This window comes from Halomonas sp. PBN3, assembly GCF_000475415.1.
In the GTDB taxonomy this organism is placed as follows: Bacteria; Pseudomonadota; Gammaproteobacteria; order Pseudomonadales; family Halomonadaceae; genus Halomonas; species Halomonas shengliensis.
In genome coordinates, this window is record NZ_AXCA01000158.1 from 1 (window position 1) to 56149 (window position 56149).

51 protein-coding genes and 1 pseudogene (1 of these 52 cut by a window edge) are annotated in these 56149 nt (G+C 69.6%); 17 read left to right on the forward strand and 35 right to left on the reverse strand.

The window, feature by feature from the left end:
- Nucleotides 1-458: 458 nt before the first annotated feature.
- Nucleotides 459-818, reverse strand: coding sequence for a hypothetical protein (locus Q673_RS27725; protein WP_023005964.1), 360 nt, complete (start codon nucleotides 816-818; stop codon nucleotides 459-461).
- Between the two features lie 131 nt (nucleotides 819-949).
- On the opposite strand from Q673_RS27725, the gene Q673_RS27730 reads away from it, so the two are divergent.
- Nucleotides 950-1426: a nucleoside deaminase gene (locus Q673_RS27730; protein WP_023005965.1), complete on the forward strand. Its 477-nt coding sequence runs from the start codon at nucleotides 950-952 to the stop codon at nucleotides 1424-1426.
- A 12-nt stretch (nucleotides 1427-1438) separates the two neighbouring features.
- On the opposite strand, the gene Q673_RS27735 is transcribed toward Q673_RS27730, so the two are convergent.
- The 5 genes from Q673_RS27735 to Q673_RS27755 form a co-directional block, all read right to left on the reverse strand.
- On the reverse strand, nucleotides 1439-2320 hold the full coding sequence (locus Q673_RS27735; RefSeq protein WP_023005966.1) for a glutathione S-transferase N-terminal domain-containing protein: 882 nt from the start codon (nucleotides 2318-2320) through the stop codon (nucleotides 1439-1441).
- A 154-nt stretch (nucleotides 2321-2474) separates the two neighbouring features.
- Nucleotides 2475-4286 (reverse strand): acyl-CoA dehydrogenase C-terminal domain-containing protein, encoded by a 1812-nt coding sequence (locus tag Q673_RS27740; protein WP_023005967.1) that lies wholly within the window; start codon nucleotides 4284-4286, stop codon nucleotides 2475-2477.
- A gap of 214 nt (nucleotides 4287-4500) precedes the next feature.
- Nucleotides 4501-5268 (reverse strand): SDR family NAD(P)-dependent oxidoreductase, encoded by a 768-nt coding sequence (locus Q673_RS27745; RefSeq protein ID WP_023005968.1) that lies wholly within the window; start codon nucleotides 5266-5268, stop codon nucleotides 4501-4503.
- A gap of 138 nt (nucleotides 5269-5406) precedes the next feature.
- Nucleotides 5407-7077, reverse strand: a complete 1671-nt coding sequence (locus Q673_RS27750) for an AMP-binding protein (RefSeq protein ID WP_023005969.1) — start codon at nucleotides 7075-7077, stop codon at nucleotides 5407-5409.
- Between the two features lie 195 nt (nucleotides 7078-7272).
- On the reverse strand, nucleotides 7273-7848 hold the full coding sequence (locus Q673_RS27755) for a TetR/AcrR family transcriptional regulator (RefSeq protein ID WP_023005970.1): 576 nt from the start codon (nucleotides 7846-7848) through the stop codon (nucleotides 7273-7275).
- A gap of 171 nt (nucleotides 7849-8019) precedes the next feature.
- Here Q673_RS27755 and Q673_RS27760 point away from each other — a divergent pair, with 171 nt between their 5' ends.
- The 11 genes from Q673_RS27760 (at nucleotide 8020) to Q673_RS27810 (ending at nucleotide 17740) form a co-directional block, all read left to right on the forward strand.
- Nucleotides 8020-9207 (forward strand): acetyl-CoA C-acyltransferase, encoded by a 1188-nt coding sequence (locus Q673_RS27760; RefSeq protein ID WP_023005971.1) that lies wholly within the window; start codon nucleotides 8020-8022, stop codon nucleotides 9205-9207.
- 164 nt (nucleotides 9208-9371) lie between these two features.
- The gene (locus Q673_RS27765; protein ID WP_023005972.1) at nucleotides 9372-10061 is read left to right on the forward strand and encodes an alpha/beta fold hydrolase; all 690 of its coding nucleotides are present in this window, start codon (nucleotides 9372-9374) and stop codon (nucleotides 10059-10061) included.
- A gap of 111 nt (nucleotides 10062-10172) precedes the next feature.
- Nucleotides 10173-11141 (forward strand): phosphate/phosphite/phosphonate ABC transporter substrate-binding protein, encoded by a 969-nt coding sequence (gene phnD / locus Q673_RS27770; RefSeq protein WP_023005973.1) that lies wholly within the window; start codon nucleotides 10173-10175, stop codon nucleotides 11139-11141.
- 75 nt (nucleotides 11142-11216) lie between these two features.
- Nucleotides 11217-12041, forward strand: a complete 825-nt coding sequence (phnC, locus tag Q673_RS27775) for a phosphonate ABC transporter ATP-binding protein (RefSeq protein WP_023005974.1) — start codon at nucleotides 11217-11219, stop codon at nucleotides 12039-12041.
- Nucleotides 12038-12847: a phosphonate ABC transporter, permease protein PhnE gene (phnE, locus tag Q673_RS27780; RefSeq protein ID WP_031218127.1), complete on the forward strand. Its 810-nt coding sequence runs from the start codon at nucleotides 12038-12040 to the stop codon at nucleotides 12845-12847. Before phnC ends, phnE (Q673_RS27780) begins: the two co-directional genes overlap by 4 nt.
- Nucleotides 12844-13677 (forward strand): phosphonate ABC transporter, permease protein PhnE, encoded by an 834-nt coding sequence (gene phnE / locus Q673_RS27785; protein ID WP_023005976.1) that lies wholly within the window; start codon nucleotides 12844-12846, stop codon nucleotides 13675-13677. Before phnE (Q673_RS27780) ends, phnE (Q673_RS27785) begins: the two co-directional genes overlap by 4 nt.
- A gap of 198 nt (nucleotides 13678-13875) precedes the next feature.
- Nucleotides 13876-14379 (forward strand): arsenate reductase ArsC, encoded by a 504-nt coding sequence (locus tag Q673_RS27790; RefSeq protein ID WP_023005977.1) that lies wholly within the window; start codon nucleotides 13876-13878, stop codon nucleotides 14377-14379.
- Entirely contained in the window at nucleotides 14376-15101 is a 726-nt protein-coding gene (arsH, locus tag Q673_RS27795) for an arsenical resistance protein ArsH (RefSeq protein WP_023005978.1), read from the forward strand. Before Q673_RS27790 ends, arsH begins: the two co-directional genes overlap by 4 nt.
- Before the next feature lie 13 nt (nucleotides 15102-15114).
- Nucleotides 15115-16191 (forward strand): ACR3 family arsenite efflux transporter, encoded by a 1077-nt coding sequence (gene arsB / locus Q673_RS27800; protein ID WP_023005979.1) that lies wholly within the window; start codon nucleotides 15115-15117, stop codon nucleotides 16189-16191.
- A 3-nt stretch (nucleotides 16192-16194) separates the two neighbouring features.
- A complete protein-coding gene (locus Q673_RS27805) occupies nucleotides 16195-16479 on the forward strand; it encodes a CC/Se motif family (seleno)protein (RefSeq protein ID WP_023005980.1) in 285 nt (94 codons plus the stop codon).
- 49 nt (nucleotides 16480-16528) lie between these two features.
- Nucleotides 16529-17740, forward strand: a complete 1212-nt coding sequence (locus Q673_RS27810) for an MFS transporter (RefSeq protein ID WP_023005981.1) — start codon at nucleotides 16529-16531, stop codon at nucleotides 17738-17740.
- On the opposite strand, the gene Q673_RS27815 is transcribed toward Q673_RS27810, so the two are convergent.
- The 9 genes and pseudogenes from Q673_RS27815 to Q673_RS27855 all read right to left on the reverse strand — a co-directional run bounded on the left by Q673_RS27815 (nucleotide 17741) and on the right by Q673_RS27855 (nucleotide 26875).
- Nucleotides 17741-18091, reverse strand: coding sequence for a metalloregulator ArsR/SmtB family transcription factor (locus Q673_RS27815; RefSeq protein WP_023005982.1), 351 nt, complete (start codon nucleotides 18089-18091; stop codon nucleotides 17741-17743).
- Between the two features lie 240 nt (nucleotides 18092-18331).
- Nucleotides 18332-19555: an organoarsenical effux MFS transporter ArsJ gene (gene arsJ / locus Q673_RS27820; RefSeq protein ID WP_023005983.1), complete on the reverse strand. Its 1224-nt coding sequence runs from the start codon at nucleotides 19553-19555 to the stop codon at nucleotides 18332-18334.
- Complete coding sequence (locus tag Q673_RS27825; RefSeq protein ID WP_023005984.1) at nucleotides 19548-20591, reverse strand: ArsJ-associated glyceraldehyde-3-phosphate dehydrogenase; 1044 nt, start codon at nucleotides 20589-20591, stop codon at nucleotides 19548-19550. The genes arsJ and Q673_RS27825 overlap by 8 nt, the downstream gene beginning before the upstream one ends.
- Nucleotides 20592-20741: 150 nt before the next feature.
- Nucleotides 20742-21584 (reverse strand): phosphate ABC transporter ATP-binding protein PstB, encoded by an 843-nt coding sequence (gene pstB / locus Q673_RS27830; protein ID WP_031218130.1) that lies wholly within the window; start codon nucleotides 21582-21584, stop codon nucleotides 20742-20744.
- 26 nt (nucleotides 21585-21610) lie between these two features.
- Nucleotides 21611-22777, reverse strand: a complete 1167-nt coding sequence (pstA, locus tag Q673_RS27835) for a phosphate ABC transporter permease PstA (protein ID WP_023005986.1) — start codon at nucleotides 22775-22777, stop codon at nucleotides 21611-21613.
- Nucleotides 22778-22795: 18 nt separating this feature from the next.
- Complete coding sequence (gene pstC / locus Q673_RS27840; RefSeq protein ID WP_023005987.1) at nucleotides 22796-24052, reverse strand: phosphate ABC transporter permease subunit PstC; 1257 nt, start codon at nucleotides 24050-24052, stop codon at nucleotides 22796-22798.
- A 107-nt stretch (nucleotides 24053-24159) separates the two neighbouring features.
- The gene (locus tag Q673_RS27845; RefSeq protein ID WP_023005988.1) at nucleotides 24160-25185 is read right to left on the reverse strand and encodes a substrate-binding domain-containing protein; all 1026 of its coding nucleotides are present in this window, start codon (nucleotides 25183-25185) and stop codon (nucleotides 24160-24162) included.
- A 213-nt stretch (nucleotides 25186-25398) separates the two neighbouring features.
- Nucleotides 25399-25689: pseudogene (locus Q673_RS27850) on the reverse strand (sulfite exporter TauE/SafE family protein); the annotation flags it as partial.
- Nucleotides 25682-26875: a Bcr/CflA family multidrug efflux MFS transporter gene (locus Q673_RS27855; protein ID WP_023005990.1), complete on the reverse strand. Its 1194-nt coding sequence runs from the start codon at nucleotides 26873-26875 to the stop codon at nucleotides 25682-25684. The pseudogene Q673_RS27850 and the gene Q673_RS27855, both read right to left, overlap by 8 nt.
- 129 nt (nucleotides 26876-27004) lie before the next feature.
- Here Q673_RS27855 and tal point away from each other — a divergent pair, with 129 nt between their 5' ends.
- Nucleotides 27005-27943, forward strand: a complete 939-nt coding sequence (gene tal / locus Q673_RS27860) for a transaldolase (protein ID WP_023005991.1) — start codon at nucleotides 27005-27007, stop codon at nucleotides 27941-27943.
- A 103-nt stretch (nucleotides 27944-28046) separates the two neighbouring features.
- Here the strand turns inward: tal and Q673_RS27865 are convergent, their stop codons facing one another.
- The 9 genes from Q673_RS27865 to Q673_RS27905 form a co-directional block, all read right to left on the reverse strand.
- On the reverse strand, nucleotides 28047-28553 hold the full coding sequence (locus tag Q673_RS27865) for an STAS domain-containing protein (protein WP_023005992.1): 507 nt from the start codon (nucleotides 28551-28553) through the stop codon (nucleotides 28047-28049).
- Entirely contained in the window at nucleotides 28540-29700 is a 1161-nt protein-coding gene (locus Q673_RS27870; RefSeq protein ID WP_023005993.1) for a PP2C family protein-serine/threonine phosphatase, read from the reverse strand. Before Q673_RS27870 ends, Q673_RS27865 begins: the two co-directional genes overlap by 14 nt.
- A 9-nt stretch (nucleotides 29701-29709) precedes the next feature.
- On the reverse strand, nucleotides 29710-30489 hold the full coding sequence (locus tag Q673_RS27875) for an MlaA family lipoprotein (RefSeq protein ID WP_023005994.1): 780 nt from the start codon (nucleotides 30487-30489) through the stop codon (nucleotides 29710-29712).
- 37 nt (nucleotides 30490-30526) lie between these two features.
- Nucleotides 30527-31651, reverse strand: a complete 1125-nt coding sequence (locus tag Q673_RS27880; RefSeq protein ID WP_023005995.1) for a beta-ketoacyl-ACP synthase III — start codon at nucleotides 31649-31651, stop codon at nucleotides 30527-30529.
- A 63-nt stretch (nucleotides 31652-31714) separates the two neighbouring features.
- Nucleotides 31715-35737 (reverse strand): ATP-dependent RNA helicase HrpA, encoded by a 4023-nt coding sequence (hrpA, locus tag Q673_RS27885; RefSeq protein ID WP_023005996.1) that lies wholly within the window; start codon nucleotides 35735-35737, stop codon nucleotides 31715-31717.
- Between the two features lie 278 nt (nucleotides 35738-36015).
- On the reverse strand, nucleotides 36016-37698 hold the full coding sequence (locus tag Q673_RS27890) for an AMP-binding protein (protein ID WP_023005997.1): 1683 nt from the start codon (nucleotides 37696-37698) through the stop codon (nucleotides 36016-36018).
- A 135-nt stretch (nucleotides 37699-37833) separates the two neighbouring features.
- Nucleotides 37834-38631, reverse strand: a complete 798-nt coding sequence (locus Q673_RS27895; RefSeq protein ID WP_023005998.1) for a class II glutamine amidotransferase — start codon at nucleotides 38629-38631, stop codon at nucleotides 37834-37836.
- Nucleotides 38624-40480, reverse strand: coding sequence for a VWA domain-containing protein (locus Q673_RS27900; RefSeq protein WP_023005999.1), 1857 nt, complete (start codon nucleotides 40478-40480; stop codon nucleotides 38624-38626). Before Q673_RS27900 ends, Q673_RS27895 begins: the two co-directional genes overlap by 8 nt.
- A 73-nt stretch (nucleotides 40481-40553) precedes the next feature.
- Nucleotides 40554-40988 carry a hypothetical protein gene (locus Q673_RS27905; RefSeq protein WP_023006000.1) on the reverse strand — a complete coding sequence of 145 codons (435 nt, stop codon included), beginning with the start codon at nucleotides 40986-40988 and terminating at the stop codon, nucleotides 40554-40556.
- Between the two features lie 44 nt (nucleotides 40989-41032).
- Between Q673_RS27905 and Q673_RS27910 the strand changes: the two genes are divergently transcribed.
- On the forward strand, nucleotides 41033-43114 hold the full coding sequence (locus Q673_RS27910; RefSeq protein ID WP_023006001.1) for a S9 family peptidase: 2082 nt from the start codon (nucleotides 41033-41035) through the stop codon (nucleotides 43112-43114).
- A gap of 11 nt (nucleotides 43115-43125) precedes the next feature.
- Here the strand turns inward: Q673_RS27910 and Q673_RS27915 are convergent, their stop codons facing one another.
- The 6 genes from Q673_RS27915 to dnaX form a co-directional block, all read right to left on the reverse strand.
- On the reverse strand, nucleotides 43126-43572 hold the full coding sequence (locus Q673_RS27915) for a YcgN family cysteine cluster protein (RefSeq protein WP_023006002.1): 447 nt from the start codon (nucleotides 43570-43572) through the stop codon (nucleotides 43126-43128).
- Between the two features lie 62 nt (nucleotides 43573-43634).
- A complete protein-coding gene (locus Q673_RS27920) occupies nucleotides 43635-43946 on the reverse strand; it encodes a YcgL domain-containing protein (protein ID WP_023006003.1) in 312 nt (103 codons plus the stop codon).
- The gene (gene rnd / locus Q673_RS27925; RefSeq protein ID WP_023006004.1) at nucleotides 43943-45070 is read right to left on the reverse strand and encodes a ribonuclease D; all 1128 of its coding nucleotides are present in this window, start codon (nucleotides 45068-45070) and stop codon (nucleotides 43943-43945) included. Before rnd ends, Q673_RS27920 begins: the two co-directional genes overlap by 4 nt.
- Before the next feature lie 41 nt (nucleotides 45071-45111).
- Nucleotides 45112-45717: a recombination mediator RecR gene (gene recR, locus Q673_RS27930; RefSeq protein WP_023006005.1), complete on the reverse strand. Its 606-nt coding sequence runs from the start codon at nucleotides 45715-45717 to the stop codon at nucleotides 45112-45114.
- A 150-nt stretch (nucleotides 45718-45867) separates the two neighbouring features.
- Nucleotides 45868-46194, reverse strand: coding sequence for a YbaB/EbfC family nucleoid-associated protein (locus Q673_RS27935; RefSeq protein WP_023006006.1), 327 nt, complete (start codon nucleotides 46192-46194; stop codon nucleotides 45868-45870).
- 27 nt (nucleotides 46195-46221) lie between these two features.
- A complete protein-coding gene (dnaX, locus tag Q673_RS27940) occupies nucleotides 46222-48246 on the reverse strand; it encodes a DNA polymerase III subunit gamma/tau (RefSeq protein WP_023006007.1) in 2025 nt (674 codons plus the stop codon).
- Between the two features lie 172 nt (nucleotides 48247-48418).
- On the opposite strand from dnaX, the gene Q673_RS27945 reads away from it, so the two are divergent.
- Nucleotides 48419-49543 (forward strand): ISAs1 family transposase, encoded by a 1125-nt coding sequence (locus tag Q673_RS27945; protein ID WP_023006008.1) that lies wholly within the window; start codon nucleotides 48419-48421, stop codon nucleotides 49541-49543.
- 111 nt (nucleotides 49544-49654) lie between these two features.
- Nucleotides 49655-50620, forward strand: a complete 966-nt coding sequence (locus Q673_RS27950; protein ID WP_023006009.1) for a DNA-binding protein — start codon at nucleotides 49655-49657, stop codon at nucleotides 50618-50620.
- Nucleotides 50621-50632: 12 nt separating this feature from the next.
- Here the strand turns inward: Q673_RS27950 and Q673_RS27955 are convergent, their stop codons facing one another.
- The 5 genes from Q673_RS27955 to Q673_RS27975 form a co-directional block, all read right to left on the reverse strand.
- Nucleotides 50633-51676, reverse strand: a complete 1044-nt coding sequence (locus Q673_RS27955; protein WP_023006010.1) for a histone deacetylase family protein — start codon at nucleotides 51674-51676, stop codon at nucleotides 50633-50635.
- Nucleotides 51677-51687: 11 nt separating this feature from the next.
- Nucleotides 51688-52482, reverse strand: a complete 795-nt coding sequence (locus Q673_RS27960; RefSeq protein ID WP_023006011.1) for an ABC transporter ATP-binding protein — start codon at nucleotides 52480-52482, stop codon at nucleotides 51688-51690.
- The gene (locus Q673_RS27965) at nucleotides 52479-53360 is read right to left on the reverse strand and encodes an ABC transporter permease (protein WP_023006012.1); all 882 of its coding nucleotides are present in this window, start codon (nucleotides 53358-53360) and stop codon (nucleotides 52479-52481) included. Before Q673_RS27965 ends, Q673_RS27960 begins: the two co-directional genes overlap by 4 nt.
- Nucleotides 53361-53407: 47 nt before the next feature.
- Nucleotides 53408-54370, reverse strand: coding sequence for an ABC transporter substrate-binding protein (locus Q673_RS27970; protein WP_023006013.1), 963 nt, complete (start codon nucleotides 54368-54370; stop codon nucleotides 53408-53410).
- A gap of 120 nt (nucleotides 54371-54490) precedes the next feature.
- A complete protein-coding gene (locus Q673_RS27975; protein WP_023006014.1) occupies nucleotides 54491-55399 on the reverse strand; it encodes a LysR family transcriptional regulator in 909 nt (302 codons plus the stop codon).
- 116 nt (nucleotides 55400-55515) lie between these two features.
- Between Q673_RS27975 and Q673_RS27980 the strand changes: the two genes are divergently transcribed.
- On the forward strand, nucleotides 55516-56149 hold the start of the coding sequence (locus tag Q673_RS27980) for an aminotransferase family protein (protein WP_023006015.1). Its footprint extends 734 nt past the window's final position; the window shows 634 of its 1368 coding nt (coding positions 1-634); the start codon lies at nucleotides 55516-55518; its stop codon lies beyond the right edge, outside the window.

Sequence of the window (56149 nt, forward strand, 5' to 3'; positions counted from 1 at the left end):
GCGCACTCCGCTTTGGGTCGAAACCGGACATTAAGGAACCAAAACAAAACCGGCGTTTTTCCAGACTGGGGGCTTGGCCCCTGGTCCGAGAAAACGCCGGTGAATCGTAGCGCCTGCTGTGTCACGTCATCATCCTGCATCCCTGCCCCCTGCGCCGGCCCTTTTCGGGCCTTGCTCACCAGCCTTGCCATTGCAGCCTAGCTCAGGGAGCTTTGGGCTGTCACGCCTGTTCTGTCTCTGCTCCAGGGCCGTCAATCAGCACCGGCACAGGGGGGTCCGCGCTGGCTATAGTGGTAGGGATGGACCGCCCTTCGCGCTCGGCCTGCCGCACCGGCAGGCAGAGCATCCGTGCCGGGCGCCAGCAGTGAGCTGGGCAGACCGGCGCATCTGGAGGATCACGATATGAGTGGCATCCTGCGGGGCGGCGTCCTCGCCATCGGGCTTGCGGCGGGCCGCCGCTAGGTTCCGGTGTCGACCCGATAGCCCAACGCCGCGAGCCGGCGTTGCTGCGCCGTGGTCAGCGCCACGCCCGTCTCGTCGCCCTCCTCCGCAGAGCCCGCCAGCACCGCCACGCCGGCCTCCTCATCGGCGTGCAGCAGGCGCTCGCCGCAACGCCGACACTGCCAGGCAGCCAGGTCCCGAGCATTCGGCACCACCGCGAGCTCATCGGCACCCTGGCCGAGCTGGATGGCCTCCTCGGGCCAGAGGCTGACGGGCTCATCCTCGGCATCCCGGGCGTGGCCGAGCGGGGCACCGCACACCAGCAGCGTGACGGCGCCGCAGCCGCAAGCGAGTTGCCCATAGGGTCCATTGCTCATGATTGGCTCCTCGGGAAGGGGGTGGCCACAGTGTGGCATCCGCAGGCGGCCGTGCCGAACCGGGCCCCGGCTTGGCCGGCGCCGCGCATGGCGTATGCTGGTGGCTCCCAAGGATACAAGGAGCCCTGAGCATGATCGACGACAAGGACATGACCCACCTGGAGCGCTGCGTGGCGCTGGCGGAGAAGGGCCTGGCGGCGGGCGACGAGCCGTTCGGTTCGGTGCTGGTGAGCGGCGACGGCGAGGTGCTGGCGGAGGACCACAACCATGTGGCCGGCGGGGATGCCACCCAGCACCCGGAGTTCTTCCTGGCACGCTGGGCGGCGGAGCACCTGACGCCCGAGCAGCGCGCACGGGCCACGGTCTACACCTCGGGCGAGCACTGCCCCATGTGCGCGGCGGCCCACGGCTGGGTGGGCCTGGGGCGGATCGTCTACGCCAGCTCCTCCCAGCAGCTCATCGGCTGGCTCGAGGAGATGGGCGTCGCCCCGGCGCCGGTGGCCCCGCTGCCGATCCGGCAGGTGGTGCCGGACGCGGTGGTCGAGGGGCCGGTGCCGGCCTTCGCCGAGCGGATCCGCGAGCTGCACCGCCGCCTGCACGGCGCCTGAGGCGCGCCGGCCTCAGCCGGTAACGCGCGCCTGCTCGATGAATGCCGCACAGCGCCGCTGGGCTGGCCGCTCGGCCAAGCCCGCCCAGTAGGCCTCGAACTCGGGGCGACGTGGCAGGGTGCCGAACTGCATGCCCCAGCCGATGTGCGAACCCACGTAGACGTCCGCCGCGCTGAAGGCGTCGCCGGCGATGAAGGGCCGGCCCGCCACGGCGCCGGCCAGGGTCTCCACCAGCGTCCAGTAGTCACCGCAGCCCAGGCGCTGCGCCTGCTCCGGCGTGGGCACCACGCCCAGGTCGTTGAGGGCGATGGCGCTCTCCAGCGGCCCGGCGGCGAGGAACAGCCAGCGGTAGTAGTCGCCCCGGGCGGCGGGCGGGGGCGCCATCCCCGCCTCGGGGAAGGCATCGGCCAGGTAGGCGCAGATCGCCGCGGACTCGGTCACCACGGTGTCGCCGTGGCGGATGGCAGGCACCTTGCCCAGCGGGTTGATGGCGAGGTACTCCGGCGACTTCATGGCGGCGCCGTACTCGATCGGCACCGTGCGGTAGTTGACGCCGAGCTCCTCGAGCATCCAGTGCACGATGCCACCCCGCGACAGCGGGTTGGTGTAGAACACCAGCTCCGCGGGCGCCGTCTCGGCCGAGGCACCCTCGGCCTTCCCGGGCGCCCCCGGCTCCGCCAGCGCCGGCGGCGGCAGCGTCACCTCGGGCGGCAGCACATAGCCCTCGCCGGGCGTGTTGACCACCTCGATGCCCACCGCGCGCAGCACGGCGACCTCCTGGTAGAGGGTGCGCAGCGAGACGCCCAGCGCCTCGGCGAGTTCCGGGCCCGGCATGGGCTCGCGGCAATGGCGCAGGAGGCGGATCAGCTCCTGCAGGCGGGTGGTACGGGTCATGCGGGCCTCCCGGCGCCGTGGGCGCGCGTCGAAACGACGTGGATCTGGCGCATCATGCCTGTCCTGCCCCGCCGGCACCAGAGATTCCCCCACAAGAAAGGCGGCGGGGTTGCCCCCGCCGCCTGTCACGGTGATTCACCAAAAACGCTGGCCGTCAGATCTCGAAGCCGAGCCCGAAGTCCTCGGCGCTGATCGCCATCAGCGGCTCGGCGCCGGCCTCGATGGCGGCCTTGTGGGCGCGGGTGCGCGGCACCAGGCGCTGGTAGAAGAAGCGTGCGGTATCGAGCTTGGCGCGGTAGAAGGCAGCCTCCCCGGTGCCTGCGGCCAGTGCCGCCCGGGCCTGCTTGGCGGCGCGGGCGAAGAGGTAGGCCAGGGTCACGTAGCCCGAGTACATCAGGTAGTCGACGCTGGCCGCGCCCACCTCCTCGCGGTCGCTCATGGCCTTCATGCCGATGGCCATGGTCATCTCGCCCCACTCCTGGTTGAGCCTGGCCAGCGGGCGCACGAACTCGGCGAGCTCAGCGTTGCCCTCCTCAGCCTGACAGAACTTGTGGATCTCTTTCGTGAATACCTTGAGGCTCTCGCCCTGGCTCATCAGTACCTTGCGGCCCAGCAGGTCGAGGGCCTGGATGCCCGTGGTGCCCTCGTAGAGCCGGGTGATGCGCGCGTCGCGCACCAGCTGCTCCATGCCCCACTCGCGGATAAAGCCGTGGCCGCCGAAGACCTGCACGCCCTCGTTGGTGGCCTCGAAGCCCGCCTCGGTGAGGAAGGCCTTGACGATGGGGGTCAAGAGGCCCAGCAGGGTCTCGGCGCGCTCGCGCTCGGCGGCATCGGTGCCGTGCTCGACGACATCGATCATCTGGGCGGTGTAGAGGACCAGCATCCGGCCGCCCTCGGCGAAGGCCTTCTGGGTCAGCAACATGCGGCGCACGTCCGGGTGGACGATGATCGGGTCGGCGGCCTTCTCCGGCGCCTTGGGGCCGGAGAGCGCGCGCATCTGCAGGCGGTCCCGGGCATAGGCCAGGGCGTTCTGGAAGCTCGCCTCGGTGAGGCCCAGACCCTGGATGCCGACGCCGATGCGGGCGGCGTTCATCATGGTGAACATGCAGGCCAGGCCCTTGTTGGGGGCGCCGACCAGGAAGCCCTTGGCGGCGTCGAAGTTCATCACGCAGGTGGCGTTGCCGTGGATGCCCATCTTGTGCTCGAGCGACCCGCACACCACGCCGTTGCGCTCGCCCGGCTCGCCCGCTTCATTGGGAAGATATTTCGGCACCACGAACAGCGAGATACCCTTGGAGCCCTCGGGGGCGTCGGGCAGCTTGGCCAGCACCAGGTGGACGATGTTCTCGGCCAGGTCGTGCTCGCCGGCGGAGATGAAGATCTTGGTGCCGGTGATCTCATAGGCCCCGTCGGCGGTGGGTACCGCACGAGTCTTGATCAGGCCGAGGTCGGTGCCGCAGTGGGGCTCGGTCAGGCACATGGTGCCAGTCCAGGTCCCCTCCACCAGCTTGGTCAGGTAGGTGGCCTGCTGCTCCTCGGTGCCATGGTGGCGCAGGGCGTCGGCGGCGCCGTGGGAGAGCCCCGGATACATGCCCCAGGCCAGGTTGGTGGAGCAGATCATCTCGTTTAGCACCATCGCCAGCGAGTGCGGCAACCCCTGGCCGCCGTGGGCGGGGTCCGCGGCCAGGCTCGGCCAGCCGCCCTCCACGAACTGGGCATAGGCCTCCTTGAAGCCCTTCGGCGCCTTCACCTCACCGCCCTCCAGCAGGCAGCCCTCCTGGTCGCCACTCTGGTTCAGCGGCAGCAGCACCTCGCGGGCGAAGCGCGCACCCTCCTCCAGGATGGCGGCGACCACGTCGGGACTCGCCTCCTCGCCGCCGGGCAGGCGGGCGTAGTGGGCCGGGTAGTCCAGCAGCTCGTCCATGACGAAGCGGATATCGCGCAGGGGGGCCTGATAGTCGGGCATCTCGAACTCTCCAATTCCACGCCGGGCCACGAGAAGTGTCGCCAGCAGTCAGTCACGAAAAGTGGCGGCGGCCACTTTCAAACATGTGTTTGAAATTACGCGCGCGAGAATGGGGAGTCAAGCGTTCGTTTGAAGGCTAGAAAAGGAGCAAGGGATCAAGGCGTCAAGGGAGGTCTCCCCTTGCGCCTTGACCCCTTGTGACCGGCCGAAGGCCTTACTGCATGCGAATCCCTCCGTCCAGGCGGATCACCTCGCCGTTGAGCATGGGGTTGGTGATGATCTGCTCGGCCAGGCGGGCGTACTCGTCGGGCCTGCCGAGCCGCTTGGGGAAGGGCACGGCGGCGGCCAGCGCCTGGGCGGCCTCGTCGGGGATCTCGCTCATCATCGGGGTCTCGAAGACCCCGGGGGCGATGGCCATCACCCGCACACCGTGGCGCGAGAGCTCGCGGGCCGCAGGCAGGCTCATGCCCACCACGCCGGCCTTGGAGGCGCTGTAGGCGCACTGCCCCACCTGCCCGTCCATGGCGGCGATGGAGGCGGTGTTGATGATCACCCCGCGCTCGCCGTCCTCGCCCGGGGCGTTCTTCGCCATGGCGGCGGCGGCCAGGCGCATCACGTTGAAGGTGCCCACCAGGTTGATCTGGATGGTGCGGTTATAGGCCTCGAGGTCGGCGGGGTTGCCCTCGCGGTCGACCAGCTTGGCTACGCTGACCACCCCGGCGCAGTGCACCACCCCGGAGAGGCCGCGCTCGCCACCGAGTTCGACAGCCGCGTTGACGGCGGCCTGGATATCCTCGCCGGAGGTGACGTCGCCGCGCACCGCCCGGGCGGCGTCGCCCAGGCGCTCGGCGTGGGCCTCCACGGCCTCGGAGAGGTCACAGAGCACCACCCGGCCGCCGGCGGCGACCAGCCGCTCGGCGGTGGCCGCGCCCAGCCCGGAGGCGGCGCCGGTGATCAGAAAGGTATGGTCTTTGATGTGCATATACCGGGTTCCTGGAAATGAAAGGCAACGATAGAGAGCGCTCGAGGCTATTCCGGCGCCAGGGCGGAGAGGGGGATTACAGCACCCCCTCTTCGCCCTGACCCCGGCGCCTCTCGCTTCAGAGACTTGCGCTTGTCACTACGCGGCGCCCGTCTCGGCCTTGTCCACGGCGTCGGCGCGCAGCTTGAAGCGCTGGATCTTGCCGCTCGGGGTCTTGGGCAGCTCCTCGACGAACTCGATCACCCGCGGGAAGGCGTGGGTGGAGAGGCGCTCGCGCACCTGCTGGCGGATCTCGTCGGCCAGCTCGTCGCTTGCCTCGTAGCCGGCGCGCAGCACCACGTAGGACTTGATGATCTCGCCGCGGATCTCGTCAGGCTGGCCCACGGCGGCGGATTCGGCCACCGCCGGGTGGGTCATCACGCTGTTCTCCACGTCGGTGGGCCCCACGCGGTAGCCGGCGGTGGTGATGATGTCGTCGTCACGGCCGGCGAACTGGAAGGTGCCGTCCTCGTTCTTGATCACCACGTCACCGGTGAGGTAGTAACCCTCGGCGAAGGGGTGTTTCTCCTGCCAGGTGTAGCCGGCGAAGAAGTGCGCCGGGGAGTTCTCGATATCCACCGCCAACACGCCCGGCTGGCCCGGGGGCAGCTCGTTGTACTCGGCGTCGAGGATCGCCAGGCGGTAGCCCGGCATCGGCACGCCCATGGCGCCGACGTGCTTGGGATGGTCCAGGGCGTGGTGGTTGTTGCAGGTCATGCCGGTCTCGGTCTGGCCGTAGTGGTCCATGACCGGGCAACCCAGGGAGCGCTCCACCCAGGTCACCACCTCGGTGTTGAGCGGCTCGCCGGCGGAGCTCGCCGCGCGCAGCTCGAGGGTCTGGTGGGCGTCATCGAACAGGCCGGAGGCCTTCATCAGGCGGTAGGCGGTGGGCGCGGCGGCGAAGTTGGTGATGCGGTGGCGCTTCATGAAGGCCAGCGCCCCTTCCGCGGAGAAGCCCGCCTCGCAGAAGTGGGTGGTCACCCCCAGCAGCAGCGGCCCTGTGATGGCGTAGTAGAGGCCGTAGGCCCAGCCCGGGTCGGCCATGTTCCAGAAGCGGTCGGTGTCGCGCAGGTCGACGGCCAGCTCCATGTAGAGGGCGAAGGCCGGCATGGCGGCCAGCGGCACGGCCACGCCCTTGGGCTTGCCCACGGTGCCGGAGGTGAACATCTGCAGGAAGGGGGCGTCGCGGGAAAGGCGCGGCGGCGCGGCCTCGATGGGCGCATGGGCCAGGGCATCGGCCCAGTCCAGGTCGTCACCATGGTCGGCGCTGGGGCCGCCCACCGCCAGCACCGGCGGGCACTGGGAGAGGCCGTCGAACTTGAAGCGGTTGGCGTGATCGGTGATCACCAGCTTGGTGTCGGCGCGCCCCAGGCGGTAATCCACGGCGTCGGGGCCGAAGGCGGTGAACAGGGGCTGATAGACGGCGCCGATGCGCCAGGTGGCCAGGATCGCCACCAGCAGCTGCGGCGAGCGCGGCAGCATGCAGGCGATGCGGTCGCCCACGCCCAGGCCGCGCTCGGCGAACCAGCCGGCGAGCCGGGCGCTCTCGGCCTCGAGCTCGGCGTAGGTCATCCGGTTGACGTTGCCCTGGGTGTCCTCCTGGACCAGGGCCAGCACCTCGCCGCGGCCCGCGCGCAGGTGGCGACCACAGCAGGACTCGAAGGCGTTGGCCTTGCCGTCCTGGTGGTCGTCCAGGCGGGCGATGACGTCATCGATGGAGAAGCGCTCCAGATAGTCGCGATAGGCGGGCAGGCAGGTTGGCGTGCTCATGGGCGGGTCCTCTCTGGCCAGTTGTGGTTGTTGTAGCGTGGGTGTCGTGGCGTCACTGCGGCAGGTGACTCCCATGGATTGCAGTTGACGTAAGCGTTAACCTAACAAGCGCTTGGTCCAAGCTAGCGAGTCACGTCGCACAGGGCAAGGCCGGAGGGAGGAGAAACGACTAGACGTTGGTCGAGAGGCGCCGGCTCAGGCGGCCGGCGCGGTGCGGGTGATCATGGCGACCAGCTCGTCGGCGAGCTCGTCGGGGCTGCGGGGGCCGTCGGGATCGTACCAGCGCACCGTCCAGTTGAGCGCCCCCATCACGAAGCGCGAGACCAGGAAGCGGTCCCCGTGGATCACCCCTTCGGCCAGGGCCGCGTCGACCACCTCCTCCCACAGCGCCTCGTAGGCGTCGCGCAGGTGGCTGAGGTGGGCGCGTGCCTCGGGGTCCAGGCGGCGCCACTCGTAGAGCGCCACCACGTGGGCGTTGCGGTCGGTGAGCAGGGTCTCCAGGTGGGCACGCGCCATGGCGTGCAACCGGGCCAGCGGGCTGCTGTCACAGCGAGCAAGCGCCTCGCGCGCGATCACCAGGGCGTTCTGGGTGCCCTCCTCGATCACCGCTGCGAGGATCTCCTGCTTGTCGCGGAAGTGGTGGAAGAGGCTGCCGGACTTGATGCCCATCTCCTGGGCCAGCATGCGCACCGTGGTGCGATCGAAGCCCTCCTGGACGAACAGCTGGGCGGCCAGGCGGGTCAGTTCCTTGCGACGCGGGGAGGCATTCATTACATTCATCGGCAGTCACACTAGCGCTTGCTTGGTTGACCCCGAGAAAACCATAGCCCCGCGGACGGGTCAACGCGGTGCGGGGCCCGAGGGCCCAACGACGCTTGCCGCGACCACTGCCACGACCATTCCCAGGACCACTGGCATCACAATCACAACGGAGGCCTCGCCATGAGCCACGCCAACGATATCGTCTTCCTCTCCGCCGCGCGCACCCCCATGGGCGGCATGCTCGGCAGCCTTTCCAGCCTGACCGCCCCCGAGCTCGGCGCGGTGGCCATCCGCGCCGCCATCGAGCGCGCCGGCATCGGTGCCGACAGCATCGACGAGGGCATCATGGGCTGCGTGCTGCCCGCCGGGGTCAAGCAGGGCCCGGCCCGCCAGGCGATGCGCCAGGCCGGCATCCCCGATGCCATCGGTGCCACCACCATCAACAAGCTGTGCGGCTCGGGCATGAAGGCCACCATGCTGGCCCACGACCTGATCCGCGCCGGCAGCGGCGAGGTGATGCTGGCCGGCGGCATGGAGTCCATGTCCAACGCGCCCCATGTGCTGACCAAGGCGCGCGCCGGCTACCGCCTGGGCCATGGCGAGCTCAAGGACCACATGTTCCTGGACGGCCTGGAGGACGCCGAGACCGGCAAGCTGATGGGCGTCTTCGCCCAGGACATCGCCAGCGCCCGGGACTACAGCCGCGAACGCCTGGACGACTTCGCCATCGCCTCGCTCGAGCGCGCCATGGCGGCCACCGAGGCCGGCCAGCTGGACGCCGAGATGGCCCCGGTCACCATCAGCGACCGCAAGGGCGAGCACGTCGTCGACCACGACGAGCAGCCCTTCCAGGCCCGTCTCGACAAGATCCGCTCGCTGCGACCCGCCTTCGCCAAGGAGGGCACCATCACCGCGGCCAACTCCAGCTCCATATCCGATGGCGCTTCGGCGCTGATCCTGGCAAGCGCCTCCGCCGCCGAGCGCCTGGGGGCCAAGCCGCTGGCGCGCATGCTGGGCCACAGCACCCACTCCCAGCATCCCAGCGAGTTCACCATCGCCCCGGTGGGCGCCATCGACAAGCTGCTCAAGAAGCTGGACTGGACGGTGGACGACGTCGACCTGTTCGAGATCAACGAGGCCTTCGCGGTGGTCACCCTGCTGGCCATGGACGGGCTCGATATCCCCCACGAAAAGGTCAACGTCTTCGGGGGCGCCTGCGCCCAGGGCCATCCCATCGGCTCCACCGGCTCGCGTATCATCGCCACGCTGATCCACGCCCTGCGCACCAAGGGTGGCAAGCGCGGCATCGCCAGCCTGTGCATCGGCGGCGGTGAAGCCACCGCGGTGGCCGTCGAGCTGATCGACTGATGCAGTCCCTGACCCTCGAGACCCCGGCGGGCGGCCTCCATGTCGCCCGCTGGCGGCCCCAGGCGCCAGGGACTCGGTCGCCAAGGACTCAGTCGCCAGGGACTCGGTCGCCAAGGACTCAGTCGCCAAGGACTCGGTCGCCAAGGCCCCAGGCCAGCCCCATCGTGCTGCTGCATGACTCGCTGGGCTGCATCGCCCTGTGGCGCGACTTCCCGGCGTTGCTGGCCGAGGCCAGCGGCCGCGAGGTGATCGCCTACGACCGGCTCGGCTACGGCGAGTCGGCGCCCTACCCCGGCCCCCAGCCGGCCACCTTCGTCGCCGACGAGGCCAGCGGCGGCTTCGCCACGCTGCGCGAGGGGCTCGCGCTCGAACGTTTCGTGCTGCTGGGGCACAGCGTGGGCGGCGGCATGGCGGTCGAGATCGCCGGCCGACATGCCGAGGCCTGCGAGGCGCTGGTGACGGTGGCGGCCCAGGCCACCATCGAGCCGCTAACCCTGGCCGGCATCCGCGAGGCGGAGGCGGCCTTCGCCGAGCCCGGCGCGATGAGGCGGCTCGCGCGCTACCACGGCGACAAGGCCGAGTGGGTGCTGAGAAGCTGGGTCGACAACTGGCACTCCGAGGCCTTCGACGGCTGGACCCTCGACGACGCCCTGACCCGGGTGCGCTGTCCGACCCTGGCGATCCACGGCGAGCATGACGAGTACGGCTCACTGGCACAGCCGCGGCGCATCGCGTCCAGGACCCCGGGGCCAGCCGAGCCGCGGCTGCTGCCCTGTGGCCATGTGCCCCACCGCGAGTGCCCGGAGGTGCTCGCCGACATCGTGGCGGAGTTCCTGGCCGCTTCCGAGGCGTAGCCCAGCAGACTTCAAGCCGTCACCTCTTCGCCACCCCAAGGAAACGTCACTGTCACTGACGGCACTCAGGATGATGCCTGTGTTCCATACCCAAGACGCAGGTGCCATCCCATGCAGACCCTGACACGCTCTCTCTTCCTCGGCGGCATGGCCATCGCCGTCCTGACCGCCGCCGTCTCCCAGGCCGAGGCCCAATTCAAGTTGAGCGAGCGCTTCACCGATGCCGACGGCGACCTGGTGGCCGACATCCCCGCGGACGAGAGCCAGTGGCTCGACCCGGACACCCTGGTATTCGCCTACACCCCGGTAGAGGACCCCGCCGTCTATGCCGAGGTGTGGGACGGTTTCCTCGAGCACATGGAGGCGGTGACCGGCAAGAAGGTGCAATTCTTCCCGGTGCAGTCCAACTCAGCCCAGATCGAGGCCATGCGCGCCGGTCGCCTCCACGTGGCCGGCTTCAATACCGGCTCCAACCCCCTGGCCGTGGCCTGTGCCGGATATCGCCCCTTCACCATGATGGCCGCCGAGGACGGCAGCTTCGGCTACGAGATGGAGATCATCACCCATCCGGACTCCGGCATCGAGGAGGTCGAGGACATCCGCGGTCGTACCCTGACCCACACATCAGAGACCTCCAACTCCGGCTTCAAGGCGCCCACCGCGCTGATGGCCTCGGAGTTCGGCATGGTCTCCGGCGAGGACTACGAGGTGGATTTCTCCGGCAAGCACGACAACTCCGTGCTGGGCGTGGCCAACCAGGACTACCTGGTCGCCACCGTCGCCAACTCGGTCAAGAACCGCATGATCGACCGCGGCGTGATCGAGGCCGACCAGCTCGAGGTGATCTACCAGTCGGACACCTTCCCCACCACCAGCTATGGCACCGCGCATAACCTGGCGCCCGACCTGCAGGAGGCGATCCAGGAGGCCTTCTTCAGCTTCGACTGGGAAGGCAGTGCCCTGGCCGAGGAGTTCGGGCGCAACGGCGAGGAGCAGTTCATCCCCATCACCTTCCAGGAGCACTGGGCGGTGATTCGTCAGATCGACGAAGCCAACGGCGTCGAATACGACTGCAACTGAGCCCCATGCCAGGAAAGGTGCGGGCGCGAGCCGCCCGCGTCTTCGCGTATGTGAGACATCGGGGAGAATCCACACGTGCTGAGCATTCATCGGCTGACCAAGACCTACGCCAGTGGCGACACCGCTCTGCGTGAGGTGACCTTTCGCGTGCCCAGGGGGCAGGTCGTGGGCCTGATCGGTCCTTCCGGGGCCGGCAAGTCCACCCTGATCCGCTGTATCAACCGCCTGGTAGAGCCCTCGGGGGGTGCCATTCACCTCGGCGAGACCGACCTGGTCCGGCTGAGCGGCGGCGAGCTGCGCCGTGCCCGACGGCGCATCGGCATGATCTTCCAGGAGTACGCCCTGGTGGAGCGCCTCACCGTGATGGAGAACGTGCTGTCAGGGCGGCTGGGCTATGTGCCCTTCTGGCGCAGCTTCACGCGGCGTTTCCCGGGCCGGGACATCGAGAACGCCTATCGCCTGCTCGACCGGGTGGGGTTACGCGAGCACGCCGACAAGCGCGCCGACGCCCTCTCGGGGGGCCAGCGACAACGCGTCGGCATCGCCCGGGCGCTGGCCCAGGAGCCGGAGCTGCTGCTGGTGGACGAACCCACGGCGAGCCTCGACCCCAGGACCAGCCGCCAGATCATGCGGCTGATCACCGAGATCTGCGCCGAGCGCCAGCTACCCGCCATCGTCAATATCCACGATGTGCCCCTGGCCCAGCAGTTCGTCGACCGCCTGATCGGCCTGCGCGCCGGCCGCATGGTCGTCGACGACGCCCCGGTGCGCCTCGACGAGGCCATGCTCACTGAGATCTATGGTGCCGAGGAGTGGGCCACCGCGGACCAGGAGGACGACGAGCCTGGTCCCGACGGCGAGGCACAGGGCAGATTGCGGCTGGTAGGGACAGCGAAATGACGCCTAACGCCTCTTACCCCCGCCGCTGGAAGCGCCCGCCGCAGTTGGTCACCAGCCGTCGCTGGCGACTGGGCCTGCCAGTGCTGGTACTGGCCTACCTGATCCTGGCCGTCGGCTCGCTGGAGATCGATGCCGCCCGCATCGCCGAGGGACTGACCCGCGGGGCACGCTTCGTCCAGGGCTTCCTGCAGCCGGACTTCGTGAGCCGCTGGGGCGACATCCGCCAGGGGCTGATCGAGAGTCTGACCATGACCCTGACCGCCACCGTGGTCGGCGTGCTGATCTCGGTCCCCATCGGCATCGGGGCGGCGCGCAACCTGTCACCGCGGCCGGTCTACCTGGTGTGCCGCTCGGTCGTCGCCGTCAGCCGCTCGCTGCAGGAGATCATCATCGCCATCTTCCTGGTGGCGATGTTCGGCTTCGGGCCCTTCGCCGGCTTCCTCACCCTGGCATTCGCCTCCATCGGCTTCATCGCCAAGCTGCTCGCCGACGACATCGAGGAAGCCAGCGCCAGCCAGCTCGAGGCGATCCGCGCCACCGGGGCCAGCTGGGCGCAGCTCATCCACTACGCCGTCCAGCCCCAGGTCATGCCGCGACTGATCGGGCTGTCGCTCTACCGGCTGGACATCAACTTCCGTGAGAGCGCGGTGATCGGCATCGTCGGCGCCGGCGGCATCGGCGCCACCCTCAATACCGCCATCGACCGCTACGAGTACGACAGCGCCGGCGCCATCCTGCTGATCGTCATCGCCATCGTCATGCTCGCGGAGTATGGCTCCGGCTACCTGAGGAAGTTCCTGCAATGAGTGCTCTCGAACCCCGCTCCGGCGAGCCGGCTCACTACTCGCAGGTATGGAGCTTTCGCACCCCGCGCGCCCGCCTGGCGCTGTGGGCCGGCTGGCTGGCCCTGGTGGCGCTGTTCGTCTGGTGCTGGCAGGTGATGAACACCAATACCCTGTGGGTGTTCGTCGCCGACGCACCCGACCAGGCGATGGACATCAGCAGCCGCATGTTCCCGCCCGAGCTGACCTACCTGCCCGAACTGCTCGTGCCGCTATGGGACACCCTCAACATCGCCACCCTGGGCACCCTGGGCGGGGTGATCCTGGCGGTGCCGGTGGCCTTCCTGGCCGCGCGCAACACCACTCCCTCCCCCCTGCTGGTTCGCCCGGTGGCGCTGTTCGTCATCGTCACCTCGCGCTCCATCAACTCGCTGATCTGGGCCCTGCTGCTGGTGGCGATCATCGGCCCCGGCCTGCTCGCCGGTATCGTCGCCATCGCCCTGCGCTCCATCGGCTTCGTCGGCAAGCTGCTGTACGAGGCTATCGAGGAGAGCGACGCCCGCCAGGTCGAGGCGGTGACCGCCACCGGTGCAGCTCGCGCCCAGGTGATCCATTACGCCGTGGTGCCCCAGGTGCTGCCCGCCTTCTGGGGCATCTCGATGTTCCGCTGGGACATCAACATCCGCGAGAGCACCATCCTGGGGCTGGTAGGAGCCGGTGGCATCGGCATGAAACTGCAGTCCTCCATCGACACCCTGGCCTGGTCCCAGGTAGCCACCATCCTGATCGTGATCCTGGCCACGGTGGTGGTCAGCGAGGCCCTCTCCGCCAGGGTGCGCCGGGCGCTGATCTGAAGCCAGCGAGCCAGCCGCAGCCGAGCAGCGCGACATACGAGACACCCACGAGGCCTGGCCGGCCTTCCAGCGCGCCCCGGACCAGCGCAACGCGCCGGGGTCGGGGTGATGGCATTGAGCATATATGACTATCCATATATTATGAGCAGTACAACGGCCTGATAACCCGCCCCCGATGACTGTCTCGATGGAGACACCATGAATGTACTGTTCCTGTGCACTGGAAACTCCTGCCGGTCCATCTACGCCGAGGCACTGTTCAACCACCTGACCGAGACCCGGCATCGCGCCTGGAGCGCCGGCAGCCAACCAGCCAGCGAGGTCAACCCGCTGACGCTGATCTGGCTGGAGAAGGCGGGTATCTCCACCCGCGGACTCGCCAGCAAGTCCTGGGACGAGCTCGAAGTGACGCCGGATGTCGTCATCACCGTCTGCGATGATGCCGCCGGCGAGGCCTGCCCGCTCTTCCTCGGCAAGGCGGTAAAGGCCCACTGGGGCGTGCCGGACCCTTCGAGGGCCGAAGGCAGCGAGACCGAGATCGAGGCCGCCTTCACCGGCACCTTCGGCGCCCTGCGCCGGCGCATCGAGGCCATGCTGTCCCTTCCGCTGGATCGGCTGTCCGACGACGCCCTGCGACAAAACCTGGAGGAGATCCACCAGTACGCCTCTCGGGAAGAGACCCCACATGGAGACACCCCGTGACGACCCATCCCCTCGACGACCTGCCGAATATCGACCGAGAACTGTTCCGGGTGCCCGAAGCGGCCAGCCTGGGCATACCCGTGGACCGCGAGCATGCGCCGCGCATCCTGCTGCTCTACGGCTCGCTCAGGCAGCGCTCCTTCAGCCGCCTGGCGGTGGAGGAAGCCGCCCGGCTGCTGCGAGCCATGGGCGCCGAGACACGCATCTTCGAACCGCGCGGCCTGCCGCTGCCGGACGCCGAAGAGGCGAACCACCCCAAGGTGGCGGAGCTGCGCACGCTGGCCGAGTGGGCCGAAGGCATGGTTTGGTGCTCGCCGGAACGTCACGGCGCCATGACCGGCATCATGAAGGCGCAGATCGACTGGATTCCCCTGGCGCTGGGCGCGGTACGCCCCACCCAGGGCAAGACCCTGGCGGTGATGCAGGTGTGCGGCGGCTCCCAGTCGTTCAACACGGTCAACCAGCTGCGCGTGCTGGGGCGCTGGATGCGCATGGTGACCATCCCCAACCAGTCCTCGGTGCCCAGGGCCTTCATGGAGTTCGACGACAACGACCGCATGAAGCCCTCGCCCTTCTATGACCGCATTGTCGACGTCATGGAGGAGCTGGTGAAATTCACGCTGCTGGTCCGCGGCCGCAGTGAAGCGCTCACCGACCGCTACTCCGAACGCAAGGAGTCGGCCGCCGAGCTCTCCGCCCGGGTCAACCAGCGTGCCATCTGACAGGAGTCACACCATGACCACTCATCAGGAATCACAGTCTCCCAGCACCTCGGAGGGCATGGGGCTCTTCGAGCGCTTCCTCTCGGTATGGGTGGCGCTGGCCATCGTCGCCGGGGTGCTGGTGGGCCAGTTCGCCCCGGCGGTGCCCGAGACGCTGTCGCGCTTCGAAGTCGCCCAGGTGTCGATCCCGGTGGCGGTGCTGATCTGGGCGATGATCTTCCCGATGATGGCGCAGATCGACTTCTCTGCCGTGCTCGGCGTGCGCCGCCAGCCCAGGGGGCTTCTGATCACCACCACCGTGAACTGGCTGGTCAAGCCCTTCACCATGTTCGCCATCGCCTGGTTCTTCCTGACGGTGGTATTCGCCCCCTTGATTCCCGCCGAGCGGGCCAGCCAGTACCTGGCCGGGGCCATCCTGCTGGGCGCGGCCCCCTGCACCGCCATGGTCTTCGTGTGGAGCTACCTGACCCGGGGCGACGCCGCCTACACCCTGGTGCAGGTCGCCCTCAACGACCTGATCATGCTGTTCGCCTTCGCCCCCATCGTGGTCTTCCTGCTCGGCGTCTCCAACATCCCGATACCCTGGGACACCGTGGCGCTGTCGGTCTTGCTGTATATCGTCATCCCACTCACCGCGGGGTATCTGACCCGACGCATCCTGATCGCCCGCCGCGGCAGCGAGTGGTACGACAACGTCTTCATGAAGAGGGTGGGACCTGTCACGCCCATCGGGCTGATCATCACCCTGGTGCTGCTGTTCGCCTTCCAGGGCGAGGTGATCCTCGAGGCGCCGCTGCATATCGTGCTGATCGCCATCCCGCTGATCATTCAGACCTTCCTGATCTTCTTCATCGCCTACGGCTGGGCCAAGGCATGGAAGGTGCCTCACAACGTCGCCGCTCCCGGGGCGATGATCGGCGCCAGCAACTTCTTCGAGCTGGCCGTGGCCGCCGCCATCGCCCTGTTCGGCCTGCAGTCCGGTGCGGCGCTGGCCACGGTGGTGGGCGTACTCGTCGAGGTGCCGCTGATGCTGGCTCTGGTGCGCATCGCCAACAAGACACGGCACCACTTCCCCGAGGCCAGGGGCTGAGCCATGGCCATCGAGGTCAGCGAGCGCGCCCGGGACTGGCTGCGAAAGAAGGGTGGCGTGGCCACGGTGCGACTCTCTCCCCGCCATGGCTGCTGCGGCGGCGGGGCCGATATCGCGGTGGCCGAGGCCAGGGCGCCGGGCGACCCGGCATGCTATACACGCGTCGAGTTCGAGGGACTGGTGCTCTATATCGACCCGACGCTGGTCGACCAGGGCCTGAGGCTGGATGTGGAGGGGTTCCTGGGCCTCCGGCATCTCTTCGTGGACGGCGTCGCGTTGTCGAGATAGCCCTCCCCCGCCGCTTGCGCCGCGGCGCCTTCCCGGTGAGGATCAAGGCATGACTGCAACCCTGCTGCGGCGCTTCCCGCTGCTGACCATCGTGCTGGCCCAGCTGTTCGGTACCTCGCTGTGGTTCTCCGTCAACGGCGTGGGGCTCTCGCTCTCCCGCGACCTGGGCTTCTCCGAGGCGGACCTCGGCCGGCTGACCCTCACCGTGCAGGCGGGCTTCATCGCCGGCACCCTGTTCATCGCCACCACGGGGCTTGCCGACCGTTTCCGCGCCAGCCGCATCTTCGCCGCCGCCTGCCTGGCCGGCGCCCTGGCCAATTCTGGCTTCGTGCTGGTGGCCGACCACTGGCCCCTGGCGATCACCCTGCGCCTGCTGACCGGGCTCTGCCTGGCCGGCATCTACCCGCTGGGCATGAAGCTCGTCATCGGCTGGACGCCCAAGCACACCGGGGCGGCACTGGCCTGGCTGGTCGGCATGCTGACCCTGGGTACCGCCCTGCCCCACCTGCTGCGCGGCGCCAGCCTGGGCCTGCCCTGGGAGTGGCCGCTGCTGGGCGCCTCCTGCCTGGCGCTGGCCGGTGGCGCCCTGATCCTGGCCCTGGGCGATGGCCCGCACCTGCCGCCCTCGAGCGGCAAGGCGCGCCTGCTCGACGGCCTGGCCGCGCTGCGCGAGGCACGTTTCCGTGCCGTGGCCGGGGGATACTTCGGCCACTGCTGGGAACTCTATGCGCTGTGGACGCTGACGCCCTTCCTGGTGGCCCGCGAGGTGACACGCCTCGGCGCCTCACCGGACTGGATCCCGTGGCTGGCGTTCGGCGTCATCGCCCTGGGCTTCCTGGGCTGCGTGGGTGGCGGTGCGCTGAGCCGTCGGCGCGGCAGCCTGTGGGTGGCGCGCCGGGCGCTGGCCGCCTCGGGGCTGATCTGCCTGGCCTACCCGCTGGTGACCTGGCTGCCGCCGACGCTGCTGCTCGCCCTGCTGGCGCTGTGGGGGCTTTCCGTGATCGCCGACTCGCCGCAGTTCTCGGCCCTGGCCGCGGCCAGCGCCCCGCGCGAGCGGATCGGGGCAACCCTGGCGGTGATGAATGCCGTGGGCTTCGCCCTGACCATCCCCGCCATCTCGCTTACCACCACCCTGTGGGAGCTGCAGGGGACCTGGGTGCTGTGGTGGCTGCTGCCGGGACCGGTGCTGGGCCTGTGGGCGATGCGCCGCCTGCCTGACGAGTCGGCTCCCATCGCCAATGCCGAAAGACGAGAAGGCTGATCAACAGAGCGCGGCGCGACGCTCCGGGCGGTTGCCCATGCCCGCCAGGCGGGCCTGGAGTGTGGCGAGGCCGGACGACTGCCCCTCGGCCGCGGCTTCCAGGGCCGCCATGGCCCACTCGGGCAGCGCCGGCGCCAGGCCGTAGTAGACCCACTGGCCCTCGCGGCGGTCGTTGAGCAGCCCGCAGTTGCGCAGCTGGGCGAGATGGCGCGAGACCTTGGGCTGGGAGGCCTCCAGGGCGTGGGTCATCTCGCAGACGCACAGCTCGCCCTCGCGAAGGATCAGCAGGGTCAGCATCAGGCGAGTCTCGTCACTCAGGCACTTGAACAGGCGCAGCGGGTCCAGCGACATCGAGGGTTCCTTATCGAGGTTCTCGGTCATTCTACGCCACGGACCGTGACAAGTTCAGGCCCGGGCGGCCAAGGGAACTGCGAATCACAACACCGCTCAAGGCTTTCCCGGCGACAGGCCTCCGAGGGGGCGCTGTGAACCCTTCCCTGGGCGCTACCGATGCCATCCCTGGCATAGGACCCCCTCTACGGCCTATCCCCGGCGCCTTTCGCTATCGCAACTTGTCTAGTTGCTATCGTACTACCGGGCTTCTCGCGGCAGCGCCAGTGCCATCAGGGCGCTGGCCGCCACCAGCGCCGCCGAGATCCACAGGCAGGCGGAAAGCCCGTACACCTGGTAGACCCAGCCCGAGAGCAGCGTCCCGGCGAGGCGCCCCATGGCGTTGGCCATGTAGTAGAAGCCCACGTCCATGGAGACGCCGTCGGCCCGGGCGTAGTGGACGATCAGGTAGCTGTGCCAGCTGGAGTTGATGGCGAACAGCACGCCGAAGGCCAGCAGGCCCACCACCAGCCAGCCCACCTCGGCCAGGGGCAACAGGGCCAGGAGTGCCGGCAGGCCGGCCAGTGCCAGCGCCCAGAAGGCCGTGACACCTCGCGCCCCGCCCTTGACCAAGCCGGTGAGGCGCGGCGCCTGGGTCTGCACCCCGCCGTAGCCGATCACCCAGAGCGCCAGCAGGCCGCCCACCGTCCAGTGGCTCCAGCCATGCTGGTCATACAGGAACACCGGCAGGGCCACCACGAACCAGACGTCCCGGGAGGCGAACAGGCAGAGCCGGGCGGCCGAGAGCACGTTGATCGCCCTTGAGGCGGAGAACACCTCGGAAAACTTCGGCTTGCACTTCTGGCGACCTAGGTCGGCCTTGAGGCGCACCAGCGACATCGTAAGCACCGCGGCGAGCATCAACGCCATCAGACCTACCGCGCCCTGGAAGCCGACCAGCGTCAGCAGCAGGCCGCCGAGGAAGAAGCCGGCGCCCTTGAGCGCATTCTTGGAGCCGGTAAGGATCGCCACCCAGCGGTAGAGTGAGCTCTGGGCACTGGCGCTCTCCTTCGGCACTAGCACCTTCACCGCGCTCTTGGCGCTCATCTTGTTGAGGTCCTTGGCGATCCCCGAGAGCGCCTGGGCGGCCATCACCCAGGGCACGGACAGCGCCGCGGCCGGCACCAGCAGCATGGAAAGCGCCAGGATCTGCAGCGCCAGGCCGGCGTTCATGGTGCGATTCAGACCCAGCCGGGCGCCCAGCCAGCCCCCCACCAGGTTGGTGACCACACCGAAGGCCTCGTAGAAGAGGAACAGCATGGCCACTTCCAAGGGCGAGTAGCCCAGCTGGTGGAAGTGCAGCACCACCAGCATGCGCAGGGCGCCATCGGTAAGGGTGAAGGCCCAGTAGTTGCCGGTGATCAGCAGGTACTGACGCACCTCGAAGGGCAGCGCCTTGAGTCGGCTTGCCAAGCGCTCAGCCATTCCCCACCTGCTCGTTCCCCACCTTGAGCGCCAGCTCGGCGGTGCGGTTGGCGTAGCCCCACTCGTTGTCATACCAGGCGTAGAGCTTGAGCTGGGTGCCATTCACCACCATCGTCGAGAGCGCATCGATGATCGAGCTGCGCGGGTCTGTGCGGTAGTCGATGGAGACCAGGGGGCGCTCTTCATAGCCGAGGATGCCGGCGAGCTCGCCCTCGGCGGCGGCCTTGAGCGCCGCGTTGACCTCCTCCACCGTGACCTCGCGCGCAAGCTCGAAGACCATGTCGGTGAGCGAGGCGTTGGCCAGCGGCACGCGGATGGCATGACCGTTCAGCTTGCCCGTAAGCTCCGGGAAGATGGCGGTGATCGCCTTCGCGGAGCCGGTGGTGGTGGGGATCAGGCTCATGCCGCAGGCGCGTGAACGGCGGAGATCCGGCTTCTGTGGAGAGCTGGGGGCGTCGAGGATGACCTGGGTGTTGGTGATGTCGTGCACGGTGGTCATGGCGCCGTGGCGGATGCCGAAGGTCTCATGGATCACCTTGACCACCGGCGCCAGGCAGTTGGTAGTGCAGCTCGCCGCGGTGACGATCCGATGAAAGTCGGCGTCGTAGCGATCGTCGTTGACGCCTACCACCACGTTAAGCACGCCCTCCTCCTTCACCGGCGCGCTGACCACCACCCGCTCGACGCCCTGGTCGAGGTAGGCCTGAAGCTTTTCCTTGGTCTTCATCTTGCCGGAGCACTCGATGGCGACCCGGCAGCCGGACCAGTCGCCCTCCTCCAGGCTCTTGCAGACGCTGAAGGCGATACGACGACCGTCGATGACGATGGCGTCAGCCTCGGCGGCGATGCCCTGCCCCGGGCTCCAGTGGCCGTGTACCGAGTCGAACTCCAGCAGGTGGGCGAAGGTAGCGGCATCGCCACCCGGGTCGTTGATGCGTACCAGTTCCACCTCGCCGGCCTCGACGCGAGGCCAGAGGCTGCGCACTACCAGGCGGCCGATGCGTCCGAAGCCGTTGATACCGATGGACAGGGCCATGGTCGTCTCCCATCACGTTTTAATATCTGGAATTCCATATATAAACGGACCCGATGTCAATCCGATGACAGCCGACCACTGCTCGACCGGCCCAGACGACGACGGGGAGGCCGAAGCCTCCCCGTCGTCTTGCCCACTGGCGACAGCGGATCAGCCGTAACGCCCGGTGATGTAGTCCTCGGCCTTCTTGGTGGCCGGGTTGGAAAACATCGTCTTGGTATCGTTGTACTCGACGATCTCGCCCAGGTGGAAGAAGGCGGTGTAGTCCGCCACCCGCGCCGCCTGCTGCATGTTGTGGGTCACCGTGATGATGGTGAACTGCTCCTTCAAGCGGTCCATCAGGTCCTCGATGGTAGCGGTGGAGATCGGGTCCAGCGCCGAGGTGGGCTCGTCCATCAGGATCACGTCGGGCTGCACGGCGATGGCCCGGGCGATGCACAGGCGCTGCTGCTGGCCGCCGGAGAGCGAGGTGCCGGGCTGGTGCAGCTTGTCCTTGACCTCCTCCCACAGGCCGGCATCGCGCAGGGCCTTCTCCACCAGCTCGTCCTGTTCCGGCTTGCGGCTCACCAGGTCGTGCATGCGCGGCGCATAGGCGATGTTCTCGTAGATCGACTTGGGGAAGGGGTTGGGCTTCTGGAACACCATCCCCACGCGGCGGCGCAACGCCACCTCGTCCATCTTCACCTGGTTGACGTCATGGCCGTCCATCTCCACCAGCCCCTCGATGCGCACGCTCGGGATCAGGTCGTTCATGCGGTTGAGGCAGCGCAGGAAGGTCGACTTGCCGCAGCCGGAGGGGCCGATCAGCGCAGTGACGTTCTTCTGGAAGAGGTCGATGTTGAGCCCCTTGAGCGCCTGGCTCTCGCCGTACCAGAGGTTGAGGTCGCGCACGCGGATGCTCAGCTCGTGGCAGGCATCGGCGTTGCGGGTGTGGGGCTGGCCCACCGCTGGCGTCGGCTGCGAGGTGTGACGGGGAGCGGCTTGGATATTCATGTCGGTGTTCTCCATGGCGCGCCGGCTTACCAGCGACGCTCGAATTTCTTGCGCAGGATGACGGCGGTGGCGTTGAGGAAGATCAGGATCGCCAGCAGCACCAGGATGCCGCCCGCGGTCTTCTCGACGAACGCCTTCTCGGGCTCTCCTGCCCAGGTGAAGACCTGCGCCGGCAGCACGGTGGCGGCCTCGGTGAAGGAGGCCGAGACGTCGGGGATGAAGGCCACCATGCCGACGATGATCAGCGGTGCGGTCTCGCCCATGGCCTGGGCCAGGCCGATGATGGAGCCGGTCATGATGCCGGGCATGGCCAGCGGCAGCACGTGGTCGCGCACCACCTGCCAGCGCGAGCAGCCCACCCCGAAGGCGGCGTGGCGGATGGAATCCGGCACGCTGCGCAGCGCGGTGCGGGTGGCGATGATGATCACCGGCAGGGTCATCAGCGCCAGGGTCATGCCACCGACCAGCGGCGAGGAGCGCGGCACCCCGAAGAAGTTGATGAATATCGCCAGCCCCAGCAGGCCGAACAGGATCGAGGGGATCGCCGCCAGGTTGTTGATGTTGATCTCGATCAGCTGGGTGAAGCGGTTGTCCGGGGCGAACTCCTCCAGGTAGACCGCCGTCATCACCCCGATGGGGAAGGCGATGGCCAGCGTCACCAGCATGGTCATCACCGTGCCCACCGCGGCGGAGAGGATCCCCGAGGCCTCGGCCATCTTGGAGTCACCGGTGGTGAAGAAGGTGGTGTTGAACTTCAGCGCCACGCGCCCCTCGGCGGCCAGCTCGTCGACCAGCGCCTGCTGGGCCTCGTTCAGCTTGTGGCGATGCCCCTTGAGGTACTGGTCGACCTCGCTGTCGGCCAGCACCCAGCGGGTCTCGGTGGTGCCTAGCAGCTCGGGGTTCTCGCGCATCTGCACCGGGATCATGCGCTCGAAGGTACGGCTGACCAGGCGCGACACATCGCGGTCCAGGGCGGCACGACCCATGCGTTGGGCGTCCTCGTTGTAGTCGATCTCCACCTGGATCTGCGCCTGTTGGAAGGCCGGCAGGCCCTTGCCCAGCATGTCGGAGAAGAACCACAGGAGGAACAGGCCGGCCAGCCCCAGGGCGCCCATGGAGATCCACTTCAGCCGCGCCGAGCGGCGGTGGCGCTTCTTCAGCTGGGCGCTGATCTCGTCGAAGGTTTGACTCATCTCGGCGATTCCTCGGCGTTACAGGTTATTGACGCGATACTTCTCGCGGAAGCGACGGATCATCAGCACCGAGACCAGGTTCAGGCTCAGGGTGACGGCGAACAGCACCAGCCCCAGGGCGAAGGCGGAGAGGGTCTCGGCGCTCTCGAACTCCAGGTCGCCGGTCAGCGCGGCGACGATACGCACCGTCACCGTGGTCATGTCCTCGAGCGGGTTGGCGGTGAGGTTGGGGCGCATGCCCGCCGCCATCACCACGATCATGGTCTCGCCCAGGGCGCGGGAGACCGCCAGCAGCGAGGCGGAGATGATCCCCGGCAGTGCCGCGGGCAGGACCACGTCGCGGATGGTCTCGCCCTTGGTCATGCCCAGCGCCAGGGAGCCCTGGCGCATGCTGTCCGGCACCGAGTTGATGACGTCGTCGGAGAGCGAGGAGATGAAGGGGATGATCATGATGCCCATCACCACCCCCGGCGCCACGGCGTTGTTGAAGGCGGCGTCCAGGCCGAAGGCGTTGGCGATGGCAACGATGATCGGCGCCACGGTGATGGCGGCGAAGAAGCCATAGACCACGGTGGGGATGCCGGCCAGCACCTCGAGGGTCGGCTTGGCCAGGGTGCGCACTCTGGCGGGCGCGAACTCGGCCATGTAGATGGCCGCCAGCAGGCCGATGGGGATGGCCACCAGCATGGCGATGGCGGTGATCATGAAGGTGCCGGCGAACAGCGGCACCGAGCCGAACTGGGCGGCACTGGCGCCCTCCTCGGCGCGGCCGGCGGCGGCCAGGAAGCTGGCGCCGGGGTTCCACACCGTGCCGGTGATGAACTCCCAGAAGCTGTGCATCTGGAAGAAGCGCAACGCCTCGAAAACGATGGAGATCAGGATGCCGAAGGTGGTGAGGATGGAGATCAGGGCCGCGGCCTTGAGTATCCAGCGGATCACCCGTTCGATCGCCTTGCGGGCGTGGAAGTCGGGCCTCACCTGGCGCATGCCCACCAGCAGGCCGATGGCGGCCACCACCAGGCTGCCGGCCAGCAGGTAGAGGGTGGGAATCTCGGCCCCCAGCAGCAGCATCAGGAAGGCGCCTACCGCGCCCACGGTGATCGCCGGCCCGGCGGTGGCCAGGACCGCGAACCAGGCGTACTGGTCCGGCTGTGCGTGCATGGCCGTGCCGCCGGCGCGCACCCGCGCGGCCTTGGCACGGCCCAGGAAGAAGGCTATCAGACCCAGCAGCAGCAACACGCCGCTGAACAGTGAAAGGAGTTGGTCGGTCTGCATAGGGCTCTCTCGATGGCTTTCATCGACAGCCTGGCTGTCGCAACGTGCAGCGGCCGGCAGCCGTGGGCTGCCGGCCGGGTCAGGCGTCCTTGCCCGAAGAGGCTCCCTTACAGGTCGGAGACCTGCAGCTTGGCGCGGTTGGCGACCTTCTCGCGGGTCTGCTCGCGCTCGGCCTCGGGCAGCGGGATCAGGCCCAGGTCACCCAGGTAACCGCCCTCGCCGATCATGGTCTCGGAGACGAACATGTCGACGTAGTCATACAGCGGCGGCACCTCCTCCGCGTGCTGGTTCTTGACGTAGAACCACAGCGAGCGGGCGATCGGGTAGTCGCCGGAACTGATCGCCTCGGGCTCGGCCTCGACGCCGTCGATGGCGGCGGCGATCAGGGCGTTGGGGTTCTCGACCAGGAAGGAGTAGCCGAAGATGCCGAAGGCCTCGGTGTCCTCGGTGAGGCGCTGGACGATCAGGTTGTCGTTCTCGCCGGCGTCGATGTAGGCGCCGTCGGCACGGATCTCGGTGTAGGCCTCACCGCCGTAGGCGTCCATCTCCTCGGAGGCGGCTTCCATCACCAGCTCCTCGAAGGCATCGCGGGTGCCGGAGGTGCTGGGCGGGCCATAGACGGAGATCTCGCGGTCCGGCAGGGCGGCGTCGATGTCGCTCCACTTCTGATAGGGGTTGTCCACCAGCTCGCCATCCACCGGCACCTTGGCGGCCACGGCCAGGAACAGCTGCTCGAGGGTCAGGTCGACGCCCTCGTTGGTGCTGGACTGGGCGAAGACGATACCGTCGGAACCGATCTTGACCTCGGTGACGTCGGTCACGCCGTTCTCGATGCAGCGCTCGACCTCGGAGGCCTTGATGCGACGCGAGGCGTTGGTGATATCCGGAGTGCCCTCACCCACGCCGTTGCAGAACAGGCGGATGCCGCCGCCGGAGCCGGTGGACTCGATCACCGGGGTCGGGTACTCGGTCACCGCGCCGAACTCCTCGGTCACGTAGCTGGCGAACGGGTAGACGGTGCTGGAACCGACGATGCGGATCTGGTCGCGGGCGTGGGCCACGGTGGCCACGCCCATGACGGCGGCGGCGATGGCCGTGGTCTTGAAAACGCGGCTCTTGAGGATGCGATTCATGGAGCGATCTCCTGATGGGGACAGTGTGCAACCTTCACGGGTGACACCTTGCCCCAACCAGATGACAGCTTTATGACATTGCGGTCAGGGTGGCTGGAGGCAGGTCGACCCCGCGGCAGGGCATACCCTGCCGCAGGGAGATGACAGCACCATGACATCGACCATCGCGGTCACGGGGAGGACAGGGCGCAAGGACCGGCCGGGTCACACTAGCAGCCCCAGCGCATTGCCGGGCACTCGCCCCGCCAGGGCCATGCCGATCTCGGCGAGGTTCACCTCGTGCCGATAGTGGCCAAGCGTGGTCAGCGCCACCGTGAAGCCGAACACTACCAGCACCACCGGCACCAGCCGCGGCTCCAGCATCAGCAGCAGCGGCGCCCCGACCACCGCCAGGCCGAAGCCGGTGGCGCGCTGCACGAAGGCCCCCAGCGCCAGCACCAGGGCACAGCCCAGCCAGGTGGCGCCGCTCATGTCGAGGCCGCCGGGCAGTACCGCCTCAACCATGGGCCGGCTGGCGCTCCTGCCCCACCAGCACGCGGATACCGAGGTTGGCGGCAAGCGAGGCGCCGAGCATGGTACCCACCATGGGCCAGGCACTGTCGACCTCGAAGGCGCCCACCAGCACCCCCGCCAGGGCGCCACTGGAGAACTGCAGGCTGCCCTGCAGGGCGGCGGCGGTGGCGCTCATGTGCGGGAAGCGGTCGAGCAGCGAGGTGATGGCGTTGGGCGCCACCAGGCCGATGGTGCCGGCGAACAGCATGATCAGCGGCACCATGGTGGCCAGCGACTCCAGGCCGCTGGCCACCATCAGGACCAGCCCCAGCGCCGCCGCGAACTGGATGCCGAGCCCCAGGCGCAGGTTCTGCAGCGGCGTGCGCCAGCGCAGCAAGCGGATGTTGAGCCGGTTGGAGGCCACCATGGCCAGCACGTTGACCCCGAACACCAGAGGGTAGAGCGAGGGGGTCAGCGCATAGTGCTCGAGATAGAGGAAGGGCGAGGCGGTGACGAAGGCGAAGAGCCCGGCGAAGGACATCGAGGCGGCGGCGATGAAGCCCATGGCGCTGCGGTCGCATAGCACCGAGGCGTAGTTGCCGAGCACCTGGCGCGGGGTGCTGGCGAAGCGTCCCGGAGCGCGGGTCTCGGGAAGCCGCGTGCCTAAAAGCCACATCAGGAAGCCGGCATAGGCGGCCAGGAACACGAAGATCAGCCACCAGTCGGCCAGGTAGAGCAGCCCGCTGCCCACCACCGGTGCCACCAGCGGCGCCATCAGCATGATGATCGCCATGGTCGACATCACCTTGGCCGCCTCGCGGCCGTGGAAGCAGTCACGCACGATGGCCGCCGAGTTGACCACGGTGGCCCCGCCCCCCAGGGCCTGGACGAAGCGCCACGCCAGCAGCTCGCCGAGCGAGCCCACCGTGGTGATCACCAGGCTGGCCAGCAGGAACACCACCAGGCCGCCGAGCAGCACCGGCTTGCGCCCCACCCGGTCGGAGACCGGCCCGAACACCAGCTGGCCCAGGGCGAACCCGGCCAGGAAGGTGGAGAGCGAGAGCTCCGTATGGTGAATGCTGGCCCCCACCTCTTCCGCCAGGGCGGCCATGGCCGGCAGGTAGGCGTCGATGGCAAAGGGGGCAAGCGCGGTGTTGGCCGCGACCAGCAGCGCCAGGCGGCGGGCGTTGAGCGTCAAGGCGACTCCTCGGGGTGACGGCGGAAGTTGAATAGACCGCTAATGATAACCGATCCCCGCGGCCCCTGCCGGCCTGTTCGCCCCCGAGGTGGCTTGCTAGAGTGGAAGGCCGATTCAAGGAGGAGCCCCATGGCCGACGACCTGCTTTCCCAACTCAAGGCGATGACCACGGTGGTCGCCGACACCGGCGACATCGAGGCCATCCGCCGCTTCCAGCCCACCGATGCCACCACCAACCCCTCGCTGATCCTGCAGGCGGCCCAGCAGGAGGGGCGGCGCGCCCGCCTGGCCGAGATCGCCGGCCAGGCCACCGATCTCGACGACGCCCTGGACGCCGTGGCGGTGGAGATCGGCAGCGAGATCAGCGCCCTGGTGCCGGGCTACGTCTCCACCGAGGTGAGCGCCCGGCTCTCCTTCGACACCGAGGCGACCCTGGCCCGCGCGCGTTCGCTGATCGAGCGCTACGCCCGCCATGGGGTCGGCCCCGAGCGGATCCTGATCAAGGTCGCCGCCACCTGGGAGGGCATCCGCGCCGCGCGCCAGCTCGAGCGCGAGGGGATCCACACCAACCTGACGCTGCTGTTCAGCTTCGCCCAGGCCCAGGCCTGTGCCGATGCCGGCGTCACCCTGATCTCCCCCTTCGTGGGGCGCATCCTCGACTGGCACAAGGCGCAGCAGCCGGAGGCCGACTTCAGCGGCGACAACGACCCCGGCGTGCAGTCGGTGAGGCGCATCTACGAGCACTACAAGGGCCACGGCTACCAGACCATCGTGATGGGGGCGAGCTTCCGCAACAGCGGCGAGATCAAGGCGCTGGCCGGCTGCGACCGCCTGACCATCTCGCCGGCGCTGCTCGAGGAGCTGGCCGGGAGCCAGGGAACCCTGGAACGGCGCCTCACCCCTCAGGATGCCGAGACCCGCGCCCCGGAGCCGCTGGACGAGGCGGAGTTCCGCTGGGCCCTCAACGAGGATGCCATGGCCACCGAGAAGCTGGCCGAGGGGATCCGCAAGTTCATGGCGGACCAGCGCAAGCTGGAGACCCTGCTGGGCGAGCTGCGCCGGGGCTGAAGCGACTCGCCCGGCGAAGATGCCCCACGACGCATCGGGCGCCACCTCTGCGAGGTGGCGCCCGATGCGTCTCTGCAACCGGAAGGTCGGGAGGTGACAAGCCTCAGCGGTGGGAGGTGGCCTCCTGGGCCTCGAGCATCTCGACGAGGGGCTGGAACTCCTCGCGGTTGTGCTCGTTCATGCGCATCAGGATGCGGTGCGCCTCTAGGATGCGCCGCCGGGTCTCCTCGACGTCGCAGGGGATCTCGGGCAGCTCGCACAGCTCGCGGGTCTCGGTGATCGGCGCCTCGACCATGGTGAAGTAACGTGAGAAGCCCATCACGTCGAGCATGCGTCGGATGTCGTCGCTGTCGGCCACGATGGTGGGACGCTCGGCCAGGCGCCCCTGTACCGCCATGGCCACCTTGGCCAGGAAGCCCAGGGCCGTGGAGTCCACGTTGGTGGCGTCGCGCAGGTCGATGATCAGGGTTTCCAGCCCCGGCGTCTGCGCCAACTGTTGGGCCTGGCTGTCCAGGGTGGCGCACAGGGTCAGGCGAACGTCCCCGCACAGCTTGAGGACGAAGACGCCGGCGTCGAACGCCGCCTTGATGCGCCCTTCATGAATCTGCATGGCCAAATCCGCTCAACATCATGATCGTCAGGTCGTCGGGCAAGGCATCCTCGCCCGGCGTGAGGTCCAGGGCCAGGTTGGCCCTCAGGTCCGCCAGCGTCGCGCTGGCCTCGACCTGCCGCTCCAGTTCCCTGAGCCGCGCGTCGAGCGTGTCGCCCGGCAGGCACTCCAGTACTCCATCGGAACACAGCCACAGGCGGAAGTTCTCCGGCAGCGGACGGCCCAGCGTGGGGTAATCGGCGCCCGGAAACAAGCCCACCGGCATGCCCTCGCCGGCCAGGGGGAGCGCCTTGCCGTCGGCCACCAGCAGCGGCATGGGCAGCTGCGCGCCCAGCGAATAGTGCAGATAGCGACGCTCGAGGTCAATGATCCCCACGAACAGGGTCGCATGCTTGCCGATGCCGGTGTCCAGCAGCTCGCGGTTGAGGTCCTCGAGCCAGCGCGCCGGCAGCGCCTCGGGGTGCTCGCCATCCCACTCGTGCTGCCAGCGGTTAGCCAGGTACTTGAGCAGCACGGTGACGAAGGCCGAGGAGGCGCCGTGGCCGGAGACATCAGCGAAGTAGAACAGCAGGTGGCGCTCGTCGAGCAGGTGGAAGTCGAGGAAGTCACCGGAGAGGTAGAGGTAGGGGGCGAACCAGTAGTCGCAGTGGACCCCGCCCAGGGTCTGGGGACGCGGCGGCAGCATCTTGCGCTGGATCTGGCCGCCGGCCTGCTGGTCCAGGCGCAGCATCGCCAGGTGGGTCTCCAGGGTCTCGTTGAGCTCCTCGAGGCGCGCCTGGTCCCTCCGCCGCGCCTCCTCCAGGGCCCGCAGTCGGATCACCTTGCGGATCATGCGGCGCAGCAGCTGGCCGTGGCGACAGGGCTCGACGATGTAGTCCACCAGCCCCGCATCCACCGCCGAGAGCAGATCCGGGGCGTCGCGGCTATCGCTGACCACCAGGGTGGGCAGGCGCTCGCACAGCGCCGGCCACTCGTCGGCCGGCACTGCCCGCACATGGGCCACCACCAGGTCGACCGCGTCGGGCAGTTCATCGGCATGGCCCACCGCCACCACCGCCAGGCCGTCCCGAGCGATGGTCTGGGCCAGGGCGTCCCGCGCCGGGCCCGGGGCGTCGATCACGCCGATCAGCTGCTTGGAGCGCTCCATGTCTCGGCCTCAGTCGGCGAAGGCGTCGTCGAAGTCGGCGTCGTCGAACCCGAAGTCGTCGCTGGCGAAGGGGTCCTCCCCCAGCTCGCCGTCGCTGACCTCGAAGCGCCGGCGCTGCAGGTAGGCGTCGCGGATGAAGGCGTAGCGGTCGCCCTGGATCAGCGCCTCCTGGTCGAGCAACCCCGCCCGGGTGTCGATGATGCGCAGCGCGGTAAGGCCGAGGCGCGTCTCGTCATCCTCGATGTAGGTGGTCGGGTAGCTGTACATGTCGGCGGGCAGGCCACCGGTGTCGCGCAGGGTGCTCGGCCCCAGCAGCGGCAGCACCAGGTAGCGCGACTCCTCCCAGCCCCAGGCACCCAGGGTCTGGCCGAAGTCCTCCTCCTGGCCGGTGATCTCCATGCGGCTGGCCACGTCCCACAGGCCGCCGATGCCCACCGTGGTGTTGATCAAAAAGCGCGACATGGCGATGCTGGCGTTGCGACCCTTGCCCTGCAGCAGGCTGTTGAGGACGGTACGCGGCTCGCCGAGGTTGGAGAAGAAATTGCCCACCCCGGTCTCCACCGGGTCCGGGGTGACGAAGCGGTAGCCTCGCGCCACCGGCTTCAGGGCGTAGCGGTCGATCACCTCGTTGAAGGCGAACACCTTGCGGTTGAAGCCCTCCCAGGGGTCCTCGGGGCGCGGCTCCTGCTGCACGCCCCCGCCGCTGGCGCAGCCGGCCAGCAGCGCGGCGGCCGCGATTCCCAGCAGGGCGCGCCCGCCGCGCCGTCCCTGTGCCTTGTGGTCGCTCATCGTGGTCTCCCTGCGAATGTTCGGATCGATCATGCCGTCATTGGGCGCGGCGTACCACCACGCTGCCCGCGCTGTAGCCGGCACCGAAGGAGCAGATCACCCCGGTGTCGCCGGCGGCCAGGTCGTCGTGGTGCAGGTGGAAGGCGATGATCGAGCCCGCCGAGCTGGTGTTGGCGTAGCGGTCGAGGATGATCGGTGCCTGCTCGGGGCTCGGCTCATGGCCCAGCACGCGACGCGCGATCAGGTCGTTCATGTGGCGGTTGGCCTGGTGCAGCCAGAGCCTCGCCAGGTCGTCGCCACAGAGGCCAAGGCTCGCCAGGTGCTCGCCGATCAGCGCCGCCACCAGGGGGCAGACCTCCTTGAACACCCGCCGCCCCTCCTGGACGAAGAGCTTGTCCGCGGCCAGCGGGTCGGCATCGGTGACCCGGTTGAGGAAGCCTGAGTTGTTGCGGATGGCGTTGGAGAAGCGCGTCACCAGCCGGGTGCCGAGGATCGCGAAGCGCGCCTCGGCGGTGGCCAGGTCGTCACGCTCCAGCACGATGGCGGTGCAGGCGTCGCCGAAGATGAAGTGGCTGTCGCGGTCGCGGAAGTTGAGGTGCGCCGAGCAGATCTCGGGGTTCACCACCAGGGCGCGGGTGGCGTTGCCGGCGCGGATGGCGTTGGCCGCGGTCTCGATGGCGAAGGTCGCCGAGCTGCAGGCCACGTTCATGTCGAAGGCATAGCCGCCGGCGCCCAGCGCGGCCTGCAGCTCCACCGCCACCGCCGGGTAGGGGCGCTCCAGGTTGGAGCAGCCGACGATCACCAGGTCGATGTCGGCCCCCGCCACCCCCGCGGCGTCCAGCGCCTGGCGGGCGGCGTCCAGGCCCATCTCGCACTGGATCGAGGGCTCGTCGTTGCCGCGCTCACGCAGCCGTGGGCGCATGCGCTCGGGGTCGAGGATGCCCTCGGCATCCAGCACATGGCGGCTGTGGATGCCGGAGGCCTTGACGATGAACTCGCTGCTGGAGGGCGCCAGGGGCTCGCGCTCCCCGGCCGCGATCGCCTCGGCGTGGCGCGCGTTCTCGGCCTCCACCCAGGCGTTGAAGGACGCCACCAGGGCGTCGTTGTCGATGCTGTGCGCCGGCGTGAAGAGTCCCGTGCCGGTGATCACCACTTGCGTCATGCGTCTCTCCTTGCCGCGGCCTTAGCCGCCGTGGTCGCCTCGGCGACCGCCATGGCCGGGCGTCTATCCGCGCCCGGTGATCTCGGCCCAGCGCTTCTCGAGGCGCTTGGCGGAGACCGGGAAGGCCGTGCCCAGCTGCTGGGCGAAGAGCGATACCCGGAGCTCCTCGATCCACCAGCGGAACTCGTCGAGCTCGGGGGGCACCATGCCGCCGCGCCGCTCGCTCTCCAGTCGCGCCTCGAGCCGCGCCTCGAAGTCCTGGACCTGCTGCATCTGCATCTGGTCGCGGTTGCGCTCCCGGGGCGCCTTCTCCAGCCGGATCAGCGCCGCCTCCATGTAGCGAGGATACGCCTCCAGCCACTCCCCCGCCTCCCTGATGAAACCGGGATGCACCAGGCGGGCCATCTGCGCCTTGAGGTCAGCGTAGACCAGCGCCAGGGCCAGGTTGAGGTTGCCCTTCAGCGCCTTGGTCACGGCCAGGTGTCCCTTGAGGGCCGCCTCGAGGTGCCCCAGCTGGCGCTCCGCCTCCGGGCGCAACGCCTCCCGACACTCGGCCAGGCGCTCCGCCAGGGCCTCGGCGGAGCGCGGCAACGGGTCCACCGCCACTACCCGGGCGAACACCGCACGCACCAGGTCATCGGCGAGCTGGCGCTTGCTGCCCACCTTGGCGAACAGCAGGGCGCAGGTCTCCACCCCCTTGAGGCGCTCGATCTCGCGCACCGTCTGGGGCAGCTCGCGCATGGCCAGAGCCACCACGCCGTCGCGATGGGCCAGGCGCGCCTTGTCGGGATGGTCGAAGAGCTCGACCCGGAAGGCCTCGGCGTGGGGCACCAGCGCCGGGAAGGCCTCGACCCGGATGCCCGCCTGGGTGGTCACCCGGGACTCCGGCAACGCCGCCTCGGGCAGCCCGGCCAGGTCGTCGGCGGCGCTGGCCTCCCGGGCCAGGGCGCGGGCACCCTCCCCCGCGGCCTCCTCGAAGCGCCGCTCGAGCGCCCGAAGGTCGCGCCCCTGGCCCAGGGGGCGCCCCTCGTGGTCCACCACGCGCAGGTTCATGATCAGGTGCGGCTCGAGCTGGTCCAGACGCCAGTCGTCGGGGTGCACTCGCACCCCGGTGCGCCGGCGCAGGAACTCACCCAGCGCCTCGGTGAGGGGAGTATCGTCCGGGGTCATCGCCTCCAGCGCCGCGTCGACCCAGTCAGGGATCGGCACCACCTGGCGGCGGATCGCCTTGGGCAGCGACTTCATCAGGGCGATGCACTTCTCGCGCAAGAGGCCCGGCACCAGCCACTCCAGGCGCGCCACCGGCAGCTGCGGGAGCATCGCCGCGGGCACGGTGAGGGTGACGCCGTCGTCCTCGGCACCCGGCTGGAAGTGGTAGGCGAGCGGGTAGCGCACCCCGTCGAGGAGCAGCTCGTCGGGGTAGTCGGCGCGGGTGACCTCGCTGGCCTCGCGCGCCAGCAGGGCGTCGCGATCGAACTTGAGGATCTCGGGGTCCTCGGCCTCGGCCTTCCTGCGCCACGCCTCGAAGCCCTTGCCGTTGACGATGTCCGCGGGGATCCGCTCGTCGTAGAAGGCGAACAGGGTCTCCTCGTCGACCAGGATGTCGCGGCGCCGGGCGCGGTCCTCGAGGTCCTCGACCTCCTCGATCAGCGCCCGGTTGTGGGCGAAGAATTCGCCGCGGGTCCGGAACTCGCCCTCCACCAGGGCCCGGCGGATGAACAGCTCGCGGGCCTCGCCAGGGGCGATCGCCCCGTAGTTCACGCGCCGGCCACTGACGATGGGCAGGCCGAACAGGGTCACCTGTTCGCTGGCCACCACCTGGGCGCGCTTCATCTCCCAGTGGGGCTCGGCGTAGCTGCGCTTGACCAGATGGCCAGCCACCGGCTCGATCCAGCGCGGGTCGATCCTGGCCACGCTGCGCGCGAAGAGTCGCGAGGTCTCCACCAGCTCGAAGGCCATCAGCCACTTGGGGTTCTTCTTGGCCAGCCCCGAGCCCGGATGGATGACGAACTTGCGGTTGCGGGCCCCCAGGTATTCGCGATTCTCGGTGAGCAGGCCGAGATGCGAGAGAAGCCCCGGGAGCAGCGCGCGATGCAGGGCCACGCCACTCTGGCGCCGCGCCTCGCGGGCGGCTTCCGTCGGCTCGCCCTCCTCGGTCACGGGAAGAGGGGCCGGCGGCGGCACCTCGATCTGCATGTCACGCAGCAGCTGGCGCAGCTGGCGGAAGGTGTCGTGCCACTCGCGCATGCGCAGGTAGTTGATGTAGCGCTCCTTGCACCAGCGCCTGAGCTGGTTGCCGGAGAGCTCCTCGCGGGCCGCCTCGAAGCCGTGCCAGAGGTTGAGCAGCGCCATGAAGTCGGACTCCGGGTCCTGCCAGCGGCGGTGGGCCTGGTCGGCGGCCTGGCGCTTCTCCGCCGGGCGCTCCCGGGGGTCCTGCACCGCCAGCCCGGCGACCACGATCAGCACCTCGCGAAGTCCGCCCTGCTCGGCGCCTGCCAGCACCATGCGCGCCAGGCGCGGGTCGATGGGCAGCCGCGCCAGGCGCCGGCCGAGGGGCGTGAGGCGGCTCGCCTCGTCCACCGCGCCCAGCTCGAAGAGCAGCTTCAGGCCGTCGGTGACGAAGCGCGCATCCGGCGGGTCGACGAAGGGGAAGGCCTCGATGTCACCGAGCTTCAGCGACAGCATCGAGAGGATCACCGAGGCCAGATTGGTGCGGCGGATCTCGGGGTCGGTGAATGCGGGGCGCGAGAGGAAGTCGTCCTCGTCATACAGGCGGATGCAGAGGCCCTCGGCCACGCGGCCACAGCGCCCCTTGCGCTGGTCGGCGCTGGCCTGGCTGATGGGCTCCACCGGCAGGCGCTGGATCTTCGAGCGGTAGCTGTAGCGGCTGATGCGCACCAGGCCCGGGTCGATCACGTAGCGGATGCCCGGCACGGTCAGCGAGGTCTCGGCGACGTTCGTGGACAGCACGATGCGCCGCCCCCGGTGGGGGGCGAAGACACGGTTCTGCTCGGCGTTGGAGAGCCGCGCATAGAGCGGCAGGATCTCGGTGCCCTTGAGGTCGGCGCGGCGCAGGGTATCGGCGGTCTCGCGGATCTCGCGCTCGCCGGGCAGGAACACCAGCACGTCCCGGGGGCCGTGGAGCCAGCCCTTCTCGCGCTCGACCCGCTCGATCTCCTCCACCGCATGGAGGATCCCCTCCTGCAGGGTACGATCCTCCTCGTCGTCGGCCTCGCGCGCGAGCGGCCGGTAGCGCACCTCCACCGGGTAGGTGCGCCCGGAGACCTCCACCACCGGGGCCGGCGCGGCCTCGCCATCCTGGCCCGGCAGCGCGAAGTGCTCGGCGAAGCGCGTCACGTCGATGGTGGCGGAGGTGATGATCACCTTGAGGTCGGGACGCCGCGGCAGCAGGCGGCGCAGGTAGCCGAGCAGGAAGTCGATATTGAGGCTGCGCTCGTGGGCCTCGTCGATGATGACCGCCTCGTAGCGGGTCAGGTCCGGGTCGTGGCGGGTCTCGGCCAGCAGGATGCCGTCGGTCATCAGCTTGACCAGGGTGTCGTCGCCGCTCTGGTCAGTGAAGCGCACCTGGTAGCCCACCTGCTCGCCCAGCGGGGTCTCGAGCTCCTCGGCCAGGCGCGTGGCCACCGAGCGCGCCGCCAGGCGACGCGGCTGGGTGTGGCCGATCAGGCCGCGCCGGCCGAGGCCGAGCTCCAGGCAGAGCTTGGGCAGCTGGGTGGTCTTGCCGGAGCCGGTCTCGCCGGCCACCACCACCACCTGGTGCTTCTGGAGGGCGGCGAGGATCTCCTCGCGGCGCTCCACCACCGGCAGCTCCGGGGGATAGTTCAGGGTCACCGGGCGCGCGGCGCGGCGCTCCACCAGGCCGGCGGAGCGCGCCATGGCCTTCTCCACCTCGGCGAGGCCGCGATCCACCGGCTTGCCCTCCTTGAGCCGCCGGGCCAGGCCCTTGAGGCGTTTCTCGAGGCTCGCTCGGTCGCGCAGCAGCACGTCGGCAAGCCCCTGGCGCAGGGTGCGCAGGCGGTCGGCATCGGACAGGCGTTGGGTGGCGGCGGGGGTCTCGTCGGACACGGCGACTCCGGTAAGGGCTGACGACAACGCCCGCGCCGGGGACTCCGGCGCGGGCGCCTTATTGTAACGCCGCGTCCATGGCGGCGGCCAATCGCTGGTTGGGGCGTAGATAGCCGTTCTGCTCAAGGCTGTTCCGGCGACAGGCCTACGAGGGGGCGCTACGAGTACGTCCTTGTAGGCTACCTCGGCCATCCCTGGTCCTCGGACCCCCTCTTCGACCTGTCCCCGGCGCCTTTCGCTGTCCTCGCATGGCTAACGACGATAGCCCTGGCGAGGGCTCAGTCGCCCTTGCCGGCCTTCTCCCGCTCCTCGTCACGCAGCTGGCGGCGCAGCACCTTGCCCACGTTCGTCTTCGGGAGCTCGTCGCGCAGCTCCACGTACCTGGGCACCTTGTAGCCGGTCATCTCCTTCTTGCACCAGGCGCGCAGCGCCTCGGGGTCGAGGTCGTCGCCGCGCGGCACCACGAACAGCTTGATCGCCTCGCCGCTGGTCTCGTCGGGCACGCCCACCGCGGCGGACTCCAGCACGCCGGGGTGGGTGGCGACCACGTCCTCCACCTCGTTGGGGTACACGTTGAAGCCCGAGACCAGGATCATGTCCTTCTTGCGGTCGACGATGCGGATGTAGCCCTCCTCGTCCAGCACCGCGATGTCGCCGGTGTGGAACCAGCCGTCGTCGTCGATCACCTTGATGGTCTCGTCGTCGCGGTTCCAGTAGCCCTTCATCACCTGGGGGCCCTGCACGCAGAGCTCGCCGGGCTCGCCGAAGGCCAGGTCGTTGCCCTCGACATCCACCACCTTGACCCGGGTGCCGGCCACCGGCTTGCCGATGGTGCCGATGCGGATGGCGTCCACCGGGTTGAAGCTGACCACCGGCGAGGTCTCGGTGAGCCCGTAGCCCTCGGCGATGTCGCAGCCGGTGACCTCCTTCCAGCGCTCGGCCGCGGCCTTGGTCAGCGCCATGCCGCCGGAGATGGTCAGGTGCAGCCGCGAAAAGTCCAGGGCCCGGAAGTCCTCGCGGTTGCACAGGGCGTTGAATAGGGTATTGAGCCCGATGAAGGCGGTGAACGGCAGGCGCTGGAGCTCCTTGACGAAGCCCGGCAGGTCGCGCGGGTTGGTGATCAGCACCGAGTGGTTGCCGGTCTCCATCAGGAACAGGCAGTTCACCGTGAAGGTGTAGATGTGGTAGACGGGCAGCGGCGCGATCACCACCTCCTCGCCATGGTGGAGCCTCGGCCCGATGGCCTGCCCCGCCTGGAGCATGTTGGCCACCAGGTTGCGGTGGGTGAGCATGGTGCCCTTGGCCAGCCCCGTAGTGCCCCCGGTGTACTGCAGCGCGGCGATGTCATCGAGGTCGCGCTCGACGTCGCGATGCTGGCGCGCCGCGCCCACCTTGAGGGCCTGACGGAAGGCGGTATGGCCAGGCAGGGAGAAGGCCGGCACCAGCTTCTTGACGTGCTTCACCACCAGGTTGATCAGCGGCCGACGCGGGAAGGCATGGAGGTCGGCGAGCTGGGTAACCACCACGTGCTGGATGTCGGTGCGCTCGAGCACCTTCTCGAGCTTGTCGGCCATGTTGGCCAGGATGACGATGGCCCGGGCGCCGGAGTCCTTGAACTGGTGGGCCATCTCGCGCTCGGTGTAGAGCGGGTTGGTGTTGACCACCACCAGGCCGGCGCGCAGGGCGCCGAACACCGCCACCGGGAACTGCAGCACGTTGGGCAGCTGGATGGCGATGCGATCGCCCGGCTCAAGGGTGGTCTCGTACTGCAGCCAGGCGGCGAAATCGCCGGAGAGGCGATCCAGGTCGGCGAAGCTCAGCGTCTGCCCCATGCAGCTGAAGGCGGGCTTGTCGGCATACTTCCCCACCGCGGCGTGGAAGATGTCGGTCACCGACCGGTAGGCCTCCATGCCCTCCAGGGCGGGACCTTCGAGGACGGGGGCGTTGGCATGCTCACTCATGGCGTCTCTCCGCGCTGCGGTCGATGGCTCATCGACGCTTGTTGTTCTCTCCGGGCTACCTTACTACCGCCCCGGGCGCGCTGCAAAACGATCGATTCAAACTATCGTTTAAAGGCATCCCGCCGCCGCCCCAGGCTACGGCTCACGCCGCCCGTAACGGGCGCGGATGGTGCCGTCGCGCCACACCAGCAGCTCCCCCGGGGCCATGCGCTCCCAGGCCTCGTTGTCGGTCAGGGGCTCGGTGGCGATCACCGAGACGATGTCGTCCGGGGTGGTGTGCTCGGCGAAGTTGACCGCGAGTTCGGCATCGGAGAGGCTCGCCTGGCCGAAAGGGGCACGGCGGGTGATATGCGCCAGCTTGGTGGAGCAGAAGGTGTAGAGGTAGTCGCCGTCGGCCAGCAGCAGGTTGAACACCCCCAGGCCGCGCAGCCGTTCGCAGAGCTGGTGCAGCAGCCGCCACATCCCCTCGCGCTCGACGTCGTTGGCGGGACGCCGCGGAAAGCGCCGTCGCAGCTCGCCCAGCAGCCAGCAGAAGGCGTGCTCGCTGTCGGTGTCGCCCACCGGGGTGTAGAAGCTCAACGGCAGCGCCTGCCAGCCGGCGAGCTGGCCATTGTGGGCATAGCACCAGGGCTGGCCCCACATCTCGCGCACGAAGGGGTGGGTGTTGGCCAGCCGCACCTGGCCGACGTTGGCCTGGCGGATATGGCTGATCACCACATGCGACTTGATCGGGTAGTCACGGATCAGTCGGGCGATGGGCGAGCGCACCGAGGGGTGGGGGTCGCGGAAGTCGCGATAGCCCCCCTCCTCGTAGAAGGCGATGCCCCAGCCGTCGCGGTGGGGGCCGGTGCCGCCGCCGCGATGCAGGAAGCCGGTGAAGCTGAAGCAGATGTCGGTGGGCACGTTGGCACTCATGCCCAGCAGCTCACACATGGGGATCCTCCCGGTGGGTCTGGTGACGACGGTCACGGCGGGCGCGCCACCGCCAGGCAAGCAGCACCAGCAGCGCCACGCCGGCGGCCGCCGCCCAGGCCTGGGGCCGGCGGGCCAGCTCGGCCAGCCGCGGTTGCCAGGCCTCGCGCCAGTGGGTGACCCCCACCGCCACCCAGGCATTGAGGCCCTCGACCAGGCGCGCCACCCGCCCCTCGGGGGCGGCGTCGCGGCCGACGGCGAGATCCTCGTGGAAGCGCTCGGCGGCGAGCTCGCCTTCGCTGGCGGCCAGATCGAGGCCGGTGGCGGCCTCGGCGAAGAGTACCAGGCGCGGCAGGCGCAGCTCGCGGGTCTCGCCCCCAAGCTCCACCTCGGCGCCCAGCAGCAGCGGGCGGCGGATGGACGCATCCAGCTCGGGCAGGGCCACCGCCCAGCGCCGCGGCGCGAGCGGCTCGACGGCGAGGCGCTCACCATCGAGCTCGGCCCAGGGGCGGGCGCTGCCGTGGTCGAGCTCGGGGTGGCGCGCCTCCAGCACCACACGCCGGTTGGCCGGCTCGTGGTGCGCGGTCAACGGTGCCAGCAGGTTGATCGCCTGGACCCGCTCGCGGGTGAAGCCCTCGGCCTCGGCGCGCACCGTCAGCCGGGCGGTGCCGGGCAGCGCCGGGGCCGGCAGTGTGCCGCGGAAGCGCTCGCCCTCGCGCTCGAGGCGGATCGCCGACTGTACCCGGCCGTCGGCATCGGTGAGCTCGGCGCCCAGGCTCAGCCCCGCCAGCTCGCCCTCGAAGGGAACGCCGTGACGCGTCAGCCACGCCTCCACCGGCAGCGGCAGGCCCAGGAAGGCGGTGGCGGGCAGGGCGCCGGTGTTGAGCGCCAGCGCCGAGGCGACGCCGATGCGGCTGTCGGCGCCGATCTCGCCCACGACCCGCCACTCCCCCGGCATCGGCTCCGGCACCCGCAGCAGGTCGAAGCGTGTCCCGGGCTGCCAGCGCCCGTTGGGCGGCGGCGCCTCGGCGTCATACTCGCCGCCATCGGGTGCCACCAGGGTCAGCGGCTCGGCATCGGGGTCATGGAAGAGCAGCGCGGAGAAGGCCTCGACGCCCGGTTCGACGACGAAGCGCCCCGCCTCGAGAGGGATGCGGTCGGCGGGGTAGATGCGCTCGACGATGTCCAGGAAGGCGCCCAGCAGGCTCTCGGGGGAGACCACCTGGGCCGGCAGGCCGCCGGTGGTGCGCGACAGCGACTCCACCAGTGCCATGTCGGCCTGGCCGGAGAAGGCGATGGCGTGAACCACCACGCCGGCACCGGCCAGGCGCGGGGCCAGGCGCTCCAGCAGCCGCTGGCGCGAGGCGGCGTCCACCTCGGGCTTGGGGCCGCGGGCGGGGGGCAGGTCGATCACCCCGTCGGTGAGCAGCACCAGGTGACGCCAGCCCTCGGCCTCGGGGTCGGCGGCGGCACGCACCGCGGCCTCGATGTCGGTGTAGGGCTGTGCGCCGGCCAGACTCGGCCGCAGGCGGCGGGCCTGCTCGCGCCACTCGCCATCCACCTCGCCCCGGGGCAGGGGGTTGGCCACCGTCTCGCCGAAGGTCCAGACCCCGGCGAGGGTACCCTCCGGCAGCAGCGAGACCAGCAGTTCCAGGGCGCTGGCGCTGAGGCGCTCGGGGTCGTTCTCGCGCATGCTGCCGGAGACATCGATGATCACCCGCACCTCGGGGGGCGCATCCACCGGCTGCGCCGCGGCGCTCGGCCCGAGGAGAAGCCCCAGGCAGCACGCCATCAGGGCGCACACCCCCACCCGGCCCATGCGCCGGCGCCCTGCCCTGGCCTGCGCTTCGCGACCTCTGCTGCTGGCCATCCCGGCCTCCTTGTTCGATCACTCCTGGCGGCTCGCCCGCGGCCGACCGATCCTGCGTATCCTGCGTGGCCGTTCAGCCCTGGCCGATCATCGGCTCCCGACGCCGCTCGCCGGCAGCGGCGTCGTCGTCCTCTTCGCGTGCCTGGCGGCGCGCCGGGGCGACGCGATGCCGGCCACGCCACCACAGCAGCAGGCCGACGGCCACGCCGAGCGCCGCCCCCAGGGCGGTCAGGGTGAGCGCCGGGGCCAGTGCCTCGGCGTTGCGCTCGAGGAAGGCCACCGCCGCCACCACCACCGCCGGGGCGAAGCCGGTGTAGACATCGCCCTCCTCGATCAGCGGCAGGCGAAAGCGCGCCGGCATCCACATCACTCCGGCCACCAGCCAGGTGATCGGCAGCCGCAGCCCGCGCGGCAGGAAGGCCAGCCCCAGGTAACCGGTCACCAGCACCACCAGCGACAGGACAGCGTAGCCGAGCCATAGTAGGCTCATCGATTCGGTAATCGGCATCGTCACCTCACATTTCCCAGTTCGAGTATGGTACATCCCGCGCCATGAAAGCACAGCCGCCGCATCGCCCCGACGCCCCCGCCACCCCGGTGGCCCGCTTCCGCCGTCCCGAGGATCCCGAGTGGCACTGGCTCGAGGACCGCGACGACCCCGCGGTCAGCGCCTTCCTCGAGGCCGCCAACGCCGAGAGCGACGCCTGGTTCGCGCCGCTCGCCGACCTCACCGAGCGCCTCTACCATGGCCACCTGGCCCGCCGCGAGCTGGCCGTGCACGGACTGCGCACGCCGCTGGACCACTACACCTACTGGAGCGAGACCGCCGCCGACGCCGACTACCCGGTGTGGTGGCGCCATCCCAACGGCAAGCCGGACCGTGCCGCCCCCTTCCTCGACCTCGAGGCCCGTGCCGCCGCCCACGACTTCCTGGAACTCGGTGACATGGCCCTCTCCCCGGACGAGCGCTGGCTGGCCTGGAGCGAGGACACCACCGGCGACGAGCGCTTCGACCTCTTCCTGGCGCGGCTGCCCGACGGCGAGCCGCGGCGCCTGCTGCGCGACATCGGCCCTGAGCTGACCTGGGCGGAGGATAACGCCACCCTGCTGTTCACCCGCTATGACGCCACCCAGCGCCCCGAGAGCGTCTGGCGGCTGCCGCTTGCCGAGGGCGAGGCCGGCGAGCCCGCGCTGATCCTGCGCGAGGAGGACCCGGAGTTCTGGCTGGGGCTCGGCAAGACCCGCTCACGGCAGTGGCTGGTGCTGGAGAGCGCCTCCAAGGATACCAGCGAGTGCCACCTGATCCCCGCCAGGGAACCGGCCACCCCGCCGCGTTGCTTCCGGCCCCGGGAGAGCGGCGTGGAGCTCGCCCTGGACCACCGTCCCAGCCACTTCTACGTGCTGCACAACCGCGAGGCGACCCACTTCCGGCTCGACGTGGTGGCGGAGTCTCGCCTCGACGAGGCCGCCGACGCCTCGGGCTGGCAGGCGCTGGTCGCCCATCGCGAGCACCACACCCTAGAGGGGGTCGATGCCTTCGACTGGGGGCTGGTGCTCACCGAGCGCGACCACGCGGAGGCCCAGGTGCACCTGCGGGTGATCGAGCTCGACGCCGCCCACGGCGTCACCCGCGACGAGCGCCTGCCGCTGCCGGAGACGCCCTGCAGCCTGGCGCTGGGCGACGAGCCCCACTTCAACAGCCGCCGGCTGCGGCTGCGCGAGGAGTCCTTCGTGCTGCCGGTGAGCTGGATTGAGCACGACCTGGACAGCGGCGAGCGCCGCCTGCTCAAGCAGCAGCCGATCCACGGCGACCTGACCCCCGATCGGCTCACCTGCGAGCGGCTGTGGGCGACCTCCCATGACGGCGAGCGCATCCCGGTCTCGGTGGTGATGCGTGCCGACCTGGTGGGCCACCCGCTGCCCACCCTGCTCTACGGCTACGGGGCCTACGGCGAGGTGCTGGATCCATGGTTCTCGGTGGCGCGCCTGGAGCTGCTAGCGCGTGGGGTGGCCTTCGCCGTGGCCCATGTGCGCGGCGGCGGCGACCGAGGCGAGCCCTGGTACCTGGCCGGCAAGCTCGAGCACAAGGCGAACAGCTTCCGCGACTTCCTGGCCGCCCGTGACGCCCTGGTGGAGCACGGCATCGCCGACGGCGAGCGCATCGCCGCCTACGGCGCCAGCGCCGGCGGCCTGCTGGTGGGGGCCAGCCTCAACCTGGCGCCGGAGGCGTTCTGCGCGGCGGTGCTCGACGTGCCCTTCGTCGATGTGCTGCGCACCATGGAGAACCCGGACCTGCCGCTGACCACCGCCGAGTACACCGAATGGGGCAACCCCGAGGAGCCCGAGGCGCGCCGCCGCATCCGCGACTACTCGCCGCTGGACAACCTGACCTCGGCCCCCTACCCGGCGCTCTTCCTGCAGGGCAGCTGGCACGACACCCGGGTGCCCTACTGGGAGCCCGCCAAGCTCTACGCGCGGCTGGTGGAGCTCGGCACCGCCCGCGGCCCCACCCTGCTGCGCACCGACATGGCCGCCGGCCACGGCGGCGCCTCGGGGCGCTTCAAGGCGTGGCACGACGGTGCCCGTCAGGACGCCTTCCTGCTCTGGGCGCTGGGCGTCGAACGCCCGGCATAGCGTCGGCGCCCTCAGTCGACGGGGATCACCGCGATGATGTGGTCCTCGTAGTGCTCCTCGGGGACCCCGCGGCTGGAGACGGCGAAGCCGCGCACGCTGACGCCCTTGCGGTGGACCCGCTCCGGGTCACCGGAGAGCAGCGGGTGCCAGGCGGCTAGCTTGCGCCCCTCGGCCACCCGCCGGTAGGCGCAGGAGCGCGGCAACCAGCGAAACTCCTCGACCCGCTCCGGCGTCAGCTGGGTGCACTCCGGCACCCGCGCCAGGCGGTTGGGATAGTCGCTGCAGCGGCAGCTGTGGATATCCAGCAACTCGCAAGCCAGGTTGAGCACCGCCAACTCGCCGGTGTCGTCATCCTGGAACTTGAGCAGGCAGCACTGCCCGCAGCCGTCGCACAGCGCCTCCCACTCCTCGGCGGTCAACTCCTCGAGGGGATAGCGCTCCCAGAAGCGTTCTCGCATGATGTCTCCTCCGCGGCGTCAGGCGCGATTAACGGGTTGCGCGCGGCTTCGGGCGCGATGGATCAATAGCGCGCCTCGGTGGGGGTGCGGTAGAGGTCCAGCAGGTACTCCTCCTTGGCCGGCGGCATCTGCAGGTAGAAGCCCTTGTCGCGGATCGCCGCCATCACCTCGGCGGCGCCGGCCCGGGCCAGGCGCTTCTCGGGGCTGAGCAGCAGAGTCATCGCCGGCTGCGGCTCGCCGAAGCGCGCCAGCAGGGGCTCGGGGACGCGGGCGAGCCCCTCGCGCTTGTCGACGTAGAGGTACATCTCGTCCTTGCGCGGGCTCCTGAACACCTGGCACAGCAGGCGGTTGCCGGGCATGCGGTCGTCACTCATCGGGACAGCTCCTCGAGGGCCTGGGTCAGGCCCGGGTTCAGGCGGTCGCCGCGCCACCCCGTGGGCAGCGGCGGCGCCTCACCCTCCAGGTGGGCGGTGATCAGGGCCTCCAGGTCGCGGCGGCGCATCAGCACCTCCGGGGCCAGCCCCAGGCGCTCGGCCTCGGCGTTGACCACCCTCTTGAGCGCCTTGATGCCATGCTTGAACGCCGGGGCCATGGGCGAAGGCAGCGCCCGGGGCAGCTCCCCCTCGTCGAGGTCACGCGCCTCGGCCACCAGCGCCAGCAGGGTGTCGCCGTCGCGCTTGACCAGGCTCGGCTTGACGCCCTCGAGCCGCGCGAGCTCGAAGCGGTTCTCCGGCATCGCCTCGGCGATGGCGAACAGCACCCGGTCGTGGACCAGCCAGCCGCGCGGCAGGTTGCGGGCCCGGGCCTCGCCCTCGCGCCAGGTGGTCAGGCGTCGATAGGCCTCGATCTGGCGCGGCGCCAGGCGCCACAGCTGCTTCTGGCGCAGGTACCACTGGCCGTCGGCCTCGGCGCCGCGCGCCAGCTGGGCGAGCAGCGCCTCCCCGTCGGCCGCCAGCCACTCGCTACGCCCCAGGCGCTCGAGCGCCTCGCGCTGCTGGGCCCACACCTGGACCAGGTAGACGACATCGAGGGCGGCGTACTGCTGCTGGGTCTCGGAGAGGGGGCGCACCAGCCAGTCGGAGCGGGTCTCGTCCTTGGGCAGGGTCTCGCCGACCCAGTGCTCGACCAGCTTCTGGTAGCCCATGGCGGGGTTGTCGCCGAGCAGGCCCTGGGCGACCTGGGTATCCACCAGCGGGCAGGGCACGACCCCGGCCCAGCGGGCGAACACCTCCAGGTCCTCGCTGGCCGCATGCAGCAGCTTGAGCGGGCCCTCGGCCAGCAGGCGGCGGAAGGCCTCGGTGCAATCCACAGCCTGGGGGTCGACCAGCCAAGCCGCCTCGCCGGCGGAGAACTGGATCAGCGCCGGCACCGGGTAGAAGGTGTTCTCGCGGAAGAACTCGGTGTCAAGGGCGATGACGTCGGCGTCGGCCACCGCCTGGCAGGCGGCGTCCAGGGCCTCGGGGGTGTCGATCCAGTGAATCTCGGGGGTCAGGGGCATCGGGGATCCGGTGATGATGAAGAGGGGAACGTGGGGTGGGCTCACTCACCCTGGAAGGGCAGGCGGCCATTGAAGGCGCGGCTCAGGGTGCCGCCGTCGACGTACTCGAGCTCGCCGCCCATGGGCACGCCATAGGCCAGCCGCGACAGGCGCACGCCGCGGGGCGCGAGCTGGGCGGCGATGTAGTGGGCGGTGGCCTCCCCCTCCACGGTGGGGTTGGTGGCGAGTATCACCTCCTCGACCCCCTCCTCGGCCACGCGCGCCTCGAGGGCGTCGAGCCCCAGGTCCTCGGGGCCGATGCCGTCGAGGGGCGAGAGGTGGCCATGGAGAACGAAGTAGCGGCCGCGATAGCCGCCTGCCTCCTCGATGGCGAGCTGGTCGGCGGGGGACTCCACCACGCAGAGCAGGGCATCGTCGCGCCGAGCGCTCTCGCACAGGGCGCAGATCGGCGCCTCGGTGAGGGTCCGGCAGCGCCGGCAGTAGCCGACGCGCTCCAGCGCCTCTTCGAGCACCGCGGCCAGGCGACGCCCGCCGTCGCGGTCACGCTCAAGCAGGTGCATGGCCATGCGCTGGGCGGTCTTGGGCCCGACGCCCGGCAGCACCCGCAGCGACTCCATCAGTTTCTCGATGAGGGGGGAGAAGCTCATAAAGGGGGTCTCATCTGGCACGAGCTGAAACGAGGCGAGCGAAGATCAGGCAAGGCAACATTCCTCGAGAGCGCGGAGTTTACGGGTGTCAATGAGCACTCGAGAGGGATGTTAACGCCGCATGATCGAGCACAGGCCGTTTCAGCCGTGTCAGAACGGCATCTTGAATCCGGGCGGCAAGTTCATCCCCTGGGTCACCTCCTCCATCTTGGCCTTGGAGTTGGCCTCCACCTTGCGCACGGCATCGTTGACCGCGGCGGCCAGCAGGTCCTCGAGCAGCTCCTTGTCCTCCTCCATGACGCTGGGATCGATGTCGACGTTGCTGACGTCGTGGCGGCCATTCATGGTCACCTTGACCATGCCCGCGCCCGCCTCGCCCTGCACCTCGGCGCGGGCGACCTCCTCCTGGACGCGCTGCATCTTCTCCTGCATCTCCTGGGCCTGCTTCATGATGTTGCCCATTCCACCCTTGAACATGGTGTGTCCTCTTCTCGTGATGTGGTGTCAGTGGCCGGCAGGTTTCACCGTGGCCTCGATCAGGCGGGCCCCGAAGGCCTGCTTGAGCTGCTGTACATGGGGGTCGCGGCCCAGCGCCTCAACCGCGGCGGCGTGGCGCTCGGCGGCGCGCCGCTCGGCCTGCTGGCGCGGGGTCTCCACGCCCGGGGGGAGCTCGCCCTCCTCCACCGCCAGGCGACGCGTCACGCCGTGGCGGGCCAGCGCCTCCTGCATGCGCTCGATATGCACCTCGGCGCGCATGGCGGCAAGGGTCGGGTCGAGGCGCAGGCGCAGCACCGCGCCGTCGTCCTCCTCCACCACGCAGCCGGCGGCGAGGTTGCGGGTCAGGCCGCCGAGCCCCAGGGACTCGAAGTCGGCCAGCCAGTCGGCGTGAGTGAAGTGCCCTTCCCGGGCGTTGGATACCGGCGCCGCGGCGGGTTCCGCCGGTGCCTGGCCGGCGTGTGGCGCCTCGGCCGCTGGGGTGTCGCCGGCCGGGGATGGCGCGTCCGGCCGGGTTGCCTCGGGCCTGGCCATGTCCTGTGGGGCGGGCTCGGCGGGAGCCGCCGGCGCGTCATCGGACGGCGTGGGTATCTCGGCCTCGGCCGCCAGGGCCGGCTCGGCCTCGGGCGATGGCGCGGATTCGACCCGGGGCGACGGCTCGCTGGCGGGAGGCGCCTCGCTGACTGGAGGCGCCTCGCTGACTGGCGGCGGTTCGACAGGCTCGACGGTTTCCTTCGGTGTAGCGAAGGCGGCCGGCGCCGCCTCGCGATCGTCCGCGGGGGGAACCGCATGACCGGCCTCGGGGGCCGGGGCGCCCTGGGCCGAGGCCGGTGTCGGCTCGGCCGGGCCACCGCTCGGAGCGCCCTGCTCACCACTGCCGCCGCCCGGCTGGCCGCGCAGCGGCAGTGGGGTGGTGGCCGGCCGCGGCACCCCCTGGGGCCGGAAGGCCAGCATGCGCAGCAGGGTCATCTCCAGGGCGGTGCGCAGGTCGGGGGCGCTGGCCATGTCGCCGCGCCCCTGGATGCCGATCTGGTAGTAGAGCTGGACGTCCTCGGCGGTAAAGCGCGCGGCGAGGGCCAGCAGCGCCTCGCGATCGCCCTGGCCGTTGTCCAGCGCCTCGGGGACCATCTGGGCGATGGCCAGGCGGTGCAGCACGCCGGTCAGCTCGTCGAGGACCCCGGCGAAGTCCGGGGCGTGCTCGGCGAGGCTCGCCACCTCGGCCAGCAGCCGCGCGGCGTCGACCTCGGCCAGGGCCTCGACCAGCGCCAGCACGTGGCGATGGTCGAGGGTACCCAGCATGGCGGCCACATCGGCGTGCTCGACGCGCCCCTGGCCGAAGGCGATCGCCTGGTCGGTGAGGCTCATGGCGTCGCGCATGGAGCCCTCGGCGGCGCGTCCCAGCAGCCACAAGGCGCTCTCCTCGAAGGGCACCGACTCCGCCTCCAGCACCCGGGCGAGGTGCTCGACGATACGCTCCGGCGGCATGTGCTTGAGGGTGAACTGCAAGCAGCGCGACAGCACCGTGGCGGGAAGCTTCTGCGGATCGGTGGTGGCCAGCAGGAACTTCACGTGGGGCGGCGGCTCCTCCAGGGTCTTGAGCAGGGCGTTGAAGCTGCTGGTGGAGAGCATGTGCACTTCGTCGATGAGGTACACCTTGTAGCGCCCCTGGGTCGGCGCGTACTGGACGTTGTCGAGCAGCTCGCGGGTGTCCTCGACCTTGGTGCGCGAGGCGGCATCCACCTCGATCAGGTCGACGAAGCGCCCCTCGTCGATGGCCCGGCAGCTGTCGCACTCGCCGCAGGGGGTCGAGGTGATGCCCTCGTCGCCACGCCCGCCGGCGGTGCAGTTGAGGCACTTGGCCAGGATGCGCGCCAGGGTGGTCTTGCCCACGCCGCGGGTGCCGGTGAACAGGTAGGCATGGTGCAGGCGCCCCTGGTCCAGGGCGTTCACCAGCGCGCGCTGGACATGCTCCTGGCCGACCAGTTCATGGAAGGTGCGCGGTCGCCACTTGCGGGCCAGAACCTGATAGCTCATGCGGCGCGATTTCCTTGCGGGAGAACGAGAGCCGGGCAGGCCGGCGCGAAGGCCATCATTCTAGCGGCCGGGGGGCGTGGCGGAAAGCAGGGCAATCGCACGTCGAGATTGGTTCGCAATTGAATCATAAAGGATGATTCGATATAGCTGGGGCATTTGGCCGGAGGATGCAATGCCCCAGACTGCTATGCCGATCCTGGACATCTTCGCCAGCGTTACCGATCCCCGTCATCCCAGCAAGGTGCAGCACCCCTTGCCCGACCTGCTCACCGTCGCCGTCTGCGGTGTCCTCGTCGGCGCCGACACCTTCGAAGAAATCGAGCTTTGGGCCAAGGAGGCGCTCCCCTGGCTTCGCCAATATCTCAGTTTGCCCAATGGGATACCATCGCACGACACCTTCGCCCGGCTCTTCGGCCTGATGGATCCACACGAGTTTGAGATGGCGTTCCGCCGCTGGGTAGAAGGTATCTTGCCCAGCGTCTCGCCACAGGTCGTTGCCCTGGACGGCAAGACCAGCCGGCGCTCGGTCAAGGCCTGCGAGGCCCCTTTGCACCTCGTCAGCGCCTTCGCGGCTGACGCTGGCGCGATCCTCGGTCAACAGGCCACTGCCACCAAATCAAACGAAAAGACCGCCATCCCGGATCTGCTGGCCAGCCTGGCGCTCGAAGGGTGCATTGTCACCATCGACGCCATGGGCACCCAACCGTCGATTGCCCAGGCGATCCGCGATCGCCGAGCCGACTATGTGCTGGCCATCAAGGACAACCAACCCCAGCTCAAGGAAGCGATCGACGATTTCTTCGCGCAGTTTTGCGCCGCGCCAGCCGCTCAGACACCGCATCAGGTCAACGAAGAGGTCAACAAGGCGCATGGCCGCCTGGAGACACGCCGCTGCTACGTGTTCGATGCGCTGGACTGCTTGCCGAAGCCGGCTCGCTGGCCAGACCTGCGCTGCTTCGTCGTTATCGAGTCAACGCGCGAGAGCCGAGGCAAGATGGAACAGGAGCGCCGTTACTATCTCAGCAGTTTGGAGCCGAACGCCGATCAGGTGGCCAAGGCGGTTCGACAGCACTGGCGCATCGAGAACCAGGTGCACTGGTGCCTGGATGTCACCTTTGCCGATGACCAGATGCGAGCACGAACGGCACACGCCGGGCATAACCTGGCGACTCTCAAGCGGTTGACGCTCAACCTGATTCGCCTGGATCCCAAGCCTCGCAAGGGGAGCTTCAAGACCAAGCGAATCCTTGCGGCCACCTCAGATGAATATCGCGCTCACTTACTGGGCTTGGAATGAGAGGCTTTCTTCATGTGCGATTGCCCTGTGGCGGAAAGCGAACGCCACTTCCCAGCGCCGGGCGCTATGCTAGGCTGGGCCGTTCAGAGCGGCCAACACAGGGACGACGCCATGAGCCACGCATCCGACACCCCCGGCGCCGGCGCGCCGATACGCTACGAACAGGTGGCGGCCGCCGCCGAGAACCTCGAACACCGCGGTGCCGAGCCGACCCTGCACCGGGTCCTCGAGCTGCTGGGGGGCGGCTCGCCCCACCTGGTCCAGCGCCATCTGGGCGCCTGGCGCGATGCCCGCCCCGCCCCCGAGCCCACCCCGGCGCGGCTGCCCGAGTCGCTGCTCGAGGCCCTGGAGCGCGAGCTGGCGCGTCGCGGCGAGGCCGGCCTCGCCGAGGGGCGGCGCCTGGCCGAGGAGGCCCGCGCCGACGCCACCACCCTGGCCGAGTCCGGCGAGGGCCTGGAGCGCCGCAACGCCGAGCTGGAGAGCCGGCTGGCCCTGGTCGAGCGGGAGAGTCGCGAGGCCCGGGAGCAGCGTGACGCCCTCCGGGCCGAGCGCGACACCCTGCGCGACGACCTGGAACAGGAACGGCAGCTGGCCCGGCAGGCCCAGGAGGAGCTGATCCAGCAGCGCCAGCAGGTGGCGCTGCTGCGGGAGCAGCTGGAGGAGGCGCAGCAGGCGCGGCTGACCGCCGAGCGCGAGACCCGCGCCGTCGAGGAGGAGCGCATCAAGGCCGAGCGCGCCCAGGCGGTGGCCGAGAGCCAGCGCGACGGCGCCCTGGAACAGGCCCGCGAGAAGGCCGAGCAGATCGGCCAGCTCAAGCGCGAGATGCAGGAGGAGCGTGCCCGCCAGCGCCAGGAGGTCACCGAGATGCGCGCCGAGCAGAAGGCGCGCCTGGATGCCGTGGAGCGGGCCAAGCAGGAGGCGCAGAAGCAGGCCCAGGAGGCCGCCCAGCGCGCCACCAAGGCGGAGATCCGCGCCGAGGCGCTGCAGGCGACCCAGAACGCCCTCAAGTCACGCATGGACGCCATGCAGGTGCAGCAGCGCCAGCGCGGCATGCGCTCCCCGGGCGAGCGGGACTAGTCCCGCCCGCCGTCACGCCCCCCGCGCGCCCTGCTCGAAGCCGGTCAGCACGTTGGCCACGTTGGTGCCGATCTCCGCCACCGCATAGCCCCCCTCCATCAGGAAGAGGGTGGGCAACCCGGCCCCCGCCAGGCGCCGCCCCATCTCGAGGAAGTCTTCGCCGGCGAGCCGGAAGGCGCTGATCGGGTCACCCTCGAAGGTGTCCACGCCCAGCGAGACGATGAGCAGCTCGCAGCCCGCCTCGGCGATGCGCGCCTTGGCGGCCTCCAGCACGTGGAACCACACCTCGGCGCCGGTGCCCTCGGGCAGCGGGTAGTTGACGGTATAGCCCGCCCCCTCGCCCTCGCCCACCTCGTCGGCGTGACCCATGAAGTAAGGGAAGCAGGTCATGGGGTCGCCGTGGATCGACACGAACAGCACGTCGCTGCGCGCCTCGAAGATCTGCTGGGTGCCGTTGCCGTGGTGGAAGTCCACATCGAGGATCGCCACCCGGGAGAGGCCCGACGCCAGCGCCCGCTGGGCGGCCACGGCGGCGTTGTTGAAGAAGCAGTAGCCGCCGAACTGGTCGACCGCAGCGTGGTGGCCCGGCGGGCGACACAGCCCGAAGGCCGGCCCGCCGTCGGTCAGGACATGCTCCAGCGCCGAGAGCGCCACGTCCTTGCTGGCCATGGCGGCCTCGAAGGTCCCCGCGCAGATCGAGGTGTCGGCGCCCAGGGCGTAGTGGCCCAGGCGCCCATCGACACAGCGCGGGATGCGCCGCCCCGGCATGGTGCGGGTGGGCCAGATCCAGGCGATCGCCTCGCCCTCGCGGCCCAGCGCACGCCAGTCGTCCCAGCAGCTCGCCAGGAAGTCGACGTAGTCGGCGTCGTGCACCGCCAGTACCGGCGCCAGGCCATGCTCGGCTGGGGCCACCACCTCGGTGAACCCCGCCCGGCGCAGGCCGGCCAGGATCATGTCGACCCGCTCCGGGCACTCCCAGGGCGGCACCAGCTGGCCGCCATCGAGCTCGGTGCGAGCGCGCCGGGCCTTGGTGGTCTCGGAATGTACGATACGCATGGTGTCTCCCCTCAGCCCAGCAGCAGCGAGTCGTCGTCGACCTGGCCGCCCCGGGCGCGCTCGAAGAGCTTGAGCAGGTCCGGCACGTCGAGGCCCGCGCGCTCCTCGCCCCGGACGTCGAAGGCCACCTCGCCCTGGTCCATCATGATGGTGCGGTGCCCCACGTCCAGCGCCTGGCGCATGCTGTGGGTGACCATCAGGGCGGTGAGGCGCTGCTCGCGGATGATGTCGGCAGAGAGCTCCAGCACGAAGCTGGCGATGCGCGGGTCCAGCGCCGCGGTGTGCTCGTCGAGGAGCAGGATCTCCATAGGCTGCAGCGCCGCCATCAGCAGGCTGACCGCCTGGCGCTGGCCGCCGGAGAGCAGGCCGATGCTGTCGTGGAGGCGATCCTCCAGCCCCAGGCCCAGCCGCGCCAGGTTGTCCCGCAGGCGGCGACGCAGCGCGCCGTCCAGCGCCCGCCCCAGGCGACGGCGCCGCCCGCGGGCGAAGGCCAGGGCCATGTTCTCCTCGAGGGTGAGGGTGCCGCAGGTACCGGCCAGCGGGTCCTGATAGACCCGTGCCACCAGGTCGGCGCGCCGGAAGGCGGGCAGCCGGGTGACGTCGCGGCCACCGATCAGCACCCGCCCGGGCTGGGCGATGATCTCGCCGGCCAGCACGTTGAGCAGGGTCGACTTGCCGGCGCCGTTGCCGCCGATCACGGTGACGAACTCGCCCTCGTCGATGGTCAGGTCGATGCCCTTGAGGACATGGTTCTCCAGCGGCGTGCCGGGATTGAAGGTGACGTGGATGTCGTGGAGCTCGATCATGCGGCGCGCCTCCTGCGTTTGAACCGCGGCAGCACCAGCGCGAAGCCGACCAGCAGCGCGGTGACCAGGTTGAGGTCCTGGGCCTGCAGACCGATGAAGTCGGCGTTGAGGGCCACCGCCACCATCAGGCGGTAGAGGATGGAACCGAAGATGCAGGCCAGGGTGGCCACCAGGATGGTGCGCCCGGGGATCAGCGACTGCCCGCCGATCACCGCCGCCAGCCCCACCACGATGGTGCCCACGCCCATGGTCACGTCGGCGCTGCCCTGGCTCTGGGCGAACAGCGCCCCACCCAGTGCCACCAGGGCGTTGGAGAGCGCCATGCCGGCCAACACCATCACTGAGGTGTTGATGCCGTTGCCCGAGGCCATGCGCGCGTTCTCGCCGGTGGCGCGCATCGCCAGGCCCACCTCGCTGTTGAGGAAGCGGTTGAGCAGCGCGGTGACCACCGCCAGCCCCGCCAGGATCGCCAGCGGATAGACGATGTAGCGGCTCAGCGGCAGCGACTCCAGCGGGGTGAAGATGGTGCTCTCGGTGAGCAGGGCGATGTTGGGCCGCCCCATCACCCGCAGGTTGATGGAGTAGAGCGCGATCATCGACAGGATCGACGCCAGCAGGTTGAGGATCTTGAGCTTCACCGCCATCCAGGCGGTGACGATGCCGGCCATGCCGCCGGCGACCACGGCCAGGGCGGTGCCCACCCAGGGGTTGCCCCCGCCGACGATCCATACCGCCGCGACGGCGGCGCCCAGCGGGAAGCTGCCGTCGACGGTGAGGTCGGGGAAGTCGAGGACGCGGAAGGAGAGATAGACGCCAAGGGCGACGAAACCGAAGATGAGGCCAAGCTCGATGGCCCCGAGAAACGCGATAAGACTCATGAATGCTTTCCGTGACGGGGAGGGTCACCCCTCCCCGGTGACATGCCTCAGTCGACGATCTCGACCGCCTGCTCCTCGAACTCGGCCGGGATCTCGTAGCCGATCTGTTCGGCGGCGCCGCGGTTGAGGATCAGCTCCAGCTTCTCCACGGTGCCCACCGGCAGGTCGCCGGCCTTCTCGCCGTCCAGGATGCGCGCCATCATCGCGCCGGTCTGGCGGCCCATGTCGTAGTAGCTGAAGCCCAGCGAGGCCAGGGCGCCACGCTCCACCGAGGAGTTGTCGCCGGTGAACACCGGGATGTCGGCGTCGTAGCTCACCTTGAGCACGCTCTCGAGGGCGGAGACCACGGTGTTGTCCACCGGCACGTAGATGGCGTCGACGCGACCGGCCAGGCTGCGTGCCGCGCCCATCACCTCGGAGGTGCGCGAGGCGGTCACCTCGACCAGCTCGAAGCCGAGCTCGGGGGCCATGGCCTGGAGCTTCTCGGCCTGGGAGACGGAGTTGGCCTCGCCGGGGTTGTAGAGGACGCCGAGCCGCTCGGCCTCGGGGAACATGTCGCGGATCAGCTGCAGCTGGGCCTGGAGCGGCGGCGCGTCGACCACGCCGGTGATGTGGCCGCCGGGGGCGTCCATGTCGCTCACCAGCTTGGCCAGCAGCGGGTCGGTGACCGCGGTGAAGACGATGGGGGTGTCGTCCTGCAGCGCCGCGGCCGCGGCCTGGGCCGAGGGTGTGCTGATCGCCAGCACCATGTCGGGGCGCTCGCCAGCGAACTTGCGGGCGATCTGGGCGGCGATGGTGGGATTGCCCTGGGCGTTCTGGAAGTCGATCGCGAGGTTCTCGCCCTCGACGTAGCCGCGCTCGGCCAGCTCGTCCAGCGCCCCCTGGCGGCTGGCATCCAGCGCCGGATGCTCGACGATCTGGGTGATGCCCAGGTTGACGGTCTCGGCCTGGGCCACCCCGGCCATCAGCATGGAGCCCAGCACCGCGGAGAGGATTCGACGCCGCATCATGGTGTTCCCTCGTTCTTGTGGAGTAGATAACGAGCCTGCACCTTAGCGCGCTTCCCTGCCGTGGCCAATACGTCCTGCCAACGAACGACCGTTTTCCCACCCCTTCCCCTACCCGACGGCTCAGGGAGAATAGTCCGCCAGCAGCTCCCGGCCACGGTCGCGCAGGAAGGCCAGCACCCGGGAGTCACGCCACTCGTGGCGATAGACCAGGCCGAAGTCGAAGCCCATGACCGGCGTGAAGGGGCGCACCACCACCCCCGCGTGGCACCCCAGCTGGTCGTGGACGGTGATGGGGTTCATCACCGTGATGCCCGCGCCGCCGGCCACCAGCGCCGTGATGGTGCCGATGTTGGCCTCGGTCTTGCCGGCGATGCGCACCCCGTGCTGGGTCAGCAGCTCCAGCAGGGGGTTGCTGGCGAGGCTCGGCTGGTTGCTGATCACCAGGTGCTGGTCGGCCAGCGCCGTGACGTCCACCGCGTCCTGCGCCGCCAGGGGGTGTGACGCCGGCAGCAGGCAGACCGCCTGGGTGGTGAGCAGCGCCTCGACGTTCAGCTGGGGCGAGGTGGCCGGCAGGGTGATGAAGCCGATATCGGCGTGGCTGGACTCCACCGCCGCCTGCACCTCATGGCTGGCCATCATGTCGAGGCTCACGCTGAAACGACGGTTCTCCAGCAGCGACGCCACCAGGCGCGGCACGAAGCCGAAGGAGAGACCGGGGATCGCCGCGATGCGCAGCCGCGAGGTGCCGAACTCCTTGAGCGCCAGGACGCTGTGGCGCAGCTCCTCGATGTTGCCCATCAGGCGCAGGATCTCGTCGTAGAGCTCGCCGGCCTCCGGCGTGGCCACCAGGCGGTTCTTCTCGCGATGGTAGAGGCTCAGGCCCAGGTCCTCCTCGAGCCTGGCCAGCGAGCGGCTGACCCCGGACTGCGTCATGCCCAGGGTGCGCGCCGCCTGGGAGGCGCTGCCCGCCTCGAACAGGGTCTTGAAGACGGCCAGCGCCTTGAGCGAGTGGAGGGAGACATCTGCCATGACTTCAACTCATCGAATTGGCTTTAAATATCATATATTGAAATATCCTGGAGCGACTACCTAGACTGACCTCATCCGACACACGCCTTCTCAACAACAACCATCAGGGCACCAGGATGACCGCATCCCCCCTCTTCTATCAGGGTGGCACCGACCTGCCGGAGGTCAGCCACGGCCAGGGCATCACCCTCTGGGACACCCAGGGCAAGGACTACCTCGATGGCTGCGCCGGCGCCATCTGCTGCAACCTGGGCCATGGCCGTCAGGACGTCCGTGACGCCATGCTGGCCCAGCTCGACCGCGTCGCCTTCACCTATCGCACTCAGTTCGAGAATCCCCCGGCGCTGGCGCTGGGACGTGCCCTGGTGGAACTCACCGGCGGCGCCCTGCAGAAGGTGTTCTTCGTCTCCGGCGGCTCCGAGGCCGTGGAGTCGGCCCTCAAGCTGGCCAGACAGTACGTCGTCGCCACCGGCGAGCCGCAACGCCGGCGCTTCGTCTCGCTGCGCCCCTCCTACCATGGCAGCACCCTGGGGGCGCTGGGCGTCACCGGCTATCACCCCCTGGAGGCCCCCTTCGCCGAGCTGACCCACGCCTCGCTCAAGGTGCCGGGGCCGGACCTCTACCGCCATAGCGATGCCAGCGACGAGGCCCACATCGACCGGGTGCTGGCCGAGACCCGGGCGGCCATGGAGGCCGCCGGGCCCGAGACCCTGATCGGCGTGGTGCTGGAGCCCATCGGCGGCGCCAGCA

Coding starts and splice junctions, on each gene's coding strand:
- tal (WP_023005991.1), top strand. CDS start 27,005: ATGGCCGACGACCTGCTTTCCCAACTCAAGGCGATGACCACGGTGGTC.
- Q673_RS27730 (WP_023005965.1), top strand. CDS start 950: ATGATCGACGACAAGGACATGACCCACCTGGAGCGCTGCGTGGCGCTG.
- Q673_RS27825 (WP_023005984.1), bottom strand. CDS start 20,591: ATGGCCCTGTCCATCGGTATCAACGGCTTCGGACGCATCGGCCGCCTG.
- Q673_RS27725 (WP_023005964.1), bottom strand. CDS start 818: ATGAGCAATGGACCCTATGGGCAACTCGCTTGCGGCTGCGGCGCCGTC.
- Q673_RS27920 (WP_023006003.1), bottom strand. CDS start 43,946: ATGAGTGACGACCGCATGCCCGGCAACCGCCTGCTGTGCCAGGTGTTC.
- phnE (WP_031218127.1), top strand. CDS start 12,038: ATGACGCCTAACGCCTCTTACCCCCGCCGCTGGAAGCGCCCGCCGCAG.
- Q673_RS27915 (WP_023006002.1), bottom strand. CDS start 43,572: ATGCGAGAACGCTTCTGGGAGCGCTATCCCCTCGAGGAGTTGACCGCC.
- Q673_RS27750 (WP_023005969.1), bottom strand. CDS start 7,077: ATGAGCACGCCAACCTGCCTGCCCGCCTATCGCGACTATCTGGAGCGC.
- Q673_RS27735 (WP_023005966.1), bottom strand. CDS start 2,320: ATGACCCGTACCACCCGCCTGCAGGAGCTGATCCGCCTCCTGCGCCAT.
- Q673_RS27935 (WP_023006006.1), bottom strand. CDS start 46,194: ATGTTCAAGGGTGGAATGGGCAACATCATGAAGCAGGCCCAGGAGATG.
- Q673_RS27740 (WP_023005967.1), bottom strand. CDS start 4,286: ATGCCCGACTATCAGGCCCCCCTGCGCGATATCCGCTTCGTCATGGAC.
- Q673_RS27900 (WP_023005999.1), bottom strand. CDS start 40,480: ATGGCCAGCAGCAGAGGTCGCGAAGCGCAGGCCAGGGCAGGGCGCCGG.
- Q673_RS27945 (WP_023006008.1), top strand. CDS start 48,419: ATGCCCCAGACTGCTATGCCGATCCTGGACATCTTCGCCAGCGTTACC.
- Q673_RS27960 (WP_023006011.1), bottom strand. CDS start 52,482: ATGATCGAGCTCCACGACATCCACGTCACCTTCAATCCCGGCACGCCG.
- Q673_RS27950 (WP_023006009.1), top strand. CDS start 49,655: ATGAGCCACGCATCCGACACCCCCGGCGCCGGCGCGCCGATACGCTAC.
- recR (WP_023006005.1), bottom strand. CDS start 45,717: ATGAGCTTCTCCCCCCTCATCGAGAAACTGATGGAGTCGCTGCGGGTG.
- Q673_RS27760 (WP_023005971.1), top strand. CDS start 8,020: ATGAGCCACGCCAACGATATCGTCTTCCTCTCCGCCGCGCGCACCCCC.
- Q673_RS27890 (WP_023005997.1), bottom strand. CDS start 37,698: ATGAGTGAGCATGCCAACGCCCCCGTCCTCGAAGGTCCCGCCCTGGAG.
- Q673_RS27965 (WP_023006012.1), bottom strand. CDS start 53,360: ATGAGTCTTATCGCGTTTCTCGGGGCCATCGAGCTTGGCCTCATCTTC.
- Q673_RS27910 (WP_023006001.1), top strand. CDS start 41,033: ATGAAAGCACAGCCGCCGCATCGCCCCGACGCCCCCGCCACCCCGGTG.
- Q673_RS27865 (WP_023005992.1), bottom strand. CDS start 28,553: ATGCAGATTCATGAAGGGCGCATCAAGGCGGCGTTCGACGCCGGCGTC.
- phnE (WP_023005976.1), top strand. CDS start 12,844: ATGAGTGCTCTCGAACCCCGCTCCGGCGAGCCGGCTCACTACTCGCAG.
- Q673_RS27870 (WP_023005993.1), bottom strand. CDS start 29,700: ATGGAGCGCTCCAAGCAGCTGATCGGCGTGATCGACGCCCCGGGCCCG.
- Q673_RS27970 (WP_023006013.1), bottom strand. CDS start 54,370: ATGATGCGGCGTCGAATCCTCTCCGCGGTGCTGGGCTCCATGCTGATG.
- Q673_RS27810 (WP_023005981.1), top strand. CDS start 16,529: ATGACTGCAACCCTGCTGCGGCGCTTCCCGCTGCTGACCATCGTGCTG.
- pstA (WP_023005986.1), bottom strand. CDS start 22,777: ATGAGTCAAACCTTCGACGAGATCAGCGCCCAGCTGAAGAAGCGCCAC.
- Q673_RS27875 (WP_023005994.1), bottom strand. CDS start 30,489: ATGAGCGACCACAAGGCACAGGGACGGCGCGGCGGGCGCGCCCTGCTG.
- Q673_RS27880 (WP_023005995.1), bottom strand. CDS start 31,651: ATGACGCAAGTGGTGATCACCGGCACGGGACTCTTCACGCCGGCGCAC.
- Q673_RS27805 (WP_023005980.1), top strand. CDS start 16,195: ATGGCCATCGAGGTCAGCGAGCGCGCCCGGGACTGGCTGCGAAAGAAG.
- arsB (WP_023005979.1), top strand. CDS start 15,115: ATGACCACTCATCAGGAATCACAGTCTCCCAGCACCTCGGAGGGCATG.
- Q673_RS27895 (WP_023005998.1), bottom strand. CDS start 38,631: ATGTGTGAGCTGCTGGGCATGAGTGCCAACGTGCCCACCGACATCTGC.
- pstC (WP_023005987.1), bottom strand. CDS start 24,052: ATGCAGACCGACCAACTCCTTTCACTGTTCAGCGGCGTGTTGCTGCTG.
- rnd (WP_023006004.1), bottom strand. CDS start 45,070: ATGCCCCTGACCCCCGAGATTCACTGGATCGACACCCCCGAGGCCCTG.
- Q673_RS27905 (WP_023006000.1), bottom strand. CDS start 40,988: ATGCCGATTACCGAATCGATGAGCCTACTATGGCTCGGCTACGCTGTC.
- pstB (WP_031218130.1), bottom strand. CDS start 21,584: ATGAATATCCAAGCCGCTCCCCGTCACACCTCGCAGCCGACGCCAGCG.
- phnD (WP_023005973.1), top strand. CDS start 10,173: ATGCAGACCCTGACACGCTCTCTCTTCCTCGGCGGCATGGCCATCGCC.
- arsJ (WP_023005983.1), bottom strand. CDS start 19,555: ATGGCTGAGCGCTTGGCAAGCCGACTCAAGGCGCTGCCCTTCGAGGTG.
- Q673_RS27790 (WP_023005977.1), top strand. CDS start 13,876: ATGAATGTACTGTTCCTGTGCACTGGAAACTCCTGCCGGTCCATCTAC.
- Q673_RS27745 (WP_023005968.1), bottom strand. CDS start 5,268: ATGCACATCAAAGACCATACCTTTCTGATCACCGGCGCCGCCTCCGGG.
- Q673_RS27955 (WP_023006010.1), bottom strand. CDS start 51,676: ATGCGTATCGTACATTCCGAGACCACCAAGGCCCGGCGCGCTCGCACC.
- Q673_RS27815 (WP_023005982.1), bottom strand. CDS start 18,091: ATGTCGCTGGACCCGCTGCGCCTGTTCAAGTGCCTGAGTGACGAGACT.
- Q673_RS27975 (WP_023006014.1), bottom strand. CDS start 55,399: ATGGCAGATGTCTCCCTCCACTCGCTCAAGGCGCTGGCCGTCTTCAAG.
- dnaX (WP_023006007.1), bottom strand. CDS start 48,246: ATGAGCTATCAGGTTCTGGCCCGCAAGTGGCGACCGCGCACCTTCCAT.
- Q673_RS27845 (WP_023005988.1), bottom strand. CDS start 25,185: ATGAATCGCATCCTCAAGAGCCGCGTTTTCAAGACCACGGCCATCGCC.
- Q673_RS27755 (WP_023005970.1), bottom strand. CDS start 7,848: ATGAATGCCTCCCCGCGTCGCAAGGAACTGACCCGCCTGGCCGCCCAG.